The sequence below is a fragment of the Nocardiopsis listeri NBRC 13360 genome, from assembly GCF_001570765.1.
Taxonomy (GTDB): Bacteria; Actinomycetota; Actinomycetes; order Streptosporangiales; family Streptosporangiaceae; genus Nocardiopsis; species Nocardiopsis listeri.
Window position 1 is genome coordinate 1 of sequence record NZ_BCSH01000052.1, and the last position, 57,485, is coordinate 57,485.

The following is a 57,485-nucleotide window of genomic DNA, read 5'->3' on the forward strand; positions in this document are numbered from 1 at the left end:
GACAACCCCAAGACTCCCGACCCCAGGCGCCCCACCGGCCACACCCCACACCCACCCCTTGGAATCACCCATCTAGAGCGTTGAGGGGGTTTCTCGGAACTCCTGCGAACACAGCGAAGGGCGTCGAGGATCAGAGTGTGACCAATGACCTTGACGCCCTTCTGACAGCACTCTACGTCCACCTGGACGATGAGGTGATCCCTTCCCGGGAACAACCCCGCGAACGTGGACCGAAACCGCTGCTCACCGACGCCGAACCGGTGTGCGTGGCCATCGCCCAGGTTCGGCTGCGCCACGGTTCCGAACACCACTGGGTGCGGGCCGCCCCGCACCAGATCGGGCACCTGTTCCCCCGTCTGCCCTGCCAACCGGAGTACGACCGTCACCTGCGGAACCCGGCCCCGATCCTGCTCAAAGCGACGATGTGGTCGGCCCGAGCAACCCCTACCCGGCACGAGGAACTCCGGTTGCTGGATGGCACCTCCGTCCGATGCGGAGCCTCGCGGGTCACCGTCCACCGCTCCGACCTGGGCCAGATCGCCGGGTATGGGATGGGCGCCTCCCAGCACGCCTTCTACCGGGGCGCCAAGCTGGTACTGATCACCACCGCCGATGGTGCGGTGTGCGCGTTCGGCCTGGCCCACCCCGAAGAGCTGGACGAGCGTGAACAGGCCCTGCACCTGCTGCACGCGCAACCTCCCGCCCCAGGGCCCACTCCGATCGTGTGTGACAAGGGCTTCGCCGGGGCCGGGATCGAGGCGGCGGTGTCCCGGCCGGGTCGTCCAACAGCCCGGCGCGGCCCGCCCGGTAGCCCAGGACCACCAAGAGCAGCAGTGGGTACGCGAAGGCGATGAACACCGGGCCGAAGGGCAACCCCACCACACGACCGATCCAGTCCTCGACGGTCAGGTACCCGGGCAGCGCGAACGCCTCCGGTCCCTGCGTCGCGCTGCCCACGCTCATCCCGACCATCGCGACCGGCACGGTGATCGCGTAGAACACCGCGAACACCACCGCCGCCCGCACGATCGCCTTCTCGGAACGCAGCAGCAGCCAACCGGTGACCAGAGCCGCCAGGCCATAGGACGTGAGGATCTCGCCGGGGAAGACGAGGAGGGCGTGCACGGCACCGAACAGCAGCAGGAAGAAGCCCCGTCGGCGCAGCAGCCTGCGGACTTCCCGGTCGGAGGTGCCCTTGGCGCGCTGCCGGGAGACCATCCAGGCCATCCCGTAACCGAACAGGATGGCGAACATCGGGAAGGAACGGTTGTCCAGGAAGAGCGTGGTGAACAGGGCGGCGAGTCGATCCCGGGCGGGTTCGCCGGACACGTCCACCCCGAAGCCGACCCCGGCGTACACACCGGCGTAGGCCATGGCGATGAGCAGCAGCATGACGCCGCGGCCAGGTCGGGGGCGAGTTTGCGGGCCGCCCTCGGTGGAATCACGGAACCGGTGGAACCGTCCGTCGGTGCCGACATGTCGACGTGTCCTTATCTCGGCCGATCTCGATCGATGTGCTCCCGGTCCGGCCGGTGCCGGCGGACTCCAGTCTCCGTCGGGGGAGGGGCGCGGCGCATCGGTCGGTGGGCCGGCCGACCGGCCGGATCGGGGCCGCCATGGTGGGTCGGTCGGCCACGATCGGATCCGACCGGCGGGAGGTCCCCGGAGTGGGGAGTCGTCGAAAGCGGGTAGGTCGTGTGGGCGGGACGCCGTGCCAGGCCCATGGCGCGGCGCCCCGTCAGAACCTCGACGATCCGGGAGGCGGCATGAGCCGGTTCTTCATGAACGAGCGCGAGACCCTCGTCGAACAGGCGTTGGAGGGGCTCGTCGAAGCCCACGGCGGCCTGGTCGACGTGCGCACCGATCCACTGTTCGTCACCCGGCGCGTGCCCACCACGGGCAAGGTCGCGCTGGTGTCGGGCGGTGGTTCCGGGCACGAACCCCTGCACACCGGCTTCGTCGGTCAAGGCATGCTCGACGCGGCCGTGCCGGGGGACGTCTTCGCCAGTCCCACGGCCCTTCAGGTGCGCGCGGCGATCCAGGCCGCCGACACCGGCGAGGGGACGGTCATGGTGGTCAAGAACTACACCGGGGACGTTCTCAATTTTTCCATCGCCGCCGAGCTCCTCTCCGAGACGCATCGGGTCGAACAGGTGTTGGTCGATGACGACCTGGCCACGCAGAAGGAGGACGAGGGAGGACCCGGCCGGCGCGGAACCGCCGCCGTGGTCGCGGTCGAGAAGATCTGCGGAGCGGCGGCCGAGGCGGGTGCACCCCTCGACGAAGTGCGGGAACTGGGCCGGCAGGTGGTGGCGCGGTCGGCGACGCTCGGTGTCTCGTTCGAGGCGTGCACCAACCCGATGACCGGACGACGCTCCTTCGACCTGGAACCCGGAGAGATGGAGTTCGGCGTGGGCATCCACGGTGAACGCGGCATCGAGACCAGATCGACCACCGGTGCGGCGGAACTCGTGGAGAGCCTGGTCACACCCCTGGTGGAGTCGGTGGGTCTGCGCCGTGGCGACTCGGTCCTGGCGATCGTCAACGGCCTGGGCGCCACCCACGGACTCGAACTCGGAGTCGCGGCCCGCGAGACCCGACGGGTCCTGGACGGGCGGGGGATCGGCGTCGCCCGATCCCTGGTCGGACCGTACGTGACGTCGTTGGACATGAAGGGGTTGTCGATCACGCTCACGGCGTTGACCGACGATCTGGTGAAGTTCTGGGACGCGCCGGTGCGTACCCCGGCGCTGGTGTGGTGACGGGAGTGGTGGACATGACGGGTGATGGGAACGCGGCCGACCTGACCGGCGCGGAGGCCAAGGCGTGGCTGCTCGCGTTCGCCGAACGGGTGATCGCCGACGCCGACGAACTCACCGAACTCGACCGGAAGGCCGGTGACGGCGACTTCGGATGGAACATCTCCTCCGCGCTCAAGCGGGGCCGGGAGGGGTTGGCGGGGATCGAGGGCGAACACCCGGCCCAGGTGTTCCAGACCGTGTCCGACGCCTTCCTCGCCTCCGGCGGAACCAGTGGTCCGCTGTTCGGGCTGTGGTTCGGTCGACTCGGTTCGGGACCCTTCGCGCCCTGGGACGTGCCGGAGTTGGGCGCGGCCTTCGGCAGGGCCACCGGGGCGGTGCGCAGGCTCGGCAAGGCCGAGGTGGGGCACAAGACCATGGTGGACGCGATGGCGCCGGCGACCGACGCGCTCACCGAGACCTCCACGGGCGTCTGGCGGGATGCGGTGGCGGACGCGGCGCGGGCCGCCCGCGCGGGCGCGGACTCCACCGGTGGGATGATCGCGCACCGCGGACGAGCCAGCTACCTGGGCGAACGCGCGCAGGACGTGCTCGATCCGGGCGCGGTGGCCGTGGCGTGGTTCTTCGAGTGCGCCGAGGGGGCCTGAGGAGAGGATGTGCCCCGGGGCCGATAGCCTCCCGTTCCGCGGACCGAGAACACCGAGAAGACGGATCGAGCACGCGGAAGCGGGAGCGAGGGACGGGCATGAGCGAAACCAGGAGCGATGCCGGTGACCACAAGGGCGACGACAGGGGCGACCACAGGGTCATCGTGATCACCGGGGCCGGCGCGGGGATCGGTCGTGTCACCGCGCGACGTCTCCTCGACGACGGTCATTCGGTGGTCCTGGCGGGCCGTCGTGCCACCACCTTGGCGGAGACCGCGGAGGGCCGTCCCGGGGCGATCGTCGTGGAGACCGACGTGACCTCATCCGACTCGGTGCGATCGTTGTTCCGGGAGGTGCGCGAACGACACGGTCGCGTGGACGTGCTGTTCAACAACGCCGGTGTGTTCGGGCCGGCGGCGTCGGTGGAGGAGATCACCGACGAGGACTGGCGTGAGGTCCTGGACACCAACGTCACCGGGGCGCTGTACTGCGCCCGAGAGGCCTCGTTGGTCATGCGGGACCAAGAACCCCGGGGTGGCCGGATCATCAACAACGGGTCCATCTCGGCGCAGGTGCCCCGACCGTCGAGCGTGGCGTACACCGTGAGCAAGCACGCCATCAGTGGACTCACCGCGTCCATGAACCTGGACCTGCGTGGTCACGGCATCGCGTGCACCCAGATCGACATCGGCAACGCCGCCACCGCGATGACGGCGGGGTTCGGCGCCAACGCCCGCCAAGCCGACGGTTCGGTGCGCCCCGAGCCCACCATCGACGCCGCGCACGTCGCCGACACCATCGCGCACATCGTGTCCCTACCGTTGGACGTCAACGTGCCCACCTTGACGGTGATGGCCCGGGAGATGCCCTTCGCGGGCCGCGGCTGACCGCGGTACGTCGAGGAGAACCCACGCGTCCCACCGTTCCCGGACCTTCCGAAATCACGGGTGGAGGCGTTGTCCGCTGTGCTAGCGTCGCTTCCTCTAGGCGACCCGGACCTGGCCCCCTGGCCCAGGGACGTGCCGATTGCACGTTCTTCAGCCGTCAAGGGGAGTCGCGCCCATGCGTGTCCACTTCGCGGTGTACGCCCGAGGGCTACGCCGCCATTCGACCTACCGTGCCGCGCTCGTCGCAGGCCTCATCACCAACTCGGTCTTCGGCGCCATCAACGCGATGGTCCTGCTGGCCGTGTTCTCCGCGCGCCCACAGATCAACGGGTACGACGCCTCCGACGCCGTCACCCAGGTGTTCGTCGGGCAGATGCTCATCGCGGTCACCATGATCGTCAACACCGGGCCCTCACTCGACCTCGCAGAGCGCATCCGCACGGGTGAGGTCGCCAACGACCTGCTCCGCCCGGTCTCCCTCCAGGGATGGTGCCTGTCACAGGACCTGGGCCGAGCCACCTGTGGCTTCCTCTTCCGCGGGGTGCCGACCTTTCTGGTCGGCGTGGTCCTGTTCGACGTGGTGGCGCCGTACGAGATCGCGGGCGCGCTCGCGTTCTCGACCTCGGTGGTCCTCGCCGCACTGGTCGGCTTCGCCCTGCGCTACCTGTACTCGCTCTGCGGGTTCTGGATGTTGGACAGCCGTGGAGTGTGGGCGGTCGCCGGGCTGGTGGGGCCGATCCTCGCGGGGATGATCCTGCCGCTTCCCCTGTTCCCACCTGCGATCGGGGACCTTCTACGGCTGCTGCCGTGGGCGTCGATGGTGCAGATTCCCGCCGAGATCCTGCTCGGCAAGGAGTCACTGCCCGGGGGCGGAATTCTGAGCGGTCTGGCCCTCCAGGCGCTGTGGGCGGCGGTGTTGCTCGGTCTGGGGGCCTGGATCACCGCCACGGCCACGCGCAGGGTGGTGATCCAGGGTGGCTGACACCAAGGACCACGCAGGAACCCCCGGGAGCGGGCGGCCCGAGCCCGGGAGCGGGCGGCCTGGTCGGGTCCGGTACACCGCCACGACACTCCTACGGCCGTTCGTCGACTACCGGCGGCTGGCCTGGCTGTGGGTGCGGGCCTTCGCGCAGTACCCGCTCTCCCTGGTGCTCATGTCCTTGGCCGTCACGGTCAGCGTCCTCACCCAGGTCGGCGCCGTGGTGATCCTGTTCGGCCACGCCGGTGCCCTCGCAGGATTCAGTGTGATGGAGGGGTTGTTGGTGTTCGGGCTGGCCTCGAGCGCCTTCGGGATCGCGGACATGTTCGCGGGTTCGGTGGAACGCTTGGGAAACCACATCCGGTCGGGAACCCTGGACGCCATGCTCATCCGGCCGGTGTCCCCATTGGTCCAGGTGGCCGCGGACGAGTTCTCACCGCGACGGTTGGGCAAGGTCGTCCCGGCCCTGGCGATCCTGGGGGTCGCCCTGTCCGAGGTCGACGTCGAGTGGTCCGCGGCCAAGGTGGGCCTGCCGGTCCTGATGGTGCTCTCAGGCACGCTGATCTGTGCCGCGATCTGGGTGATCACCGGGTGCCTGCAGTTCTTCGTCGCCGATGCGCGCGAGGCCGCGAACTCGCTCACCTACGGAGGGCAGGCCCTCACCGAGTATCCGATCGCGATCTACGGTCAGGAGGTCGTCCGCTCGGTCACCTACGTGGTGCCGCTGGCCTTCATCAGTTGGCAGCCCGCACTGCTCGTCCTCGACCGCCCCGACCCCCTCGGAATGCCCGAGCAGCTGCGTTACCTCGGGCCGGTCGTCGCGGTCCTCCTTTGCCTCTGCGCAGCCCTCACCTGGCGGTTCGGGTTGCGTCACTACCGATCCACCGGGAGCTGAGAGATGACCCCGAACGAGACCCTCCACCGTGAGACACCCGGAGAACCGATCATCGAGGCGGTCGGTCTGGGACGTGACTTCGTCCTGTCCGAAGGCCCGTTCCTGCGCCGGACCCGTCGCCGGGTCAGCGCGGTCGGCGACGTCACCTTCACGGTCCGGGCCGGGGAGATCGTCGGATACCTCGGTCCCAACGGTGCTGGGAAGTCCAGCACCATGAAGATGCTCACCGGCATCCTCACCCCCACCTCGGGGACCGTCCGGGTGGCGGGCCTGGAACCGGCCCGCCGACGCACCCGGTTGGCCGCGGAGATCGGGGTGGTGTTCGGACAACGCACCACCCTGTGGTGGGACCTTCCCCTGCGCGACAGCCTGTCCCTGACCCGGCACCTGTACCGGGTGCCGGAACGTGAGCACGCGGAACGCCTGGCGGAGCTCACCGAACTCCTCGAACTCGGTCCCTTCCTGGACACGCCGGTCCGACAGCTCAGCCTGGGTCAGCGCATGCGGGGCGACCTCACCGCCGCCCTCCTGCACGCTCCACGGCTGCTGGTCCTGGACGAACCGACCATCGGACTGGACGTGGTGAGCAAGTCGACCATCCGCGAGTTCCTGCTGCGGACCAACGCCGAACGGGGCACCACCATCCTCATCACCACGCACGATCTGGGGGACGTGGAACGTCTGTGCGACCGGGTGATGGTGATCGACCATGGTCGGTTGGTCTTCGACGGAGACCTCCCGGAACTGCGCGCGACCGTGCCGGTACCGCGGGTCCTGGTGGTAGACCTGGCGGCTCCGGCGCCGAGGATCGAGGTTCCCGGGGCCCATGCCGTACGGGTGGAGGGTCCCAGGCAGTGGTTGGAGCTGCGGGACAACCCCGCCAGGGTGATCGCCGAGGTGGCCGGGGACCACGAGGTGGTCGACCTGACACTGCGCGAACCCGACATCGAGACGGTGGTGTCGTCGCTCTATCGAGGGACGGTGTCGGTGGAGCGGGCGGACGGATCCTGAAGCGTGTGGACGCGGTGTTCGGATGCGGTGAGGGGAGCGGGCACCACGCGTGGTGGTGGTATCACCACCATGGAATCCGAGGACGGCACCCGAAAGACTCGGTCGTATGGACAGAACCCTTCCGAGCCCGGTGCGTTGGTCCACGTTCCTGTGGGCGTCGGCGATCGCGGCGGGCATCATCGAGACCTCCCTCGCGGTGGCTCCCGGGTTGGCGGAGGGCGCCGCGGTACCGTGGCTCGCCCTGTCGGTCCGCGGGCTGCTCTACACCTTCTCCGCCCTGTTGGTCGTCTGGTTCGCCAGGGGGCGGCGCTGGTCCAGGGTGACGCTCGTGGTGTTGATGACCGGTGTGGGCCTGGCGAGCGTGCTGGCGTCCATGGGGCTGGGAGTGCTGTCCGGCCCGGGTGCGTTCGCCGGCCTCGGCTATGAGGGCCCGGGTGCCACGTTGGTGCTCCGGATCGTCCACACCGTCGTGTACGTGGCGGCGGTCGTGGTGGCCACCGTGATGGCGTTCCTCCCCGCTTCGGGCCGCTACTTCGCCGCCACCGGCGTCGAAGACGGCCCCTCCCACCCGGAGGACGGCGGACGGCCGGACGTTGGGGGCGCCGTCATCGACCGCGCCCTGCTCACCGGCGGCTGATCGGTCGAGTCACCGAGTCACCGAGTCACCGCCTGGTTCGGTCTTCGGGGTGGGGGCCGGTTGTCCACAGGGGTGAGGGCCGACCTGTCCCCGCCCGACGTGCTCGGCCTACCGTGGGCATACGGGGGAGCCTCGCTCTTCGCGCGTTTCGGTGTGCCCTCCCACCACCTTGGCCACCCCCTCAGCCGTCCAGTTGCCGTATTTCGTCCCATACCGGAAAAATGGCGCGCATGACGCTGTTCTCCTACGGCATGTGGCTCGGGGTCACGTTCGGTGTGCTCTCCTGTGCGGCGTACACGGTCGCCGCCGTGGCCCAACGCAGGCTCGCGGTCCGGCTCTCCGAGCCGCTCACGGGTGGACGGCAGCTCGGTCTGTTGCTGCGGCACCCGCTCTGGTGGGTGTCCCTGGTCTTCAACGGAGGCCGTGCCGGGTTCCAGGTGGCGGCGGTCGGTTTCGCCCCGCTCACCGTGGTGCAGCCCCTCGGCGTGCTCGTCCTGGTCTTCGGTATCCCCTGGTCCGCCCGGCTGGAGCAGCGGCGGGTGAGCTCGGCGGAATGGCGTGGGGCCGTCTTCACGATGATCGCCCTTGGCGTCCTGCTCGCGGTCACCGTCACCGGGGGCGTGGGCGGGGTGATGTCGGAGTCGGACTCCGTGCTCGTCGGCGTGGGAACGGTCCTGTTGGTCTCCGCCGTCGCCTGGGCGGCGGGCAGGGCTCCTTCGATGGCCTGGCGAAGCCACCTGCTGGCCGGGGCCGCCGGTGTCGCGTTCGGGGTCTCCTCGGCGACGGTGAGGACCGCCGTGTGGGCGTTCGGAGACCTCGGGGTCACCGCCTTCGTCCACCCCGCGACCCTGGCCACCCCGGTGATCGCGATCTTCGGGCTCTTCCTGGCGCAAGCCGCCTACCAGGGTATGGACCTGGGCGCGCCGCTCGGCATCACCACGCTCGCCAACCCGGTGGCGGCGGCGGTCGTGGGTGTGGCGTTCATGGAGGAGACCTACGCCGGCGGCATTCCCGGCGCGGTGACCGCCGTGGTCTGCGCTCTGGTCGCCGCACACGGGATCCGGTTGCTCACCGTCCGCTCCGATGGTTGGTCCGGCACCCTTCCCGAGGCCTCCGAACCCGGATCCGCGGAGTCGGAGTCTCGACCCCGCACCTGACCGGACCTCGCCCTTGTAGGCCGTCGACGCAGCTCCTAGAAGAGGCCCTGCCGGGCGATGAACCCGCCTCCTCCCTCCCCGTTTCGACGGTGGCTTCGGACGCGCTTTCGTTGCGTTGTTTCGTCACTCCCGTGATCCGTCAGGCACATTGCGTAGGCGCTGTTTCGTCGCTCCTGGTACACATGGAGCGTTTCAGGGAGCGGTGACGAAACGAACGGGCCAGGGTTTCATTCGTGCCACACGAGACACCTGATGCCAGGCTCTCGCGTCGGCGACACTCCTCAGGTTCGCTCCCTCACCCCTTCGGCACCCCTCCGGCCGGCCACGTGCCGGACAGCCGAAGGCACCATCGGCCCGCCGGAGTGGACCGTCCTGTTGGTGGAGCCCGAGACGCACGGGCCGGCCGGCGCGGGCTGAAACAGCCCGAGCCCGTGGCCACCTTCCTTCGGGCCGCGACCGCGCGAACCGGAACCCGCGACGGGCATGGTGACGCGACCTCCACAGCGGCGCGCGAGGTGGATCCGGGACGAGCCGAACCGGACATCCTCGATGAACCGGTACCCGAGAGCGTCTTCCCCGGGGCCGTCGCGGTCGGCGTCCTCTCGACCACCATCGAACCGACCGGTGACGGCTTCCAGGGGGACACCGTCCCCTCGCCACCCTCCCTCCGCGCCGAGACGTACCTTCCCGGCGACAGCCCATGTCGGACCACTGACGTCCGGTGTCCGTGCCCCCGGATCTCCCGGGCTCCGTACGCATCGCCGTTCCTCTTGAGGGCCGCTCGTCGCGGGGAACGACCGGCGTCCGAACGGCGCCGTCGCGCGATCGGGATACTCGTCGGAACGCCGATCCCGCCCCTCACTCGGGGTGGTCTTCTCGTGGGTCGGGCAGAGGGTCTCGCCGGTGACGTTCGTGCCCCTGGTGACCCCCTGGCGGCTCCGACCCTCGGTCGCCGCGCACCGTCGTGCCTTCGCGGCCTCGACCTCGGTGGGCGGGTGCGCGTCGACACGAACCGGCCGGGTGGGACTCTTTCAGGCCCGCCCTCGCCGGCCCCTCTGACGGTCATCCCCCGAGGCGACCCCATGATCCGGACCACGGCGCGGTCCCCCTGTGGGGGTGTCCCCACGATGCCGTTCGTGGTGCGGTCACCGGCGGAACGGCGGCTCGAACCTTCGTGGGCCGCGACCAGGGCGGCCGTGGCATCGCGGTACGCGTCCGGTCTCGCGCCGAACGCGGTGATGCCGGAGGGGCAGAGGGTGGTCGCGAGGTACCCCTCCACCTCCAAGGAGGTCGCCGGGTACGTGTTCGGGCTCGGCGGCATGGCCAATCTCCCTTGTGGTGATCGCGTCGACGCACCCCGGTCTCGCCGAGGCCGGAGGGATCGCGTCGGTGGTCACCCGGCTCGATTACCTGAGGACCGTGTTCTTCGCCGTTCCCCGTCTTTCCTCGATTCGGTGTCGCCGGTGGTTGCGGACACCGGTCCTGCTCGCTCTGCAGGAAGCTCTTCCGGGGTATCCGGGTGTTCATCCGTCGATCGGTCCGGGGCACGACTCGGAGCCTCAGGTCAAAAGACCGGGAACGGCGCCGGCCGGGTGGTTCCACCCCGCCGGTCGTCACCGTCTTCGAAGGCTCGGGTGATCCGGCTTCGATCGACTCGGTTCCGTCCCCGGCCGGGCAAGTGCGCTACCGGTGTGCGGGTCACCGGCGGTGATGGTGTTCGGATCGAAGCGGTGAAGGACCGATGGTCGGGGTGAGGTGGGCGCGGAAACGGTGACCTCCCACTGATCGGGGACGGGGAGGGACCGGATGGCCTTCCGGTGACCCTCACCTTCCACTGAACACGACCGGAGATCGCCTGCCAAGCCCCGATCCGCGGCCTGTGGACAACCCTTCCGGGCCCGGAAGGGGGCCGATTCAGTACAGGTCGGGGTGCGGTTCCGGAATCGGGTCGGGGACCGGAACCTTCCAGGTCAGGACGGTCCCGGAGACCTCACCGCGCTTGGCCTCGAATTCCCCGCCCAGAGCCAGGGCCCGCTCCTTCATGTTGCGCAGCCCGCTGCGGCGACCCGTCTCCGGCAACCCGACCCCGTTGTCCGTGACGCTCAACGCAAGGGTGGTCTGACGGCCGGTGACCGCCCTCTCCTCCACGACCACGGACACGTGCACCTCCGAGGCCTGGGCGTGTCGGGCCACGTTGGTCAACCCTTCGCCGAGCACCGCCAGGAGTTGCTCACCCACGTCCTCGGGGACCGAGGCGTCGATCGGCCCGTCCAGACCCACCCCCGGATGACAACCGAGGCTGTGCGCGGTGTTCTCCGCCAGACGCAGGATCCGGCCGCGCAACGACGTGTCCTGCCGGCTCGGTGGGTTCTGTAGGTCGAAGATGGTGGACCGGATCTCCCTGATGGTGCCGTCCAGTTCGTCGATGGTGAGCTGGACCCGTTCCTCGGCCTCGGCGGAATTGATCAGCCGGACCGTGCTCATCAGGGTCATCGCCGAGGCGAACAGCCGCTGGATCACCACGTCGTGCAGGTCCTTGGCGATCCGGTCGCGCTCCTCCAACACCACGATCCGCTCGGTGTCGCGGCGGGCGTCCGCCAACTCCAGGGCGACCCCCGCCTGCGCGGAGAACGAATGCAGCATCCGGCGGATGTTGGCGTCGAACGGAGCCCGTTCGAGGAGCTTGCCGAGCAACAACACGCCTCGGGTGTTCCCCGGGGCGCCCAACGGCACCAACAGCCCGGGACCGTACCCGCGGTGCGTCAGCATCGGGCACTCGGCCTGCCGTAGATCGGGGATGGTGACGGCCTCCCCGGACTCGTACACCCACCCACAGACGGAGTCGTGGATCTCTACCGGCGTACCCAGGATCTCCTGGGCGACCGGGCCGTCCGCGAACTCCGCGAAGAGGTGCCCGCGCGCGTGCGGGTCGGGCAGCATCACCACCGCGGTGTCCGCCCCACTGATCTCCCTGGCCTGGGCCGCCATGTAGGTCAGCACCTGGTTGGTGTCCGCACCCGAGAGCAGCCGCGTGGTGATCTCGCTGGATGCGCCCAGCCAGCGTTCGCGTAGCCGGGTCTCCTCGTACAGGCGGGCGTTCTCGATGGCGACACCGGCGGCGGTGGCCAGCGCGGTGACCATCGCCTCGTCCTCCTCGTCGAACTCCTCGCCGCTCTCCTTCTCCGTCAGGTAGAGGTTGCCGAACACCTCGTCGCGTACCTGGATCGGCACACCGAGGAAACTCGACATGCCGGGGTGCCCCTCGGGGAACCCGTCGAACTCCGGGTGGTCGCGCAGATCGGACAGGCGCAACGCGACGCGGTCGTACAGGGGTGCGCTCAGCACGCCTCTGCCATGAGGGAAGCGACTGATCCGTTCGACGTGCTCTCGGCTCAGACCCACGGGGATGAACTCGGTGAAGTTACCGTCCTCGCCGATCACTCCGAGTCCGGCGTACCTGGCCTTCGTCAGCTGTGCGGCGGCCTCTGTCAGCCTGCGCAGTACGGTGGCCAGGTCCAGATCACCACCGATGGTCAGCACCGCCTGTAGCAGGGAATGCACTCGTCCCTGGGCGGATAGTCCTGTTCGTGCCCCGGAATGCATCTCCGCGAGGAGCTCGCCCAAGGGCTTGGGGGACAACCGGTGGCTCTGGGGGATCTCGGTCATGTGTGGTTCAACCTCCGCAGAGCCGTTGAGGGGTTGAGGGCTAATACTCGAATTGTCGTTGGTTTTTTCCCGTTTTGCCACATCTGGCCGCTGTGAAGCCCGTCTGTGGGTCGGATCAATTACTTCGAAAACGCGGACGACGGTTGGGCAATTCATGCTAACGTCGCGGTCAGTCAGCGCGGCAAGCCCTCTCTGACCTGGAGTCGAGCATCTGGAACACGATGTTTCCGGTGCCATTCACATGAACCCCTACAGGCTGTCGGGACCCGGGCAACGCCTCGGGGAGGCCCCACAGTACGGCGGAAGGAAACCTCGGTGTCTGGATACCACGGTACGGTCGGCGCCACCGGCGTCGGTCCCGCCGTGTGGCCGGAACCACTCCGCGGGGCCCTGCTGTTCGCGGGACTGGTCACCGGGATCCTGTTCACCGTATGGCTCTCCTCCACCCCGGCGCACGCCGAGGAACTCTCCCTCTCCGAACCCGCGCTGCCCTCGACGAGCACCGTCGTGGAACGGGCGGAGGAACTCGGCCCGGTCGGTGACACCGTCGCCGAGGTAGGAGGTCACGCGACCCGAGCGGTCGGTGGTGCCTCGGAGGCCGCACGAGCGGTCGAGACCAAGACCCCGGACCCGGTTCTGCACGTTCACGAGGCCGTGCGTTCGGCCCCGCTGCCCGAACCGGGCGAGCTTCCCGAGACGCTCGTCCCGGTCACCGGTCAGGTCGAACACCCCGGGTCCGAGGACGCGGACGGCTCCGATGAGACCGGCGTGCGCACCGAGACGGGGCGGACCTCCGAAGAGCCCGAGGCCGAAGAGACCACGGCACCTCTGGACACCCCGCCTCTTCACGAACGGGCCATCCCCGACCCGGTCCAGGGGGCCGACGCGGCGGACACCGACGGCGAGAGCGATCGCCTCGGCCCGGACGCCCTCGACACCTCATCCTCCGGCGGCACCGCGCCCACCACGGCGCCCACCACCGGCGGCACCGCGACCGCGCCCACCGTCGCCGGCTACCTCACCACCGCGGCCGCTCCGGCCCCCGCCCCCGGACTGTTCGAGGCCGCCCGACACGTCCTGCGTGCGGCGCCCGTCGAGCCCACGGACGAGTCCACCTTCTCCCCGGACTAACGGACCCCATAGGCCGACCGCGCCGCCACGTCCCGAGCGTTCCCACACGCTCCTCATCTCTTCGGCGTCCCACCGCGCGCGACCGGCCCCGCACCGGCGCACCCTTCCCAGCCACGTCTCTGGGGGCTGACGTGAGCCCCGCACCTCCTGCGAGGTTCACGTCAGCCGGTGATCCGCCAGATCGACCGACTGAATCCGGCCGGAACCGACCTCGCCCCTCCCAGGGGCGCGATGGTTCAACCGCCGGAACAAGCCTTCCGGCCCCGATCCCCTGGCCAGGGAGACGGGCCACCGTGACGGGGCGCGACACCGCCCCGCCGCACCCGAACGAACCGACACGAGAACCACTCTGGAAGGACACACATGTTCCACACCGCCCGCTCCTGCGCCCAGGCCATGCTGTTGGCGGCCGGCACCGCCGGATTCGTCGCCCTCGGCGCCGGGATCGCGGGGGCCGACACGCTCGGCGGTGTCACGGACGGCCTCCCCCTGGGAGACCTGGGAAACCAGGTCCCCACCGCCCTGACCGAAGGCGTCGCCACCCCTGTCGGTGACCTGGTCCAGGTCCAGCCCGGCGAGATCTCCGCCCGACCCGACGTCCAGCACCAGTCCGGAACCCCCACCGACACCGCCGGACACGTCGTCGGTGACGGTGTCTCCGCCGAAACACCGATCGAGGTCGGCGAGGAGAACGCCACCGAACTCGGCCCGCTCGCTCTGGACGGAGCCACCGAGACCCTGCCGCTGACCGAAGCCGCCGGAGGATCCCCGGTCGGCGGTGCGGTCGACCCCCTCTCCGGGTTGTTGGGAGGTACGGGGCTGCTCGACGCCCTGCCCCTGGGCGGCGGCGGACAGACCCTCCCGCTGAACCACTCCGAGCCGCCCCTCGACCTGGGGCACCACGCATCCGTCGTCGAGGACACCGCAGGCGAGTTGGGGAACCGGGTCAAGAACGGGGTGCAGGAGACCGACCCGCACCTGGTCGGCCTGGACGAGGTCGACCTCGGCCGGATCGCCGGGACCGTCCCCATGAGCGACCCCGTGGGGATCGACGCGGGCGAGAACGCCGACCTGACCGGCGGGGTCACCACCCTGTTGCCGGCGGACGTCGCCGGGACCCTCCCGATGAGCGGCTCCGAGGACCTGGCCGCCACCGACGTGGTCGACGGCGTGGACGCCGGGGCGCTGAACGAGGTCACCGCGCCCATCACCGACACCGCCGACGAACTCGAACTGCCGCTCCCCACGGGTGACTCGGCCCGTACCCTGCCGCAGAGCGGTGCCACGGACCTGGTGGGCGATCTGCTGCCGCAGACCCCCGGCGGCGACCTCGTCGACGTCCAGGGTCTGCCTCAGCTGGGAGAGCCCCGGGTCGACACCGACCAGTTGCCCGTCTCCACCGACGAGCTGCCCGTGGCCGAGGGCTCCGCCGCGGACCTGGGGCTGGGCCTGAGCTGATTCCGAACGTGCGCCCACCCACAATGGTGGGCGCACCGATTCCTCGCCCGGACCGCCCGCTCCGGTCCGGGGCGGAGGGCGACCCAGGGGTTTCGAGAGCATTCGGGGCGTCGGGGAGACCCCGGCGCCCCGTTCACTCGCCCCGCGTCGGGTGCCGCACATCGGGCTCGGCCCGCCCGGATCGTGGGACGTCCCGAGCCGGTGATCCTCCTCCAACCCACGGGTCCCTCGAACCCGTGAACGCCGAAGGGCCCCGCCCTTCGGCGGAGCCCTCCACGTCGAGGTCGATTCGTGTGACCGCTACCAGTCGTCCTCGCCGGTACCGAACCCGAGCCCGTCCTGGCACGGGTTGGACGTGGCGTCGCGGCCCTCGCCCGGACGGGCGGACGGCGACTCCGTCACGTCATCCCCGCCCGCACCCTCTCCCTCCGGCGCCTCGCCGTCCTCCACGACCGACCGATCCACCGGGGTCGGAGAGGACATCGGCGGCTCCTGCGGAACCGACGCGTCATCGGCGGCGAGCAGTTCGGGCAGAGGACGGTCCTCGCGCACGGCCCGGAACAGTTCGTCGGCGTCCTCCTGGTGCCACATCACCCGGTTGGGGTCGTACGGAGCCTGGTACCAGGGCACGGTGTGGAACTCGATGTCGGACAGGTCAACGTCGGCCATGGTGACCGCGATGGACAACATGCGATCGAGTGAGAGCTCATGGTCGGTGGCGCTGTGTTGAGCCACCGCCTGCATGATCCCGTTGAGCTTGCGCGGACTGGTCAGCACGTCGCTGCTGGTCACCTGGTCGGCGAGTGCCGCCATGAACATCTGTTGTCGGTCGATGCGGCCGATGTCCCCACCGTCGCCGATGTCGTAGCGGGCCCGGACGAAGGACAGGGCCTCCTCCCCACTGAGGGTCTGCCGGCCGGCTTCGATGTCGAGCTTGGACCGTTCGTCCCGCATGGGCTCGGGGATGCACATGTCCACCCCGCCGATGGCGTCCACGACGTCTCGGAAGCTCGCGAAGCTCAGGTGGACGAAGTGGTCGACCCGAATATCGGTGAGCGATTCGATGGTCCGAACGACACAGGGCGGGCCGCCGTGGTACATCGCGGCGTTGATCATGCCGAAGTAGCCGTAGGTGCCCTCGGTCTTGGCGTAGGCGTCGCACTCGGGAAGCTGCACCAGGGAGTCACGCGGGAAGCTGATCACCGAGACTCGTTTGTCCGGCGAGATGTGCGCGAGCATCAGGGAGTCGGAGCGTTCGCCCTCGAACTCCTGCGTGTAGGCGGGGCTGTCCTCCTCGTATCCATCGGATCCGATGAAGAGGATGTTGACCGCGTCGCTGATCTTGTCCGGTCGGTCCTCTTCGCTGAGTACCGAACCGATGTCGTGCTGCGTCATCTCCGAACGCAGTGAGTGGTAGTAGCCGTAGGCGGTGGCGGCGCCCAGACACAGGAGGATCGCGACCGATGCCGCGGTCCACAGGACGACGCGACGCAGACGGCGACGCCCCTTCTTGCCGGTCGTCACGGTGGCCGAGGCGGTGGCACCTTCTGTCTCGCCGCCCGTCCCGGGTGTGCTCTCGGGGCTCGCCCCGGGGACGTTCGAGGAATCCTCGTCGGCCCCGGCACCGGTGGTGGCGGCGGTCACCGCGGCCGTCGACTCCTCACCGGTCACTTCCTCGGTGCCTTCGGCCCGTTCCGCCTCGGAGCTCTCGGCGCTCTCGTCATCCGAAGCGACGTCGTCCTCCGCCCGGCTTCGTGAAGCGTCCTCACCGGACTTCTCCGTGGCCGCCACGGGCTCGTCGACGTCGGCGGGCACCGGAGCGCTCTCACCATCAGGCGTGCCCACACCGTCCGGCGCCGACTCTCCGCCCGTATCCTCGCCCGGGGCTTGGTCCGGTTCATCGTTCGGATCCTCGGCACGAGGCTCGTCGGCCGAGGTCTCGGCTTCCTCGGGACTCTCTTGTTCCTCGGAGTTCCCCCGGCCCTCGGACACGGGGTCGTTCTCCGGGATCTCGTCTGGTGTCTGGTCCACGCCGGAATCGGCGGAGTTCTCGTCAGCGGGCATCGTGACAATCTCGGTGAGTTCGGACGGCTGGACGTGCCAACGGACGGACACCGACCCGAGCGGGCCTCGTGTCCGGGTCCGGGGAATGGCGGAGGTCGCGCAGGGGATGCGCGCGGGCTGTCCGGAATCCAGGCCGAAAAGTCATCGAGGGAAGACGTGGCATCTGTGGAAGATGGTGCAGCACCGATGGGTAGGGGGTGGCTAAGACACCAGAACCCGCGCGTGGCAGTGATCCTAGGTGAAGTTCTCGCAGAGTGCGCGTTCGGGATGCCCATGCGCGCGGTTCCTGACCACAATTGCGCCGCACAATTTCCTTCGTCGGATGGAAGTCCACGGAGGCTTTCTTGCCCGACTTTCTCACGTGTGACCGCAAGAATCACTTCTGACCCGCCGTGGGAACATCGGTTCGGAGCGTCCTCGTGGGGCCGCGCGCAATGATCCGGCACCGTATCGAGGATGCTTCCGATCGGGATGCGTGGAGCCGCGTGCCCCGTGACGAACCGGGGTCAGTCGTCCCAGAACGCGCTTTCCTTCTCCGGGCTCGCAGGTGTGGCGGTGCGGCCGCCGGTCTTGCCGGACGGCTTGGTGCCGCTCTTGGTCGTCTTGGTGGGCGTCTTGCGGGCCGGGGTGCTCTTGGCGGGCGTGCTTCCGGTGTGCCGGGGGCGCGCGGTGACCGAACTCTTCTCGATCGGTGCGGCGGGCTTGGGCGTCTCCCCGGAGTGGATGCTCAGGGCCTCTTCCTCCACGCTCAGCATCTTGCGCATCGCGGAGGGGATCTCTGGCAGGCGGTCCGCTCGCAGGTGGGCGCCGAGGACGTCCAGGGCGTGGTCGCACAGGACCCGCTTGGCGGTACTGGAGCCGACGCCGCTGAGCTGTTCGACCTCTGGCAGTTCGTGTTCGCGCAGCAGTCGGACGACGGCGGTGAGCCGTTCACGCGTCTTGCGGTCGGTCATCGACATGACGGTGAGCTCGGCGTCGCGCAGGAACTCGATCTTGTCGCCGTCGCCGTCACGCTCGGCGATGAACGCGCTGGTGAGGTTGCGGGCGGAGTTGCGGGTGCCGGACCGGAGCTCGGCTCGGCGGATCTGTCTGGCGTGCAGGGCGGTGACGACGGCGCTGGTGACCAGGCTGATGCCGGCGCCCAACAAGACGAGCACGGCGGGGTTCTCAAGGATGTCCACGGGAGGCCTTTCCGGAGGGGGCCGCACGGGGCAGGATTGCGGAGGTGGGAGCGTGCGGGGAGGTGCTCGGGTGCGTGACTATTCGGTAGTTCGGTACATCTTGTCAAGTGTCATGACATGCCGGGCACGCGAAAAGAGACGACCGCGCAGCTCGGGGAGGGGCGGTGGGGGCCGGTGTCGGATCGCCCTCGCCCGTCACCTACCCGGAAGATCGAGGTCGGACACGGCCGTCCACAGGCTGTGGACGAGCGTCCCGCCGTTCCAGGCCGAAGGGTCGTCCTAGAGACCGCCCAGGGGCCGTCCGTGGGCCGGCCCGAGCCGATCCGTCCATCGGGGAGCAGACCCACGACCCATGGTGTGTCCTGTGGACCACGAGGGGTGCCCGAACAGGCCGAAACGCCGACGGACGCCCGAAAACACCGCTCAGCCCGCGAGCAGCTTGTTCACGGAGTCGGGGGAGATGACCTCCTCGGTGACCATGGCCGCGCATCCACGAACCCCGGCGTCGTCCCACAGAGTGCTCGGAACGATCCGCAGCCGGCGAGTGGAGAGCGCGGTGCACTGTTGGAAGACCACCTCGCGCACCCCCGCGACCAGGTGGTCGTAGGCCCCGGAGAGGTCGCCGCCGAGCACGATCACCTCCGGGTTCAGCAGGTTGACCGCCCCCGCGAGGGCCTCACCCAGCCGTCGTCCCGCGTCGCGCACCAGGGTGACGGCCACCGGATCCCCCTCCCGGGCCAGCGTCACCAGTTCCGGCAGTCCCGCGACCGCACGCCCCTCCTGTCTCGCGAGGGTCAACAGGCGTCGGCCACCGATCACCGCTTCCAGACAGTCGGTGTTGCCGCAGCGGCAGGGCAGACCGCCACCGTCGCGCACGGGGATGTGCCCGATCTCCCCGGCCGCGCCGAGGGCACCGCGCAGTAGGTTGCCGCCGGAGAGCAGCCCCGCGCCGATCCCCGTGGAGACCTTCACGAACACCATGTCGTCGGTGTGGCCGTGGCCGCCCGAGATGTGCTCACCCAGGGCCATCACGTTCACGTCGTTGTCCACCATGACCGGGACCGGGAAGCGTTCGGCCACGAGCGGGGCCAGGGCCACGCCGGCCCACTTGCTCAGGACGGGCCGATCATCGGCCCGACCCGCGTGGAACTCCACGGTCCCGGGCAGGCCGATCCCCACACCGCGGACGTCGTCGGGGGAGCGTTCCAGGGACGCGATCTGTTCGCTCCAGGTGTCCAACAACCAGGGCACGGTGGCGTCGGGTCCCTGTTCCATGTCGGGCGAGCCCGGCGTGCGGACCAGTACCCGACCGTCCAGATCGCACACGGCGGCCTGGCTGCGGACCATGCCCAAGGCCCCGGTCAACACCAGGCCGTGGGAGGCGTTGAACTCCAGCAACGTGGGTGGCCGACCACCACTGGAGGCGGCGCGGGTGCCCTCCGTGACCAGGCCGTTCTCGATCAGCTCGGTGATCCGCAGGGCGACGGACGGGCGGGAGAGGCCGGTCGCGCGGGCGATCTCCGACCTGCTGGCGGCGCTTCCCGTACGGATCATCTCCAGGATGTGGCCGCTGGTCGCGGTGGAGGACAGGCGTCCTGGGGTTCTGGCCATGCCTCATTGAACCATTCACTAGGTCGATCGCCATGAAGATCGTGTACTTCTGTAAATTATTGTTCTGAAGTGTGATTGGTTTTTTACCATAGTGGGATTAGGGTCGAAACAGGGTCGTTAGTCCCCCTGGTCACGACGTCCCGGACCCCGCGCCGGAAGTCCTCGTGCCCCGCCCCGGCACCCCCCGATCACACCTCTCCTTCCTCCCTCTCGCAGGAGCCGACCGAATGCAGCAGCCCGTGCCCCGCCACCCCACCGACCTGGTGGTCTTCGGCGGAACCGGAGACCTGTCGATGCGCAAACTCCTTCCCTCCCTCTACCTCCTGGACCGAGACGGTCACCTGGACGAGGGGACACGCGTCATCGCCGTCTCCAAGGACGGACTGACCGACGCCGACCTGCGCGACAAGGCGGACTCCGCGGTACGCGGCCACAGCGCCGTCCAGGTGGTCGAACCCGAGGTCCTGCGTCGCTTCCTGGGTCGTCTCCGACACGTCACGGTGGACGTCGGTGGAGACCCCTCGGGTTGGACGCGTCTGACCGAGGCGCTCACCCGCGGCCGTGACCGGGTCTTCTACCTCGCGGTACCGCCGATGATCTCCGGGGCCATCTGCCATGGCCTGCGCGACGCAGACCTGGTCACCCCGCAATCCCGAGTGGTCATGGAGAAGCCGCTGGGACGCGACCTCGTCTCCTCCCAGGTGGTCAATGACGAGGTCGGGTCGGTGTTCGACGAGTCCCGCATCTACCGGATCGACCACTACCTGGGGAAGGAGACCGTGCAGAACCTGCTCGTCCTGCGGTTCGCCAACGTCTTCCTCGAACCCCTGTGGAACTCTCGCTGGATCGACCACGTGCAGATCACCGTGGCCGAGACCGTCGGCGTGGGCGGCCGTAGGGGCTACTACGACTCCTCCGGTGCCATGCGCGACATGGTCCAGAACCACCTGCTACAGCTGCTCTGCCTGACCGCCATGGAACCGCCGTCCAGCTACGACCGCGACGCCGTCCGCGACGAGAAGCTCAAGGTCCTGCAGTCCCTCAAACCCGTGACGGGGGACCAGGTCGCCCGGCACATCGTGCGCGGACAGTACACCCGGGGCAAGGTCCAGGGAGAAGAGGTCCTCGGTTACCTGGACGAGGCGGGCGGGCCGCCGACCAGTGACACCGAGACCTACGTGGCCCTGCGCGCCGAGGTGTCGAACTGGCGATGGGCGGGCGTCCCCTTCTACCTGCGCACCGGCAAACGCATGGCGAACGCCGACTCGGAGATCGTGATCCGGTTCCGGGACGTTCCGCACACGATCTTCCCCGGCGCCGGTACGCCCAGCGACGCCGGTTCCCTCGTCATCCGGCTCCAACCGGACGAGGGCATCCACCTGACCATGCTGGCCAAGACACCCGGCGCCGGAGCGCTGAGGCTGCGGCCGGTCCCGCTCGAACTCAGTTTCGCCGACACCTTCGCCACCCGCTCACCCGAGGCCTACGAGCGGTTGCTGATGGACGTGTTGGCCGGGGATTCCACTCTCTTCATGCGCCGCGACGAGGTCGAGGCCGCATGGCGGTGGGTGGACCCGATCATCCAGGCCTGGGACGACCTCGGCGTCGCCCCTGAGCCCTACCCCGCCGGAAGCGCCGGCCCCGCGGGCGCCGACCGGCTCATCGGCCGCACCGGCCGTACGTGGCACGAAGAGGAGAGAGCCCGATGACCGCGCACCCCGACCTCCACCCTGTCGTCGCCGAGGTGACCCGCCGCCTCGCCGACCGCAGCGTCGACACCCGATCGGCCTACCTGGAACGGATCCGTGAGGCCGTGAGCAGGGGGCCGGCCCGTTCATCGTTGGGCTGCGCCAACCTCGCCCACGGGTTCGCCGCCTGCGGTGTGGGCGACAAGCTCGCCCTCTCCGGGGACGTCACCCCCAACCTGGCGATCGTCTCCGCCTACAACGACATGCTGTCCGCGCACCAGCCCCTGGAGTCCTACCCCGCGACCATCAAGGCCGCGGTGTCCGAGGCCGGCGGTGTCGCCCAGTTCGCGGGCGGTGTTCCCGCCATGTGCGACGGCATCACCCAGGGCCGTGAGGGCATGGAACTGTCCCTCTTCAGCCGCGACGTGATCGCGATGGCCACCGGCGTGGCGCTGTCGCACGACATGTTCGACGGGGCGCTCATGCTCGGCGTGTGCGACAAGATCGTGCCCGGCCTGCTCATCGGCGCGCTTTCCTTCGGACACCTCCCGGTGGCCTTCGTTCCGGCCGGCCCCATGCCCTCGGGGCTGCCGAACAAGGAGAAGGCGCGGGTCCGGCAGAAGTTCGCCGAGGGACGGATCGGGCGCAAGGATCTGCTCCAGGCCGAGTCCGCCGCCTACCACTCGCCCGGTACCTGCACCTTCTACGGCACCGCCAACTCCAACCAGATGCTCATGGAGGTCATGGGCCTGCACCTGCCCGGTGCCAGCTTCGAGCAGCCGGGGACCCCGCTCCGGGAGGCCCTGACCGCGGAGGCCGGACGTCGCGTGCTCGGCCACACCGCGTTGGGGGAGGAACACACCCCGCTCGGTGAGCAGGTCGACGAGAAGGCCATCGTCAACGCGGTGGTCGCGTTGCTGGCCACCGGTGGCTCCAGCAACCACACGCTGCACCTGGTGGCGATCGCTCGCGCGGCCGGTATCCGGCTCACCTGGGACGACTTCGCGGACCTGTCCGAGGTGGTGCCGCTGCTCACCCGCATGTACCCCAACGGTGCCGCCGACGTGAACCGGTTCCACGAGGTGGGCGGCATGGCCTTCCTCATCGGGAGCCTCCTCGACGCCGGTCTGCTCCACGAGGACGTGCGCACCATCGCCGGTCCGGGCCTTGACCGCTACCGTCAGGTGCCCCACCTGGACGAGACCGGTCTGACCTGGGTGGACGGCCCGAAGGACAGCGCCGACAAGACGGTGCTGCGCGGTGCGGGAGATCCCTTCGCCCCCGACGGCGGTCTGCGCATGCTCTCCGGCAACCTCGGCCGTGCCGTCATCAAGGTGTCGGCCGTCGACCCCGAACGGCGTGTGATCGAGGCCCCGGCCAAGGTCTTCGCCGACCAGGCCGAATTGCAGAAGGCCTTCACCGAGGGAGAGCTGACCGGTGACTTCGTCGCGGTGGTGCGCTTCCAGGGGCCGCGCGCCAACGGGATGCCCGAGCTGCACAAGCTCACCCCGCCGCTCGGGGTACTACAGGACCGGGGCCAGAAGGTGGCCTTGGTGACCGACGGGCGTATGTCCGGGGCTTCCGGGAAGGTCCCGGCCGCGATCCACGTGTCCCCGGAGGCGGAGGCGGGTGGTCCGTTGGCCAGGGTCCAGGACGGCGACCTCATCCGTCTGGACGCGGTGAACGGCACACTGGAGGTCCTGGCCGACCTGGAGGGCAGGGAGGACGCACGTCCTTCCGTCGACTCCTCGGTGGGCACCGGGCGTGAGCTCTTCGCGGCTCTGCGCGCGGCGGTCGGCCCGGCCGAGTCCGGCGCCGGCGTCTTCGGTCACTGAGGAATCCGCGCGTCAAGGATCCGCACGACCCCATCCGTACCGAACCCGTACTTGGAGAAGCACATGAGGACCGTCCCCCGCTCCGGTGAGGACCTGTTCGCCCTCGCCCCGGTCATGCCGGTGGTGGTGCTGGAGAACGCCGAGGACGCGGTGCCCGTGGCCCGCGCGCTGGTGGCGGGCGGCCTGCCCGGCATCGAGGTCACCCTGCGGACACCCGCAGCGCTGGACGCGATCGAGCGCATCGCCGAGGAGGTGCCCGAAGCGGTGGTGGGCGCCGGAACCGTGGTCACAGCCGAACAGGCCGACGCCGCCGCGAAGGTGGGGGCTCGGTTCCTTGTCAGCCCGGGGTGCACCCCCGACCTGGCTCGCGCCATGACGGACACGGGACTGCCCTCGCTGCCGGGGGTGGCCACGGTGTCGGAGGCGATGACCCTTTTGGAGTCGGGCCTGACCGCGCTGAAGTTCTTCCCGGCGGAGGCGTCGGGCGGGGCACGGTTCCTGAAGTCCCTGGGTGGACCGCTGCCGCAGGTGCGCTTCTGTCCGACCGGTGGGATCACCCTCCAGAGCGCGCCGGACTACCTCGCCCTGCCGAACGTGGGCTGTGTGGGCGGGAGTTGGTTGACCCCGAGCGACCTGGTCGCCGGGGCCCGTTGGGACGACATCACGGCCCTGGCCCGCGAGGCCGCCGCGCTGCGTTCCTGAGCCTCGATACCGCGGACCGCACACCGCCGACCGTCGCTCGGAAGCCGACGGTCGGCGGTGGCGTATCTCCCCGGAACGACCGAGAGGATCGCGTCGGCCGTTCGGCCGGGTTCGGACGAGGAGGCCGCGCTCAGTCGTCGGTCGGAGCGCGGGAGTCCACGAGCGCACGTACCCCGTCCAGCACCCGCTCCAGGCCGAAGGAGAACTCGTGGTCGGGGTCGTAGACCGCCTGGTGCGCTCGGCCGACGGCGGTGCCCACCCGTGAGGCGGTCGGGAACCTCGTGTCGTCGGCCAGCGCCGCCAACAAGGGGTCGTAGGTCCGCCACCACTGCTCGTCGTCCATACCGGAGTCCCGGGCCACCTGCTCGGCCCCCAGGGTCTGTCGGACGGTGCTCTCCACGTAGCCGTTGACCAGGTTGACGGTGGAGTCCATCTCGACCTCGCTCAGGTTCAGACCGTCCACCGCGGAGAGTTCGTGGTCGTACTTGGCGATGAGGTTGGGACCCAAAAGGCGTGTGGTGACCACCTGCAGCATCCATGGATGGCGTACGTACAGGGCCCGATTGGCGAACGCGATCCGTCGCAACCTCTCGCGCCAGGCACCGGATCGGTCGTCCGTGTCCAGGTCACCGTAGGCGGCGTCGACCATGAGGTCGAGGAGTTCGCCCTTGCCCGGGACGTAGGTGTACAGCGACATCGTGCCCACGCCGAGCGCGTCGGCGACCCTGCGCATGGACAGCGCCGCGATGCCCTCGGAATCAGCGAGTCCGGTGGCCGCCGCCACGATCCGGTCGACGTTGAGCCCCGGTTTCCCCCGACCACGGCTGGTCGGCTCCTGGGTGCGCCACAGGAGGGACAGGCTGCGCGCGGGGTCACCGCTCTTACCGTGCTGCGAGGGCATGGGTCCGTCCTGGTCCTGATCCTGGCCCGTAGGGCGTACGGGCCAGTGTACGTCCCGCGGGCTCTCTCGGCCGTCCGGCGGCGGGAACGGGAGGGGGGACCGGTGGGGCCGGACCGCGGCGGCCGGGGGAGGACGGGGCGGGTGCAAGGCCCCTGGGCTCAGCCGCTCAGGTCGCGGTACTTGTGCACGCACAGTGGAGCGAACACGGCCACGAGAAGCAGTGGCCAGACGACCGCCATGAGCGGCGCGTTCTGCGTGATCCAGGTGTCCCCGACCGCCACCGGGTTGCCGAACAGCCCGCGTACCGCCGTGACCGTGGACGACATCGGATTCCAGTCGGCGATGGTCCCCAACCACAGGGGCATGGTCGCCGTGGCCACGAACGCGTTCGACAGGAAGCCGATCGGGAACTCCAGGGTCTGGATGACGCTGATGGCGCCCTGTCCCCGGGCGAGGAGGCCCACGTAGACGCCGATCCACACCAAGGCGAAACGGAGCAGGAGCAGCAGCCCGAAACCGGCCAGGGCCTCGGTGAAGGTGCCGTGCCACCGCCAACCGACGAGCATCCCGAACCCGACCAGGACGCTCAGTGCCAGGGTCGAGCGCAGCATGTCCGCCAGGCAGCGTCCCACGACCACCGCGGAGGAAGCCATGGGCAGCGAACGGAACCGGTCGGTGACCCCGCGTGCGGCGTCCGTGGTCACGGCGGTGACCGTTTCCCCCAGACCGAACACCATGGCCATGGCGAACATGCCGGGCATCAGGTACTCGGTGTAGTCCCCACCGTCGGGCACCGACATGGACCCGCCGAGCAGGTACACGAACATCAACACCATGAGCACCGGGAACAGCAGACCGAAACCGATCTCCCAGGGCTGGCGCATCCAGTGGGTGAGGTCGCGCCCGGCCACCGCCCAGCCGTCCGCGACGGCCCAACGTGCTCGGGACGCCAGGCCTCGCGGCCTGCCGGGGAGGGGGGCTTCGGTCGTCGTGGGGCGCGTTTCGGTGACGCTCATCGGGCGACCTCTGTCGTGGTGTTCGGAGAGTGTTCTCCGCTCTCGGTCAACTGGAGGAAGACCTCGTCGAGGGTGGGGCGGCGCAGCAGGACGTCGGCCACCCCCACCGCCTCTTCGTCCAGGACGCGGACCGAGCGGGTCAGGGCGGCCACGCGGTCGTCCACCTCGGCGCTGAGGCGGCGCCCTTCGAGGTCCACGTCCACGGGGTGTCCGGTGGCCTCCGCGACCAGTGCGGCGGCACGTTCCAGGGCCGTCCCGTCGGTCAGGACCACGTCGATGCGGTCCCCACCGATCCGGGTCTTGAGTTCGGTGGGGGAGCCCTGGGCGATCACCCGGCCGGTGTCGATCACCGAGATCGTCCGGGCCAGCCGGTCGGCCTCCTCCAGGTACTGGGTGGTGAGCAGGACGGTGGTGCCGTCCTCGACGAGATCGCGCACCGCCGACCACACCTCCTCGCGACCGCGTGGGTCGAGCCCGACGGTGGGTTCGTCGAGGAACATCACCGGCGGCGACAGGATCATCCCGGCGGCCAGGTCGAGCCTGCGGCGCATACCCCCGGAGTAGGTTCCGACCGGACGGTCTCCACTGTCGGACAGCCCGAAGCGCTCAAGGAGTTCATCGGCCCGACGAGCGGCCACCCGGCCGCCCAGGTGGTAGAGGCGGCCGAAGAGCCTCAGGTTCTGGCGTCCGCTGAGGATCTCGTCGACGGCGGCGTTCTGGCCCACCAGGCCGATCCGGTAGCGGACCTCGGAGCCCTGGGCGGCCACGTCGTACCCGGCGACCTCGGCGGTGCCCTCGTGGTGGCGGAGCAGGGTGGTGAGTACGCGCACGGCGGTGGACTTTCCGGCGCCGTTGGGTCCGAGGAGTCCGTGCACGGTGCCGGGTTCGACCTCCAGGTCGAAGTCGCGCAGGGCCCACCCGTCCTTGAACCTACGGCCGAGTCCTCGTGCGCTGATCGCTTTTCGCGTGGGTGCCATGAGCCCCTCTCTTGGTTCGTACCTCGTACAGTACGGCGTACGGAAAGGGGAACGCGTGGCCTCGTCGAATGATTCCTTATGCCATAAGGAGTTCTGTGGTTCTTCTGTCGGCGCAGGTCAGGTCGGGTTTTGGTCGGGATGCTCCTCGATGAGGAACGCCCCGGCGGCAGCGGCGTCCGCGGTGATCCGGGCGGCCCGGTGGATGTGCCTTGCGGTGACGGGTTCCCGGCAGACCAGTAGTCGGCGGTAGATCGGTGCGACCGACGCCCGGACCACCTCCTCGGTGTCGGTCTCCTCGGGGGCCTCGCCCCGGGCGACCGCCTCGGCCACGACCACGCCTTCCTCACGGAGGTCGGGGTTCGACGCCGGTGGGTGGTGGAACGCGACCGCCCACCGGTGGAAGCGGAGCCGGTGCGGGCGACCCTGCCCGGGTGAACGGTTCGGGTCGAGTCCGGCAGGGCGGGCCTCACAGGGTCAGGAGGTGGTGGTGCGGTGTCGGTGGAGGATTTCGAGGACGAAGCCGGGGACGAGGAGGGCGCCCCACCGTTCGGGAGCGACCCAGTCGAGTCTTCGACCTTCGGTGAGGGGCAGGGAGTGGGGGTCGCCCTCCCAGGTGGCGGAGAAGAAAGTGAGGTGTTGCCCGGAGCCGTTGACGTCGGGGGCCTCGCAGAACTCGGTGAGTCCTTCGACGGTGAGGCCGGCCTCCTCCTGGAGTTCGCGGACGATCGCCTCGCGCGGGGCCTCCCCTTCCTCGCAACCGCCGCCCAGAGTGCTCCAGTGGCCGGGCCAGGCGATACCGGGGATGTCGTCGCGCAGGTGCAGCAGGTACCGTCCGGCGCCGTTGGTGATGATGGCCATCGCGCCGTGAGTGGGAGGAGCGGTCGTCATGTCGCTCACGCTAGGTCACGGGACGTTGCAAGGTCCATCCGGTGGGCGGAAGCGTTCGCCACGAGTGCGGTGGTCAGGGCTTGGCCGGACAGCCCACCAGGTGATCCTCGACCACGCCGGTGGCCTGGAGGTAGGAGTAGGTGATGGTGCCGCCGACGAAGGTGAACCCGCGCCGCTTGAGGTCGCGGCTCAGCCGGTCGGCGAGCGGGGTGGTCACCGGAACCTCCTCGGGTGTGATCCAGTGGCCCACCACCGGGGTGCCGTCCACTCGGTCCCACAGGTAGGCGTCGAAGCTTCCGAACTCCTCGCGCACCCGTAGGAAGGCCTGGGCGTTGCGTACCGCCGAACCGACCTTGAGCCGGTTGCGGATGATCCCCGGATCCGACAGCAACCGGTCCGTTTCGGTCTGTCCATAGCCGGCGATCCGATCGAAGTCGAAACCGTCCATCGCCCGCCGATAGTTCTCGCGCTTGTTCAACACGGTGGCCCAGGACAGGCCGGCCTGCGCACCCTCCAGCACGAGCATCTCGAACAGGTAGTGGTCCTCGTGCGAGGGTCGCCCCCATTCACCGTCGTGGTAGGAGGTCATGGGCTCGGAGGTGTTCCGGGCCCAGGAACAGCGCGGATCGTCGATGTCGGGCACGGGGCTCCTCATGGGCTGGTCGGTGCGGGGCACGTCCATCGTCCCCTAGATCGCTGACCATCCGACACGTGACGCGTTCGGTAAAACACGTTGAGCCGTTCGTCGGAGCAGGCGAGGATGCGTGGGTGACGAACACGAATGCCGGGACCGTACCGACCGGCGCCCCTCGGGTGCGCCTGGTGGAGATGACCGAACCAGTCCTGGTCGCCCTGAAGGAGGGGGACACCTCCACCGCCGGGAGGTTGGTGGGCGCGGAGCTGGGACCGCACTTCGCCGAGGAGGAGATGCGCTGGCTCAGCGGTTACCGCCTGGACCAGTTGCGTGCGGTGCCGGCGCGTGCCGGTTGGTTGACCAACGTCGTGGTGGACGCCGACGACGGCAGGGCGGTCGGTCACGCGGGTTTCCACGGGCCACCGGACGAGCGCCGGAGCGTGGAGATCGGCTACTCCGTCGTGCCGGAACTGCGGCGGCGGGGTTATGCCCGGGCGATGGTGGTGGAGCTGCTGCGGCGGGCCGACGCGTCGCCGGACGTGGTGACGATCTGTGCCTCGATCAGTCCGGACAACGTCGGTTCGCTCGCCACCATCGCCGGTTTCGGTTTTGAAAGGGTCGGTGAGCAGTGGGACGAACGTGACGGTCTGGAGCACATCTTCGAGCGCCCCTCACCCTTGCCGGAGGAATCGACTCGAGGGTGACGTTCTCCTAGGTATCTCGACATCAAGGTAAACTCGAGCCTCGACCCCCGGAGGACGCACGTGAGTGCCCTGGAGATCACCGACCTCAGACGTGTCTACCGGCGAAAAGGGGGTGCGGACCTGGCCGCCCTGCGCGGAGTCACCCTCGACATCCCCGAGGGCGAGGTGCACGGGCCCCTGGGACCCAACGGCACGGGCAACGGAACCCTGGACCGAACCGAGAGGAACGTATGACGGCCCCCGACACCTCCACCGCACTCGGCTTCGGTCTCCACCATGTCCAGATCGCTCTTCCCCCGGGTGGTGAGCAGGACTGCCGTGCCTTCTACGTGGGCGTCCTCGGATTCGTCGAGATCCCCAAGCCCCCGGTTCTGGCGGCCCGCGGAGGCCTGTGGGTGCGCGCCGACGCCCTGGAGATCCACCTGGGAGTCGAGAAGGGATTCACCCCGCAGCGCAAGGCGCACCCCGGCATCCTCGTGCGTGAGATCGACACCCTCGCCGAGCGGATCACCGCGGCAGGACACGAGGTGACCTGGGATGACGCCTTCCCCGGCTATCGACGTTTCCACGTTTTCGACAACAACGGCAACCGGCTGGAGTTCCTCAGCCCGCAGGAGTGAGCGCAAGCACCCGCCGCTCGGGCCGGGAGGCGACGTCCGGCCCGAGCGCGCGTCCTCGGATCCTCAGTCCGTGCCGTGCCAGGAGGATCGCAGGGACGCGTACGCATCACCGGCGGCGATGAGTTCGTCGTGCGACCCGATCTCGGTGACCCGACCGTCCTCCACCACCGCCACCCGGTCCGCGTCGTGCGCCGTGTGCAGCCGGTGCGCGACGCGATCACCGTCCGGCCCGCCAACACCGCCGCCAGGGACCGTTCGGCCGCTCGCGCCGTCCGCGGATCCAACAGCGAGGTGGCCTCGTCGAGCACCACCGTGTGCGGGTCGAGCAGCACCACCCGGGCCAGCGCCACCTGTTGGGCCCTGGCCGGGTCCAGGTCCGCGCCACCCGAGCCCACCAGGGTGTCCAACCCCTCGGGCGGCTCCCGGACCCAATCGGCGTCCACCGCGTCCAACGCCTCGAGCAGCCGGGCGTCATCGGCGTCCGGGCCGGCGATCGCGACGTTCTCCCGCAACGAACCCGTGAACACGTGGTGCTCCTGGTCGACCAGGACGACGCGTTCGCGCAGCACTTCGGGCACGAGGCTCCCATTCCCCTCTCGTCACCGATTCCCATGGTGATTCTGGTGATTCCGGTGATTTCGGCACCGAACAGGGACGAATTCGTATAACGCCTGCGTCACGAATGGCCGCGATACTCATATATCGCCCGAGAACGCGCATCATAAGTCGTTGGCGAGCCGCCGAACAGAATGAGGTGACCCCGGATGGCCGACCCGGCCGACGTAGGCGGCGGGAACAGGAGGAGGAGCCTGCTGCTGAGCGGTGCGGCGGCGTTGGTCCTCGCAGTCGTGGCGACCGCCCTCATGCTGGGCGATCGTTTCACCTGTGGAGGTCCGGGCAGCGGCGTTCGGGAGATCCAGGGCGAGTGCGTCGGCGTCACGGACGGTTCCTTCGAATTCGCCGACGAGTTCGAACACGTCTCCGGACTCATCCGGGCCGAGAACGAACGCATCGACGCCCTCGCCGGCGGGCAGTCCATCGTCCGCGTCGCCTTCCTGGGCACCCTCAGCTTCGAGGAGGTCGGCCCGATGGACCCGACCCGGATGCGCGGAGCCCTGGAGGGCGCCTACACCGCGCAGATCCGCGCCAACGACACCCGCGCCTACGGTGACCCCACCCCCCAGATCCAGCTGGTCCTGGCGAACATGGGCGGTCGACAGGGGTCCTGGGAGCCGGTAGTGGAGGACCTGGTCGCCATGGCGCAGGACGAGGACCGTCCCCTCGTCGCCGTCACCGGTCTGGGGGTCAGCATCGAGTCGACCAAGAGCGTCGCGGAGGAGCTCCACCGGTACGACATCCCCATGGTCTCCTCCGCGGTCACCGCCGATGGGCTCGCGCACGGACCGGAGGGCATCGACGACGCCGGCGACGAAGAGAACCCCGCCTCGCCCGGGGTGATCCGGGTGGCGCCCAGCAACAACGAGTACGTCAAGGCGCTGAGGACCTACCTGGAAGGTCTCGACGAACCCGCCCGCGCCGTCATCGTGCACGACCAGACCGAACCCGACCTGTTCGTCTCCACCCTCAAGAGCGCCTATGACGCACACCTGAGCGCGTACACCGAGGGGCGCTCCGTCCAGACCTACAGGGGCACCACCGTCGGCGACACCCCGCCCGCCGGTCTGTTCTCCGACGTGTCCGGCAACGTGTGCGCGACCGACGCCGACACCATCCTCTTCGCCGGACGCGCACCCGACCTGGACGCGTTCCTGGACAGTCTCAGGTACAGCGTCTGTGATCGCGACATGCGGGTCCTCTTCGTCTCCACCGGAATGAGCATGCTCAACCAGGAGGAGGAGATGCGGATCGTCGAGGAACAGGACATCACGCTCGTGTACGCCACCGGCGTCGATCCTCGATGGAACGACGCGCCCGCCGGTTCCCCGGGCGTTCCGGAGGGCTACCCGGCCTTCCGTGACGCCTACCTGGAGCACTTCGGCGAGCAGGACCCCGACCTCGAACGGCTCGCCAACGGCTACGCACTCGTCAACCACGACGCCGTAGCCGTGGCCGCCGCGGCCCTGCGGATGACCAACGAACAGGGCAACGAGCCGGTCGCACCGAAGGCCGAGGCCGTCCGGGACCGGCTCATGCTGCTCAACACCCGCAACAGCCAGGTCACGGCGGGTGGCGGCACGCTCAGCTACAGCCCCGAGGGCGCGGGCGAGGCCATCGGACGGTACGTCCCGATCGTCGAGCTGCCGTTCGACGCCGACGCCGAACCGAAGTCGGAACCGCACGTCATCGACGGAGGGGAGAGCACGCCCTGAGACACCGTTCGTGGCGGCGTCATCCCCCATGAACGGAGAGTAGGCGTGTGACATGCGGCGGGACGCGCGATAGAACAGCACGGACGTCCCCGATGCCGTGATCCGGCGCCGACGAACGAGGAGCACGTTCCCTTGACCGACAACCCGTTCCTGTCACCCAGCACACTGCCCTACGGGCTCCCGGACTTCGCGAGGATCCGCGAAGAGCACTACCGGCCCGCCTTCGACCAGGGCGTGGCCGAGCACCTCGCCGAGGTCGCGGCGATCGTCGCCGACCCCGCAGAACCCACCTTCGAGAACACCATCGCCGCCCTGGAACGCTCCGGGCGCACGTTGCGGCGGGTCGAGACCGTCCTGCACACCCTCGCCGGTTCGGACGCGACCGACGCCATCCAGGAACTCGAAGCCGAACTCGCCCCCAGGGCCACCCAACACCAGGACGCCATCCTGCTCGACCGCGGGCTCTGGGAGCGCGTCAAGCGGGTCACCACCACCGATCCGGAGGAGTCCCGGCTGTTGGAGCGGTACCGGCTCGACTTCGTCCAGGCCGGCGCCGACCTGGACGACGCCGAACAGGAGCGGATGCGCGAGCTCAACACCGAGGTCTCCGAGCTCGGTACGGAGTTCGCCCGCAACCTGGTCCGGGCCTCCACCGAGTCCGCCCTGGTCACCCGGGACGTCTCCGACCTCGACGGGCTGGACGAGGCCTGGCTCCAGGCCATCGAGAACGATGGCGAGTACGTGCTGCCGCTGCTCAACACCACCGTCCAGCCGGCCCTGGCACGGCTGAACGACCGCGCCACTCGCGAGAAGCTCTACAAGCTCAGCGTGGAGCGCGCCCCGGAGAACCTGGAGATCGCCAAGCGCGTCGCGACGATCCGGGCCGAGCAGGCCAGACTGCGCGGCTACCCCGACCACGCCGCCTACAAGGTCGCGGACCAGACCGCCAAGACCGTCGACGCGGTCGAGGAGCGTCTCGGTCAGTTGGTGGGGCCGGCACGGCGCAACGTCGAACGTGAGGCCGCCGCGCTGGCCGAGCACGCCGGTCACGACATCGAGCCGTGGGACTGGCCGTACTACGCCGAGCAGGTTCGCAAGGCCCGCTACGACTTCGACGAGAACGCCCTGCGCCCCTACTTCGAGTTGAGCCGGGTGATCGAGGACGGGGTCCTGTACGCGGCCACCCGCCTGTACGGCGTCACCTTCACCGAACGCTCCGACCTGCGGGGATATCACTCCGACATGCGGGTGTGGGAGGTCTTCGACGGTGACGGTGACGCGCTGGGTCTCTTCCTGCTCGACCCCTACGCCAGGCCGACCAAACGCGGTGGCGCGTGGATGCACAACCTCGTCGAGCAGTCGTACCTGATGGACGAGCGGCCCGTGGTGGTGAACAACCTCAACATCACCAAGCCGGTGTCGGGGCCGACCCTGCTCACCTTCGACGAGGTGGAGACCGCCTTCCACGAGTTCGGCCACGCCCTGCACGGACTGCTGTCGGCGGTTCGCTACCCGCGGGTGGAGGGCACGAGCGTGCCGCGCGACTTCGTGGAGTTCCCGTCCCAGGTCAACGAGATGTGGGCGACCTGGCCGGAGATCCTCGCCAACTACGCCAAGCACCATGAGACCGGTGAGCCCGTCCCGACCGAACTGGTGGAGCGGCTCAGCGCGGCGGAGAAGTTCAACCAGGGCTTCTCGACCTTCGAGTATCTGGCCGCCGCGCTACTGGACTGGTCCTGGCACCGTATCGAGCCCGGGACGACGGTGGACGACGCCCTGGCCTTCGAGAACGAGGCGCTGGAGAAGGTGGGCGCCCTGCACCCGCTGGTCCGCCCCCGCTACCGGACCTCGTACTTCATGCACGTGTTCTCCAACGACTACAGCGCCGGCTACTACTCCTACGTGTGGAGCGAGGTGCTGGACGCCGAGAGCGTGGAGTGGTTCAAGGCCAACGGCGGACTGCTCCGGGAGAACGGCGACCGTTTCCGGCGCAAGGTGCTGGCCGTGGGTGGCAGCGTCGACCCGATGGAGGCGGTGACCGAGTTCCTGGGCCGTGAGCCCGGCATGGAGCCGCTGCTGGCCCGCAAGGGTCTGAAGTAGGCGGGGAGGGGCCGCTCCGATCTCGGAGCGGCCCCTCCGCTCAGCGGCGGTCGGCCTTGTGTGCCGCGAAGTTCGGGCCGGTCCGCTCATGAAGCACGATGCCGACCGACACCGACACGTTGAGGGACTCGGTCGAGGTCAGCATCGGGATGGAGATGGAAGCGGAGGCCGCCTCCTCGAACATCTCCGAAGCGCCGCCCTTCTCCCCGCCGAACAGCAGCGCGAGCCGATCCGGGTTGTCCCCGAGGGACTTGAGCGGAACCTCGCCATCGGCGTCCAGCACCACCATCGGGACGCCCTCCCTGCGGACGAAGTCGATGGTCTCCTCGCGAGTGGCCAGGACCACCGGCAGGGAGAAGATGTAGCCGCGGCTGGAACGGATCAGTCGTCGGTCGGCGACGCTGGTGAGGTCGCTGTCGACGAGCACGATCCCGGAAGCGCCCAAGGCCAACGCCGAACGCGTGATGGCACCGATGTTGCCGACGATCTTCACCCCGTCGAGCACGATGACGTCCCCGCCGCGCCTGGCGAGATCGCTGAACCGCGACGGTCGCGGCACCCGCGCGATACCGAAGGTCTTGGGCTTGCGTTCGCCCTTGAAGACCTGGTTGACGACCGAGGTGGCGAACAGCCGGACCGGGATGTTCCGCTCCCGGCACAGGTCCATCAGCTCCCCGGACGGCGGCTGGGTCTCGATCCCGTAGATCTCGGCGAACTCCACACCGGCCTTGAGGCACTGGACGAGGGGCTCGGGGTCTTCGATCAGGGTCGTCTTGATGTTGGCCCTGGAACTCTTGGTGACATCGAGGATCCTTCGGACCGCCGGATCGGAGGCGCTTTCGATGATTTCCAAGTCGTCCATGGGCCCGTTTCTCGTGTGCGGTGTCTGGGTCGGAGGGCAAAGGTCCAGTCTGCCATGGTTCCCCGCGCGGCCTCTCCGACCCGTCCCCTTCCGTCCCGAACCCCGTCGACTCAACCCTTCTCGGGAGACCGCGGCTCTCCCAAGCCCGCGCGTTCGCGGGCCCGTCGGCCGACCCCCTCCACCGCACGGAGCGCGTCCCGTACGTCCTGGTGGGAGGGGGTGAAGGGCAACCGGTGAATGGTCTCCTCCGGGGCCATGGCGGCCGACACGACCCGGTCCAACACCGCGTCGTCGGCGTCGCCCAGGCCCGCCTCGGTGAGTGTGGTGGGAAGCCCCACCCGTGCGGTGAACTCGGCGAACTCCTCCACCTCGGCGGTCGCGGCGCCCTCCAACAGCAACTGGGTGAGCGAACCGATGTTCACCTTCTCCCCGTGCGTCAGGTGGTGGGCCTCGTCGACCGCGGTGAGGCCGTCGTGCACCGCGTGCGCGGCCGCGAGTCCTCCGGACTCGAAACCCAGACCCGAGAGAAGCGTGGCCGCCTCGACGGTCGCTTCGACGTCGGGGGTCACCAGGTTCCGGTCCACGGCGTCCAACGCGGGAAGCGCGGACTCCCACAGGATGTCCCAGGACAACCGGGCCAAGGTGGTCCCTGCCCGGGTGGGGCGGCCCGCCACCATGTTGGCCGCGTCGGTCCCACGGAGGGCCCGGGCCTCGATCCACGTGGCCAGCGCGTCCCCGACACCCGCCGCGAGGAACCTGGTGGGGGCCTGGGCCACGAGTTGGGTGTCGACCACCACCAGGGCCGGGTTGCGGTCGTAGAACCGGTAGGACTCGAAGGCGCCCTCCTCGGTGTAGACCACGGACAGGGCCGAGGTGGGTGCGTCGGTGGAGGCCACCGTCGCCGCGCTCACCCAGGGAACACCCGCGTTGTCACCGGCGGCCTTGGCCGCGTCGATCGCGGTGCCGCCGCCCAGTCCGATGACGACGTCGTGGTCGCCCCTCTCGATGACCTCGGCCACCCGCTCCGACTCCACCCTGGTGGGTACTCCGCCGAACCGCTCGAAGGTGAGCGGGGCCTTCGCCCGTGCGAAGGAACGTTCCAGGATCTCGTCGGTCAGACCACGCACCACATCGTCGGTCAGGACCAACGGGCTCTCCCCCAGGGTGCCCACCAGGGAACCGAGTTCCTCCAGTGCGCCCCGTCCCTGGACGTAACGACTCGGTGAGGCGAAGACGCGCAACGACGGCGTGTGTTCAGCCATGGTGTCCCCCTTCGAAACGGTACTCCCTTCTGCCCTGGCCGCGATCCCGATGACTCAAACGTTCCGTGGCCCGGGCGGCGTCGCACTCGGTTCCGAGGCTCGGTCCCGGCGCGCGCGCCGGGGCACGATGTGGCCCCTACGGTGGGCCACGCGCAGCAGGTACACCGTGATCGCGCCGCAGAACAGCACCGCGAAGACACTGCCCTCGGGGCCGAAGGCGCCACCGCTGATGACGGTGAGACCGTTCGTCTCCCCGGCCAACAGCCCGGCGAACGCCTCCTCACTGCCGGAGACGGCGGTGCCGAAGACCCCGCCCTGCGCCGTGTTCCAACCGAGGTGAAGGCCGATCGGCAACCACAGGGAGCGCGTGGCCACGTAGGCGGCGCCGAGCATGAGACCGGCCTCCAGGGCGATGGCCAGCGCGCCCCACGGGGTCGCGTTCGGGTTCACCAGGTGCAGCCCGCCGAAGAGCGCGGAGCTGATGGCGAGTGCGCCCCAGGTCCCGGTGACCTCCTCCACGACGCGGAAGAGCACCCCGCGGAACAGCAGTTCCTCCGCGACCGCGACCGCGCACATCAGTCCGCACACGGCGAGGAACGCCTCGAACGACCCCCAACCGGTGATCCGGTAGCCCCCGAAGACGGCGATGACCACGATGGTCGCGGTGAACACGCCGAGCCCTGCCGCCGTCCCCCACCCGAGGCCGTGGGCCGCCCCCTCGCGGGAGAGTTCCAGCGGCTCCCTCCCCTCGATCCGGCGGATCGCGAGCCGGTAGGCCCACAGACCGAGGGCCGCCGCCACGACGCCGATGGGCAGGGCCCACACCGACGCACCCACCGCGCCGGTCACACCCGGGAGGATCGCGGACAAGACGCCGAAAAGGAGTAGGAGGAGTGCCAAGCGCGGGAGCATCCGGCGGAACCTGGGAGGGGCGGACGCGGGTGCGGCGTCGTTGGGCATGTCGGGACCACTTCCTGGAACGCGGAGCGCGGGGGCGCTCCGACCGGTTCCCAGGCTAGGAAGGAGAGGCCGTCGACCACATCACCCACGCGAGCGCGATTCGGTGGCTCTCGAGGGGGAGCCGGCTCTCAGCCCTGCCGCACCAGCCCCGAGCGGTAGGCGAACACGACGGCCTGGACCCGGTCGCGCAATCGGAGCTTGGTGAGGATCCGCGACACGTGGGTCTTGACGGTCTCGTGCGCGATCGTCATTCGCTCGGCGATCTCCCCGTTGGACAGCCCCTCCGCCATGAGGAGCAGCACCTCGTGCTCGCGCTCGGTCAGCGGCTCGGCGTGCACCGTGGGAGGGGCGGGGTCGGCGGGGCGGATCCGCAGGGCGTACTCGCCGATGAGCCGCCGGGTCACCGCCGGTGCCAGCAGGGCCTCCCCTCGGGCGACCGTGCGCACACCAGCGATCAGCTCTTGCAACGGGGCGTCCTTCAGCAGGAACCCGCTCGCCCCCGCACGTAGCGCCTCGTAGACGTATTCGTCCAGGTTGAAGGTCGTCACCACCAGGACCCGCACCGGGTGGGGGCCCGAAGGCTCCGTCAGGTGGGCGGTCACCTCGATGCCGCTCAGACCGGGCATGTGGATGTCCATCACCGCGACGTCGGGCCGCAGATCTTGGATCAGGCTCAGCGCCTCGGCACCGTCGCCGGCGCGCCCCACCACGACCATGTCCGGTTGGGCGTCGAGCACCGCCGCGTATCCGGCGCGCACCACTTCGTCGTCCTCGCAGACCACGACGCGGATGGGTGAACCGTTCACGACCTCCCCCTGGGAATGCTCGCGTGCACCGTGAAACCCCCATCGTCGGAGGGACCCGCGTGCAGCTCCCCGCCGACGGAACCCACCCTCTCGCGCAGGCCGCTCAAGCCGCGGCCGCCGCCGAGGCGGGCCCGGGGCGAGCCGATCCCCTCGGTCGGAGACGTGGCGCCCCCGGTGGTGATCTGGGCGCCTACCGCCTCGCTCCCGTGGTCGATGCGGACGACGACGGGCCTGTCCGGCGCGTGCTTGAGCGCGTTCGTGACGGACTCCTGGACGACGCGGTACAGGGCTTCCTCCACTTGGGGTCGCATCGGTCGGGGATCGCCGTCCTCGACCAGGTCCACTTTCTGTCCCGCCCTGCGGGAACGCTCGATGAGGCCGGCGAGTTCGCCGAGCGAGGGGCCGGACGGGTCCTCTCTCGCCTCCAGGACACCGAGCAGGTGTCGGAGGTCGTCCAGGGCGCGCCGCCCCGACTCCCCGATACCGGCCAGGGCGGTCCCCACCCGGTCGGACGGTTCGAGCAGGTAGCCCGCCGTGTCGGCCTGGACCACCATCGAGGTGACGTGGTGGGTGACGACGTCGTGCAGGTCGCGGGCGATACGAGCCCGTTCGGCGGCGGCGGCGTCGGCCTCCACCCGGCGGCGGCGCTCCTCGGCTTCCAAGGCCCGGGCGCGCACCCACCCACCGAGGGCGCAGCACGCGACAAGGACGAGGCCGAAGGCGAAGTAGTCGGCCACGGTGGCAGGTGAGCCCGCGAGGCGCAGGAAGTGGCAGACGAGTGCGTAGGCGGCGACCGCCCCCACGACCACCGGCGCGGGGCGACGCGGAGGGAGCGTACCGACGGTGTACAGGGCCACGACCAGGGCGAGGGAGGCGAAGGCGGTGGGATAGCGCAGCAGTTGGAAGGCGGTGAACGCGGCGGCGACCACGACCAGGCAGGTGACGGGGAACCGGCGCCGGAGGGCGAGGGGCGCGGCCTGGGCGGCGATGAGGGTCAGACCCAGGGCGTCCAAGGACCGGTCGTCCGGCAGTTCCGCCAGGTCGACTCCCTGGTGGGCGATTCCGGGAACGAAGGACAGGGCCATGAGGGCCATCGGGAGGAGGGCGTCGATGATTCTCACTCTTCGCACGGGGTGGAGCACCCGTTCCCTCCACGCCGTCGTCTCGGACACCCGAGCAGACTATCCCGCACCGCCGCGGGGCCGAACGGAAGGCGTCGCGCAATGGTCGCGAACCACTACCGGGCAGCGGGAGAACCCCGGGCCGGAACATCGAGCAGCGGCCGATAAAGGACCCTTTGCGCTGCCTTTGTCCCCGAACCAAAAAAGACCTGGGGGTCTCCCTGCAACAGAGGTAGAGAGAAACCCCAGGTCAAGGCAGAAGCGATAGCACGGTCGTCATGTTCTCGTGCTGTTCGACGGCCCGGCCCGATAGGCCGCTTCCAAGAACGGCGTAGATCCTCGGTCGAAGGGTGGGACGGACGCAACGGGGCCCCTCGGCGACGTCAGGGCACTCGCGGTACGGCTTCACAGCGGACACGTATACGTCGGTGGTTCCGGAGGTGGCCGCGCGGACCGCGGCGGCGATCACGGCGATCATCCCGCTCTGGAGGAAGCCGGGATCGGTGTGAGCCCGTTGGAACCGTTCGGCCTCATGGCGGGGCTCCGGGTAAAGCAGAGGGGCCTCGCGCCGAAGCACGAGACCCCTCTGACCAGGCGGAGGATATGGGATTTGAACCCATGAGGGGGTTGCCCCCCAACCGCATTAGCAGTGCGGCGCCCTAGGCCTCTAGGCGAATCCTCCTGGCTGCGACCAGACTACAGAGCGCGGGGTCCGGGCGCAAAACGAACCCTCCGGACGGACCCGAGGAGGGGAGACCGGGATGTTCCGGTCTCCCCCGTGGATCAGGGTCGACGGGGTTCCGGGACGTTGGAGGCGCGATAGGAATCCGCCTGAAGCTCCCACAGTTCCCGGTACAGGCCACCGGCGGTCATGAGTTCGGTGTGGGTGCCCTGGGCGGTCACCCGGCCGTGTTCGAGCACGACGATGTGATCGGCCATGCGTACCGAGGCGAGGCGATGAGTGATCAACACGACCGTGGCGCCGGTACGTCGGGCGTGCGTGTGGACGGAGGCGAAGAATCCGTGCTCGGCGCGGGCGTCCATGGTGGTTGTGGACCGTCCGGATCGTACGGGGGTTCGGCGCGGCCCCCGAGCGGGTGGGAGAGGAGTGGGCGGACGGCGCGCTGGAATTCGTGGGATAGTCGCGATCCGAATCCGTGTACGAATCGAACTCACGTGAAGTCGTGGGGCGGGCTCCCGAAGCCGGGCGGGGTCAAGCGGTGATGCGTTCGATGATGAGGTCGGCGTCGCGGCGCAGCTTCTCTACGGAGCGGGACAGCGTGCTCTTCACGGTGCCGATGGTCACGCCCATGCGTTCGGCGATCTGTGCCTCGGTGAGGTCGTCGTAGTAACGCAGGACCACCGTGGCGCGCTGACGTTCGGGGAGACGTTCGATGGCGCGCCCCACCACGTCGGCGAGGTCGCTGCGCCAGGTCGGGTCGTCCACACGTTGCTCGGGGATCTCGTCGGTGGGGTAGACGTCCAGGCGCTTGCGGCGCCACTCGGAGATCTGCGTGTTGACCATGGCCCGCCGGACGTATCCGTCGCGGGCGCGGGGGTCGGCGATCCGGCCCCAGGCGAGGAAGGTCTTGACCAGCGCCGCCTGGAGCAGGTCCTCGGCGTCGGCGTGGCTGTTGGTGAGGGAACGGGCCATGCGGAGCAGCGCGGGCCCGCGTTCGGACACGTAGCGGCTGAACTCTTCGGAATTGGGAGTCCGGGTCGTTCCCGTCACGTGGACCACCGCCCTTCACGGGTGGCGCTCACTCTCGTCGAGCGGCATCGCTGTGTGCACGGCGGTGTACGTCCGCCCTTGGCCTTCAACTGTCACATAATGAACGCAAACGCCCAGGCAGCTTGGTACCACGTGCCGACAAACCGAGTGAAAGCGACATGAATCAGGTCGTGTTCGCGAGGTGTCTCATCGACACGATCGGGGCGCGTCGGCGTGTGAACGGCCGATCGCGTGACTCGGGGTCACAATGGGTCACGGATGGACGAGTCGGGCGGCAGGGGGCGCGAGGGACATGTCAGTGATCATGGACAGTGGTCGGGACCGTCGGCGGTTCACGGCGGCGTTGCTCGGCTCGACGGCGGCACCCGAACCCACACCCGTCCACCACCGCGTCGTTCGCGGCGTGGTCGTGGACGCCACCTCGTACATGCTCTGCCTGGCCACCCCGAACGGCGAGGAGCGCTTCCTCTACGAACGGGTCACCGGCTTCTGGCGCGGTGGTGAGGTCCTGCCCTCCGAACTGAGGCCCGGTGACGACGCCGTGGTGCTGTGTTCGCGCGACGGGAGACTGGTCGCCGAACGGGTCTGGGCGCAGACGGCGCGCGCGAGCGGGGTCATCGTCGACAGTGAGGGCGACAACCTCGAAATCGATCCCGGGCACGGGCGTCCTCGGCTCACCGTGGTCCTGCCCTACCGCACGTCCGGGCGCGTCTCCGTCCGGCATCCACGGCTGGAGCCCGGCTACCTGTTCGACGTCGTCGGCGTCTGGCGCGATGGCGAGGTGTGGGCCGCGCGACCGGCGACCACACAGCCGCCACACCCACTCGACTCGGCCCCGCGCAGGCCGCTCACCCGCGAACACTCCAACACGATCGAGGGCATCGCCACCTGGTACGACCCGGCCTGGGGGCGCTCCGCGCACCTGGATCCGCGAGCCCACGCGGCGGGTGCCGCCTATCCGTCCCTGGATCGGTCCGGCCACGAGGGACGGTGCGACCGGCGTACCCCCTGTCTTCCCCTGCCGTTGCTGTCCACCGGCGCCACCCTCAGCATGCGCAACGACTGCACCCGGGAGACGGCGGTCGTGCCCGTCATCGACTGCGCCGCCGCCGACAGCTGGTTCTGCGACTTGTGCCCGTCCTGTGGGACGCACGCGGCGGGACGCATCGCCTCCCTCACCATGATCTCCTTCGTCGCCCTGGGCGGGCGGCTGGAGGCCGGTTGCTTCAACGCGACCGTGACCGTCGCGAACCAGGAGGGGTGAATCGATGTTCCCGGAGATCTTCGCAGCGGTCCGCGAGCTCCAACTGCCACTGTTGGCGGCGCTGTTGCTGATGGGCGCGGTGGCCAAGGCCGCCCCGCGTTCGCAGGGCACAGGCGTCACCGTGTTGGTTCCGCAAGGATGGCGTCGCCCCGTCACGGTCCTCACCTGCCTGCTGGAGGTGGTCCTGGCGGTGGCGTTGCTGACCCTCACCGGGCCGCTCGGTGAGGTGGCGCGAGTGCTCACGGTGTCGCTCTTCGCCGTTTCCGTCGTTGTCCTGTCGGTGGTGCGAAGGCGCGATCCGGAGGCGGGCTGCGGATGCTTCGGCGGTCTGAGCCGCGAACCGATCGGGTGGCGCACGCTCACCCGCGCGTCCCTGCTCGCGGTGGCGGCCGCGGCCACCGTCGGCCTGGCACCGAACGGCTGGGACGTGGCGGCCACGCCCACCCTGACCCACGGAGTCGTGCTCGGGGTGGAACTGCTCCTGCTCGCGGCCCTCAGCCCGGAACTGCGCGAGGCCCTCGGTCGGACGATCGGCGCCGACTCGTGCGCCCTGCGGGAGCACTCCCCACGTCGAAGCCTGCGCCGGTTGCGTCGCAGCGACGTCTGGCGGACCAACGCCAAGGTGATGCTCTCCGCCGAACCCGAGGACACCTGGCGGCACGGCTGCTGGCGCTTCCTGCGCTACGACGGGATGCGCCACGGCCAACGGGTGGACGTGGTCTACGCGGTGCGCGTCGGTGGGCCGCGCCGGACCGGCGTGCGCGCGGCCCTGGTGGACCGTCAGAGCGGCGCGGTGATCGCCACCTTCGGCGCGGTCACCACCCTCGACCTCCAGGGACCGCCGCGCAGGCTGCCCCGACCGCGTCAGGCGGCCAAGAGGGACGAGGTCGAGGGACGGGGCGTCGCCAGACCGGACACGTTGGCCAAGGAGCCTCCGGGTGAGGCCGGGCGAGGGATGCCCGGCGACCCGGAGGGGGAGCGGATCCAGGTCTGACCGGACCTCGCGTCTCGGTACCGGTCAGCCGAGCATCTGTCCTTGACGTTCGACGGCGGCCTCGGTGAAGTCCACGAGCATTCGCTCGTACTCCTCGGGGTCGCCCGGTCCCATGATCGACGTGGTGCCGAGAAGGTCGCCGTTGCGGTACATCACGGTGTACATGTTGTTCTCTCCGCCATCGTCGGTGACCTGGATGGCGAAGGATCGGGACTCGTCACCGAACTCCGGGAGTTCGAGGTCGCCGACCCCGTATTCGGAGCTGCTGCCGTCCTCGTAGGTGGCGGTGTACTCCGAGCAGGTCTCCGGTGGACGGGTCCCCAAGGCCTCGGTGGCGGACTCCTCGTCGAGTTCGACGAGGATGTGCGAGACCGATCCCTGCTCCCACTCGTAGGCGGCCACGGACGCGGGCGCGTCGCGTACCGAATCCAGGTCGCCCCAGCGGTTGGCGGCGTCCAGGCACTCGGGTTTGTCCAGCTCCGTGGAGGCCCGTACCTCCTCGGAGTACTGCACTGTGACAAGCTCGGAATAGGTGCCGCTCTCGCTGCTCTCGGACAGCAGGGTCGCGTCCCGAACGTTCACCGGCTGAGCCTCGTGCAGTGCCGCGGCGGCCTCCGCGTTGGGGTCGTCGTCCTGATCCTGTTCCTGACCGCCGCAGGCGGCCAGGAGGACCACCCCCGAAACGGCCACGGCCGTGCGGGTGAATTGACGCAAACGCATGGTGGTTTCTCCTGGTTTATGCGATATTTCCGCTTGGAGCGGTGGCCAACCCGGACATTTCATTGCTGAGAGTGTCCTGGGGTTAGCACAAAGTATTGAGGAAGGACAATGGTGTCGGAGTCGAAATCGCCATATCTGCGGGCGGTACTGGAGTCCATTCCCGCCTACAAGCCCGGCCGCAAGGTCGCCGGCCCGGACGGACGCTCCATGAAGCTGTCCTCCAACGAGAGCCCCTACGGCCCGCTCCCATCCGTGCGTGACGCCATCACCCGGGCCACCGGCGACCTGAATCGCTACCCGGACCCGGGCTCGACCGAGCTCGCCGCGCGACTCGCCGTCCACCTCGACGTGCCGGTGGAGCACGTCGCTCTGGGCGCCGGTTCCGTCGGGTTGCTCCAGCAGCTCCTGGAAGCCGTCGGAGAGCCGGGCGCGGAGGTCGTCTACGCGTGGCGTTCCTTCGAGGCCTATCCGCTCTTGGCGGAGCTGTCCGGGGTCACGTCGGTCCGGGTGCCACTCAAGGACGAGGCCCACGACCTCGAGGCCATGCTCGCCGCCATCACCGACGACACCCGCATGGTGCTGGTGTGCAACCCGAACAACCCGACCGGCACCACGGTCCGGGAACGGGAGCTCGTCGACTTCCTCGACCGCGTCCCCGACCACGTCTTCGTGGTCCTGGACGAGGCCTACCGCGAATACGTGCGCGACCCCGAGGTCCCCGACGGCATCGCCCTGTACGCCGACCGGCCGAACGTCGCCGTGCTGCGGACCTTCTCCAAGGCCTACGGTCTGGCGGCCGTCCGACTCGGGTTCCTCGTCGGCCACCCCCACGTGATCGCGGCGGTACAGAAGACGCTCGTGCCCTTCGCGGTCAACCACCTGGCCCAGGCCGCGGGCGTCGCCTCCCTGGACGCGGAGGACGAGCTCTTGGAGCGCGTGGCGACCACCGTCAAGGAGCGTGAGCGCGTCCGTGAGGCCCTGCTGGCCTCCGGGTGGACGGTGCCCCCGACCGAGGCCAACTTCGTGTGGCTGCGCGCGGAAGAGGACACCCTGGACCTCGCCGCGGCCTGCGCCGAGGTCGGGGTCTCGGTGCGGCCCTTCGACGGGGAGGGCGTTCGCGTCAGCATCGGCACGCCCGAGGAGAACGACACCTTCCTGGCGGTCGCCACCTCCTACGCCAAGCGCCGCTGAACCCTCATCACCAGGGCATGAGCCAACGGGGGCGGGCTCCCGAAAAGGGAACCCGCCCCCGTTGGCGATACGTGCGAACGCACGTGCGGCTACTTGCCGGCCGAGTCCTTGTCCAGCTTCTCCACGATCAGCCGGTAGAGCTGACGCGGACGGCCGGGCTGCAAGGTGCGGTTCGGCGGCAGGGGCCAGGCCAGGCCCTCCTCCACCAAGGTGCGCAGCAACCGGCGTGCGGTCCGGGAGGTGACCCCGAGCATCCGCCCGGCGTTCTCCGCGTCGACGACCAAGGGGCCGTCCTCCTCGGCGATCTTCTCCGAAAGACGCACGAGGGTCTCACGACCCTTGGTGCGCAGGGGCTCGGAGGAGTGTCGTGCGGGGGCGCGCTGGGCCGGGACCAGGGATCGTCCCTCACGGTCCACCGCGAAGCTCTGTCGGGAGGCCTGGGCACGGTTGAGGGCCGCGCGGGCGTGCGACTCCGCGTCCTGGGTGGTGCGGCCCATGCCGATGCCCACCTCGATCGCGATGCCGAGCTCCGCCTTGATCCGCTCGACGAACGGCGGCTGCCGGAACCCCTCGGTCGCGGTGACCAAGGAGCCACGGGTCGCCGTGATCATGAACGAGTGGTCGTCCAGACGGTGGGCCGTCGCGTTGATGCGGTGCGCCTCCTGCAACAGCAGTCGGTGCAGGGAGAGCCGCAGTTCCTCACGCCAGTAACGCGGCGTGGACCGTCGGGAGGAGTCGCGCAGGGTCGGCACGTCGACCACGACGACACCCAGCTGGGCCTCTTCCAGACGGTGGTGCGCGCCCAACAACCCGGCGGTCTGCAGCGCGCTGCGCACCCCGGCGTTGGTGGGACGCAGCCGGATCACCGGAACCCCGATGGCCTCCAGACGCTCGGCGACCCCACGTACGCAGGTGATCGCCATCCGGGTGGCCTTACGCCGCCAAAGCCCCTCGTGGAACGAGGTGAGCTGGGCGGTGTTGGTCAGTTCTTCGTGCACGTGGATCCCGTCCACGGGCAGGTCGACCTCGGAGTAGGCCTCCACCACGTCGGCCCGGCTGAGCACGTCCAGACTCGCTCTGGTCGGGTCGAAGCGGTCGTCCAAGGTCGCTCGGAGCAAGGCCTCGTGCAGGCTCGCCCCACCGAGTGGCACGAAGGTCGCGGGCATGGTCAACACGCCCGCCTTCCTCGCGAACTCGTAGGGGACGGGGCTGGCGAACAGATAGGCATCGATCGCCGACCCCAGCCTGACGACCTTGTCCGTCGCCTCTTGCTCATCTCGATACGCGGCGGCGATGAGTCTGGCGTTGAGAGGTCCTGTTGACCCAGGACCCATGAGCATGACCCGTTCGACCACCTCATGGGGTCCTATGACGCCGATCGTCAAATCGCCAGTACGCTGGGCACTCACCTCGGGTTGCTCCCCGCTACCATTCCACGCTCTTCACTATGTGCGCCCACTGGTTTCCCGACCCGATCTCTGTCACGGCATGATTGCCGAGATCGTACCCATTGTGCGGGGCCAAAGAAGATCGTTTTCCATATCAACGCCGAAAGCCCGGGTGGAGGGAAGCCCCCCACCCCGGCTTGAACTGCGCGAACGACTCTTTACGAGCCGGTGACGCGCTCCACGTCTCCGCCTAGCGCGGCGAGTCGCTGCGCGAACTGAGAGTGACCGCGGTCCACCAGATAACCAGGCGCAACGATTGTCTCACCTTCGGCGACCAGTCCGGCGAGGACCAGGGCCGCACCGGTCCGCAGGTCGTGGGCGATCACCTCGGCGCCGCGCAGGTTCGTGGAACCGTGCACGATGGCGCGGGTGCCCTCGACCTCGATCTTGGCGCCCATCTTGTTGAGCTCGTCCGCCAGCGCGAAGCGACCATCGTAGATGGCCTCGTGGATGTAGCTCTCACCCTCGGCCAGGGTGGCCAGAGCCATCAGCGGCGACTGGAGGTCCGTGGCGAAGCCCGGGAACGGCGAGGTCACCGCGTTGATCGGGCGCAGCGGCACGGACGGGTCCCTCTGGACGTGCAGGACCGCACCCTCCTGGGAGAAGCCCACACCCATCTGCTCGAGCTTCCAACGGGCCACACCCAGGTGGTCCAGGTTGGCGCCCACCAGGCTGACCTCGCCACCGGTGGCGGCGACGGTCATCGCGAACACGCCGGCGTCGATGCGGTCGGCCATGATGCTGTGCTCGACGGCGGTGAGCTCCTTGACACCCTCGACGGTGATCAGACCGGTGCCGCCACCGGTGATCTTCGCGCCCATGGCGCTGAGGAAGTCGATGACGTCCAGGACCTCGGGCTCCAGGGCCGCGTGCTCGATCACGGTGGTGCCGGGAGCCAGCACGGCGGCCATGATGAGGTTCTCGGTGCCGGTGTGGGACGGAGTGTCCAGGTACAGCCGGCCGCCGCGGAGCTTGCTCGCCTCCACGTTGATGTGGTTGCGCTCGAGGTCCTCGGTGACCTCGGCGCCCAGGCGCGCGAAGCCGCGGTAGTGGAAGTCAAGGTTGCGGCTGCCGAGGTTGCAACCGCCGACGCCCTCGATGCGCGCGCTGCCGGTGCGGTGCATCAGGGCCGGAACGAAGAGCACGGAGCCACGGAAGCGGGCCGCGATCTCGGCGGGCAGGACCGCCTTCTCGGGGTCATTGAGTCCGGACGCGTCGATCACGACGGTGCGCTCGGCCTCGTGGAACGCGACCTTGGCGCCCACGTGTTCTGCGAGTTCGAGCGCGCGGTACACGTCCTCGATGACGGGGACGTTCCTCAGAACGGTACGTCCTTTGGACGCCAACAGGGCGGCCCCGATCATCGGCAGGACGGCGTTCTTCGCGCCTTGGATGAACGCCGTTCCGCTGAGGGGGCGTCCGCCGCGGACGCGGTAACGAACCTCCTGGCCCATGCTCATGTGCTCCTTCGTGAGGCAGATGTGAAAAAAGGTCACCCTCGTCGGGTTCGCCTATGTGGGTTTAGACGCGGGTTTCCCCTGGAACGTTGCGACCAACTTGCGCGTGACCTGCGCGGCCAGTGAACCGGTAGGTTCGCGATGACTCTATAGCAAGGGCCGGCGGGAACCGGCCCAGCACGTGGTATACCCGCAGATCACGGATAGAGTCCCACAAACGCCCAAAGAGGCGTTACGCCTGAGGGAGAGACCAGGGGTCGTGCGTATGGGACGCCGTTTACCTCGGCGTCGTGCACAACTCGATCCACCATACGTGCTCCCGAACCTCGATCGGCGCTTGCGTGGGCCGAATCACCCCCGCGTTTCGGCCCACACGCGCGATTCCGTGCCGGTCAACCGCTCGTAGATCTCCAGGTAACGGGACAGAGTGCGTTCCACCACCTCGTCCGGAAGTCCTGGTGGGGTGAAGATCGCCTCGGGCGGCGTGTCGGACACGACGCGGTTCGGGACCAAGGCGCCGAGCCGCTCGAACCACCACGGGGAGTACCGCCTCTCGGTGTCCCATGAAGACGGGCCCTGGGCGATCACCCGGGGCCCGTCACGTCGTCCCGTCACGCGGGAACCCGAATCAGAGTTCGGCGGCGGCGCGCTCGGCGATGTCGGAACGGTAGAAGGAACCGCGCAGCTCGATCCGGCTCGCCGCCTCGTAGGCGCGCTCACGGGCCTGACGCAGGTCCGTGCCGGTGCCCACCACGTTCAGCACTCGACCACCGTTGGACTTGATGTCGCGCACACCGTCCCACGCGGTGCCCGCGTGCAGCACGTAGGCGCCCTCCAAGGCGTTGGCGGCCTCCAGGCCACCGATGAGGTCGCCCTTGACCGGGTCGCCCGGGTAGCTCTCGGCGGCGACCACGACGGAGACCGCCGCGCCCGACTTCCACTGCAACGAACCGATCGAACCCAGTCCACCGGTGTCGGTGGCCTGTAGGACCGCGCCGATCGGGGTGGCCAGCCGGTCCAGCACGACCTGGGTCTCCGGGTCGCCGAAGCGCGCGTTGAACTCCACCACGCGTGGTCCCTTAGCGGTCAAGGCCAGACCGACGTAGAGCAACCCCTGGTAGCGGTGGCCGCGCCGGTTCATCTCGGACACGGTCGGCCGCACGACCGACTCCATGACCTCGTCCACCAACCCGGCGGGCGCCCACGGCACGGGAGAATAGGAACCCATTCCACCGGTGTTGGGACCCTGGTCGCCGTCGTAGGCGCGCTTGAAGTCCTGGGCCGGCAGCAGCGGCAGCGCGTGCGCGCCGTCGGTGAGCACGAACAGCGACACCTCGGGACCGTCCAGGTACTCCTCGATGACGACACGACCGCACTCCCGGGCGTGCTGTTCGGCGAGGGCACGGTCCTGGGTCACCACGACGCCCTTGCCGGCGGCCAGCCCGTCGTTCTTGACGACGTAGGGCGCCCCGAACTCGTCGAGGGCCTCGGAGACCTGACCCGCGGTACGGCACGCGCGGGCCTTGGCCGTGGGCACCCCCGCGGCCTCCATGACCTCCTTGGCGAAGGCCTTGGACCCCTCCAGCCGAGCGGCCTCCTTGTCCGGGCCGAACACCGGGATGCCGCGGTCGCGCAGCGCGTCGGCCACGCCCGCCACCAGCGGGGCCTCCGGGCCGATCACGACCAGCTCGGTGCGGATACGCGCGGCGAGCTCGGTCACGGCCAACCCGTCGGTCACGTTGATGACGTGGTTCTCGGCCAGGTCGGAGATGCCCGGGTTGCCGGGGGCGCTGTGGATGCTGGTGACGCCCGGGTCAAGGGACAGGGCACGGACGAGTGCGTGTTCGCGGCCTCCGCCGCCGAGAACGAGGGCTTTCACTGAAGGGGGCCTCTTCTTCTGTCTGGAGGAAGGACGGTGGTCGCCGGATCAGACCAGCGAGCGCAGTGCGAGGGTCTCGTCCCGCCCGGGGCCGACACCGATGGCGGAGATCGGTGCCCCCGCCATCTCCTCCAGAGTACGCACGTACGACTGTGCGTTCTTGGGGAGTTCGTCGAATTCCCGGACGGCCGTGATGTCCTCGGACCATCCGTCGAAGTACTCGTAGATCGGGGTGGCGTGGTGGAAGTCGGTCTGCGTCATCGGGATCTCGTCGTGGCGGACCCCGTCGACGTCGTAGGCCACGCACACGGGGATGCGCTCCAGGCCGGTGAGGACGTCGAGCTTGGTCAGGAAGAAGTCGGTGACGCCGTTGACGCGGGTGGCGTAGCGGGCGATCGGAGCGTCGAACCAGCCGCACCGGCGGTTGCGGCCGGTGGTCACGCCGTATTCACCGCCCTGGGTGCGCAGCCACTCGCCCTGCTCATCGTGGAGCTCGGTCGGGAACGGGCCGGAGCCGACCCGGGTGGTGTAGGCCTTCAGGATGCCGACGACCTTGGAGATGCGGTTGGGGCCGATGCCCGCGCCCGCGGCGGCACCGCCGGCGGTGGGGGAGGAGGAGGTGACGAACGGGTAGGTGCCGTGGTCGATGTCCAGGAGGGTGCCCTGGGAACCTTCGAGGTAGACGGTCTTGTCCTCGTCCAGCGCCTTGTTGAGGATCAGGGAGGTGTCGGCGACGTAGGGCCGCAGCTGCTCGGCGTAGCCCAGGTACTCCTCGATGATCGGCTCGGCCTCGAGGGCGCGCCGGTTGTACACCTTGGTGAGGAGCTGGTTCTTGTCGTGAAGGGCGAGCTCGATCTTCTTACGAAGGATCTTGGCGTCGAACATGTCCTGGACGCGCACGCCCTGGCGGGAGACCTTGTCGGCGTAGGCCGGGCCGATGCCGCGGCCGGTGGTGCCGATCTTGCCCTTGCCGAGGAAGCGCTCGCTGACCTTGTCGAGGGCCCGGTGGTAGGGCATGATCAGGTGCGCGTTGGCCGAGATGAGCAGCCGGGACGTGTCCACGTTCCGCTCCTGTAGGCCGCGCAGCTCCTCGAACAGGACCCCGGGGTCGATGACGACGCCGTTGGCGATGACGGGTACGACGTTGGGGGAGAGGATGCCGGAGGGCAGCAGGTGCAGGGCGTACTTCTGGTCCCCGATGACCACCGTGTGCCCGGCGTTGTTGCCACCCTGGTAACGGACCACATAGTCCACCTGCCCACCGACCAGGTCGGTGGCCTTGCCCTTGCCCTCGTCGCCCCACTGGGCACCCACGAGCGTGATCGCCGGCATTGGTCTCTACCTCTTCGCTCGATACCTGAACAGGGCTTTTCCCACCCCGGACATGGATCGGCCCCTGGCGCAAGGCAGCGACAGGGGCCGTTGCGTATTGAGGGTACACGACCAGTGGATCCTGGTCAGGTGCGCCTCGGGGCGTCTGGGACGCACCGTTCGGTGGTGCCGGATGGTGCGGGGGAGAAGGGACCGGGTCCCCTCCCCTGATCACCTCAGCCGTTGAGGGCCTTGTCCGCCTCGGGGCTGGACTCGCGCAGGAAGGTCGAGCAGCGCTCGGCCTCCTCGGCGTCGCCGATAGCCTCGGACGCCTTGCCCAGGGAGTGCAGCGCGCGCAGGAAGCCGCGGTTGGGCTCGTGCTCCCACGGGATCGGTCCGTGCCCCTTCCAACCGGAACGGCGCAGCTGGTCCAGTCCCCGGTGGTAGCCGGTGCGGGCGTACGCGTAGGCGGCCACCGGCCTTCCGTCGGCCAGGGCCAGCTCGGCCAGGCGCGCCCAGGCGGCGGAGTAGGACGGGAAGCGGCCGGCGACCGGGGTGGGGTCGTCGGCCGCGGCCAGGGCGTCGCGGGCTTCGGTGTCTTCGGCCAGACGTGTCTCGGGCGGCTCGTTCAGCAGGTTCTGGTGCAGGTTCATACCTCCCATCCTGCCATCGAGGTCAGTTCGAGTCCGCTCCCCGCCACCGAGCCCGAGCGGTGGAGCCGTGCGTCACCGCGTGCGCGGCCACCGCGGCCAAGGCGAGGCCGACCGCCAGCGCCGGAACGGTCGCCCCGGGTAGGAGGTCCGGGGCCCGCCAACCGTCGGAACCCACGTACGCGTACGGGCTCACCCGGTACAGGCCGGGAACCATGTTGCAGGCCGCCGCTCCCAGGAGGATCCCGGCGAGAACGAGCAGCCCGGAGGGCACCGCGTTCAGGAAGGGCGCCAGCAGGTACACGGCCGAGACCGCCAGCAGGACGTTCGTGACCAGTAACCACGAGTTCTGGGCATCCGCCGTGGTCGACAGCAGCGCCGGCGCCACGGTCGTGGACAGCAGTACGCCGAGCGCGGCCACCGCGGCCGCCCTGACCCGCGTCCGGGCCCCGCCCAGACGTTCCCACTCCCATAGACGAGGGCGGTTCGCCCGCACGCCCGCCGTGGCCGCGCACACGCACAACAGTTCGGCGATGGGGATCCGTTGTTCCTCGTTGGGCCAGTCGAACACCGCGATCGGAACCACGGCCCCGGTCAGGGCCAGCCCGAGCACCGTGGCCACGACGGCCGAGACCAGTGCGACGAGCATCGGAACCAGGGAAGGGCGTAGCGCTATGGCCACCACGGCAGTTCCTCCGGTTCCACCTCACACGCGGACAGACGCTCCCCGCTCCGGGCGATCCACGCACGGACCTCGTCGGGGTCGGCGTCGGCGAACAGGCCGTCCTCGGAGGTCTCGCCCTCGAACGCCCGCGAAGCGAGCCAGGACTGAAGGCCCGTTATCACGGCCGCCCTCCGTTCTCGGGCCTGCGCGTTCCGGTCCATGGCGGCCACACCCTCGGAACCGCACACGAACAGGTCCGGTACCAGCCACGCGGCCGCGTCCCCGGGCACCTGTTGGTACGGATCCCAACCTGGATGGACGCGCATCCAGAGCACCCCGTGAGCGGGACCGTCGAGTACTTCGCTGTCCCCGGTGGCCAGACCGTGGTCGCGAACCTCGTTCGGGAGGGCGTCGGCCTGCCCATGGGCGGCGAAGACCGGGGCGGCCAGGTCGATGATCAGGGCGAGTTCGTCCGCGTGCCCCTCGTGTACGCAGTAGCGGATCCCGTCGTGCTCCGAGCAGACCTCGTCTCCGTCGTGGGCGTAGGTCAGGAGCGGGAACGTGTACAGGTGAGGCAGGAGCGCGGCCGAGGCCAGGAGCACGACCCCCGACATGTGCGGGACCGAGAACCGCCGGGGGACACGTAGGAACCAGGCGGCCGTCCACGCCGCGATGGTCACCGTCAGAAGGAAGAACCCCAGTCGGTAGGAACCGAGCGGAACGCTCTCCCGCATGCCCACGAAGGGCACGAGCGGGAGCTGGAGGGACGTCGCCGTCCAGGGGTCGGCGACCATCGGTAGGGCGGTGAGCACGAAGACCGTGGCGATCGCCACGGGGACGCCGAACAGCCCGCGCGCGAACAGCCCGCACAGGTAGCCGAGCAGGGTGAGCGCCACGAAACCCGCCAGGGCGCCCAGCACCGGTATGGGGTCCACCACGCCCGCACCATGCGTGGCGACCGCGACGGTCAGCGGGATCAGTCCCACGAGGTAGGCACCCAGGCACCAACCGGTGACCGGCAGCGCGTGCCGCAGTGGGACATCCCGTCCCATGCGGGGCTGCCAGGGTTGGGCGAAGACCAGGCTCGCCCGGGTGAACCGGGCCGCCACCAGGGCCGCGGTCCCGGCCGCCACCACGACCGGCAGCCGGGCCTGGGCCCCCACCTGACCGGAGAGGTACACCCAGTCCAGGGCTCTCCAGGAGAGTGGGCTCCAGGTCCCGGCGAGGGTCAGGGCGAGGATCAGGCCGGCCGGGGCCAGGCACAGGAGCGGTGGGAGCGGCCAGAAGAGCGCGGACGCCTTCACCCGGCCCCGGAGCGTGGTCACGGACCCTCCCCGACCCGCTCGATCAGCCGGTCGTACGCCCGCTCGAACTCGGAGCCGTAGGGGCTTCCCCCGGAACCGTCCTCGATGAGCGCCTTCAACTCCGGGAAGGTGCCCTGGAACTCGATCCGTCCGCCCGCGAGTACCCCGACGCGGGAGCACAGGTGTGCGACGTCCTCGATGAGATGCGTGGAGACCAGTACGGTCCGTTCCTCGCCCAACCCGGCGACGACCTCGCGCACGCGGAGCCGTTGTCCGGGGTCGAGCCCGGCCGTGGGCTCGTCCAGGACCAGGACCCGAGGATCGTGGGCCAGTGCCGCGGCGATGCCGACGCGCTGACGCTGACCACCGGAAAGGGTGCGTGTGGGTCGGTCGGCGAGGGCGGACAGGTCGACGGACTCCAGCGCCCGTAGCGCCGCCGGCCCGCACTCGCGCCGATCCAGTCCGTGCACCCATGCCGCGTACGCGACCGTGTCCGCCACGGTCAGCTCACCGGCCAGGGAGAAACGCTGGGGTACGAACCCCAGTGTTCGACGGGCCCGGGACCGGCCGACCGTGGTGGACAGGTCCTGTTCCCCGATGAAGAGGTGTCCCTTGCGCACGGGGAGCAACGTCACGATGAGCGATAGCAGGGTGGTCTTGCCCGCCCCGTTCGGTCCGAGGAGCCCGGTGACACCGGGCTCCAGGGTCCAGGTCAGGTCGTTCAGGACCTTCTGGCGACCTCGATAGCCGAAGTCCAGTCCCTCAAGGGTGACCCGCATGGGTCCGTCCATTTCCATTCGTGAGGAGAGGGAACCTGAAACGAATTCCGGTCAGCACCTGTTGACCCTTCCGGACGACAGTTTGTTGCCGCTCGAACTCCTGGCCTCGGTGAAGTAGGTGCCGTTGCCGTCGCAGCCGCCCGATGCGGTGAGAGAGCCGTTGGAGAATCCGGTCCGGCTCGTCTCGGCCACGACCTTGTCGGGCCAGGCGGGGCGGTGCTTGCGTACCTGGACGGTCAGGGTCACGGTGCCACCACAACCGGCCCGGGATCCGCTTCCGGAGATGGTGCCACCCGAAACGCGGGGATTGTCGGCGCCCAGGCCACAGGCCGCCGCCGTTCGTTCCATCGCGCTTTCGCCCGGAGAGGAGGCCCAGGCGGTTCCGGCCACCGATGACCCGATGAGCACGGAACCGATCACGAGTGCGCCGATGGCGGCGATGCGTATCCCACGGTCACTGTCTTTCACATTTCCTCATTCCGCGCAGGGGAGGCGTGATGGTGGAATCCCCGAAACCCTATCGGGCGTAACCGTACGTTCGGGATCAGTGGCGGATCGCTGTGCCTTTTGTGTCGATGCGCGGTGAAATGCGGTGTCGGATTCTCCGTGCCGGGAATTCCAGGTCCGGGTCTCGGAGCGGTACGGAAAAGCCGGTGCCCGGTGACCGTTGTCGGTCACCGGGCACCGGTACGGGTCGCCGACGGGGCGGCGCCGTGGGGGGTACTACTTCATCTTGTTGCCGGCGGACTTCAAGTGCTGGGCCGCCTGGACGACGCGCTCGGCCATGCCGGCCTCGGCGACCTTGCCGTAGGCGCGGGGGTCGTAGAGCTTCTTGCTGCCGATCTCACCGTCGATCTTGAGCACACCGTCGTAGTTCTTCATGATGTGGTCGACGACCGGTCGGGTGTAGGCGTACTGCGTGTCGGTGTCGATGTTCATCTTCACCACGCCGTAGCCGATCGCCTCGTGGATCTCCTCCAGGGTGGAGCCGGAACCACCGTGGAACACGAAGTCGAAGGCGTTGGCCTTGCCGTGCGCGGCGGCGACGGCCTCCTGGGCGTTCTTCAGCACCTCGGGGCGCAGCTTCACGAAGCCCGGCTTGTAGGCGCCGTGCACGTTGCCGAAGGTCAGGGCGGTCATGTAGTAGCCCTTCTCGCCCAGGCCCAGGACCTCGGCGGTGCGCAGGGCGTCCTCCGGGGTGCTGTAGAGCTTCTCGTTGATCTCGCCGACGATGCCGTCCTCCTCACCACCGACGACCCCGACCTCGATCTCCAGGATGATGCGGGCCTCCTTGGCGGAGGCGAGCAGCTCATCGGCGATCTGGAGGTTCTCCTCCAGTTCGACCGCGGAACCGTCCCACATGTGCGACTGGAACAGCGGCTCTTCGCCCTTGGCCACGCGTTCCTTGGAGATCTCCAGCAGCGGACGGACGAAGCCGTCGAGCTTGTTCTTGGGGCAGTGGTCGGTGTGCAGGGCGATGTTCACCGGGTACTTCTCGGCGACGACGCGGGCGAACTCGGCGAAGGCGACCGAGCCGGTGACCATGTCCTTGACCGAGGCACCGGAGAGGAACTCGGCGCCTCCGGTGGAAATCTGGACGATGCCGTCGCTCTCCGCCTCGGCGAAGCCGCGCAGGGCGGCGTGCAGCGTCTGGCTGGAGGTCACGTTGATGGCCGGGTAGGCGAAGCCCTCGGACTTCGCGCGGCTCAGCATCTCGGTGTAGACCTCGGGGCTGGCGATGGGCATGGCTTGACTCTCCCTGGTTCGGCCTGGAGCGAGCGTCCGCCGGTGCCGTACTGCGCGTGCCGGCGGGACCCCACATGCGGTGCCCGGTGGAAGCCCGTCCGTCGGGGTGGCCCATGGGTCGTGCCGTGCGTGCGGGCGTCCACCAGGTGTCGTCACAAGTATCTCGAATCCCCGGAGCCGTTGAAAAGGTCTAGACCAAAACGCTCCGAGGCGTCGGCGTACCCGCAGCTTACGGGGGACGAACGGCGCTCGTCAGGAGGGGTGTGAGGGAAGTACGGATTACATCCCGTTTTGGGGTTCCATGTGAGCAAGCAGGAGCTTCGAGACGACTGCTGTCGCTTTTTGCCGTGATACGCGCTACATTCGTCGCCGTGGGAAGGCATAGGAATGATCCGCGAGGCGCCGGCCAGGTGATGGCCATCGTCGGAGCCGTCCTGCTATTGGTCACTCTTGTGGCCCTCGGCGGGTACTTCTTGTACCGATCGCTGCCCGGAACGGGTGCGGGCGTCAGCGCCAACGCCTCCGAGGCCGCGGCCGAGCCGGTGGACTCCAGCGACATGGGCGCTCTGTACATACGTGTGGTGGGCGAGTCCAGCGACGTGTTCGTCCGGGTACCCGGCGGCGACGTGCTCATGGACCAGGAACTACAGCAGGGCAACTCCGTGCACTACACGGAGAACGCACAAGGCCTCGAGGTCAGCATCGGAGACCCGAGCGCCGTCGAGGTCTACGTCAACGGCGTCGAACAGGACGTCTCCGACAAGGACCCCGACCACAGCTTCACCCTGACCCCCTGATTCGCCCCCAGACCCCCGATACCCTGAGCCCCGAGCACGCGATCCCTTCGAGGGCTCCGG

Annotated in this window: 51 protein-coding genes, 1 tRNA gene and 3 pseudogenes; 24 read left to right on the forward strand and 31 right to left on the reverse strand. The window is 69.3% G+C overall.

All coding sequences use genetic code 11. From position 1 onward, the window contains the following. Positions 1–137: 137 nt before the first annotated feature. From NLI01S_RS26795 to NLI01S_RS16835, 10 genes and pseudogenes are all read left to right on the forward strand, one after another. Positions 138–794: pseudogene (locus tag NLI01S_RS26795) on the forward strand (hypothetical protein); the annotation flags it as partial. Positions 795–850: 56 nt separating this feature from the next. Next, positions 851–997: a hypothetical protein gene (locus NLI01S_RS26800; protein ID WP_449289445.1), complete on the forward strand. Its 147-nt coding sequence runs from the start codon at positions 851–853 to the stop codon at positions 995–997. A 769-nt stretch (positions 998–1,766) separates the two neighbouring features. Beyond that, entirely contained in the window at positions 1,767–2,762 is a 996-nt protein-coding gene (locus NLI01S_RS16800; RefSeq protein ID WP_067605559.1) for a dihydroxyacetone kinase subunit DhaK, read from the forward strand. A gap of 14 nt (positions 2,763–2,776) precedes the next feature. Then, a complete protein-coding gene (locus NLI01S_RS16805) occupies positions 2,777–3,406 on the forward strand; it encodes a DAK2 domain-containing protein (RefSeq protein WP_190318497.1) in 630 nt (209 codons plus the stop codon). A 98-nt stretch (positions 3,407–3,504) separates the two neighbouring features. After that, positions 3,505–4,293 (forward strand): SDR family oxidoreductase, encoded by a 789-nt coding sequence (locus tag NLI01S_RS16810; RefSeq protein WP_067605561.1) that lies wholly within the window; start codon positions 3,505–3,507, stop codon positions 4,291–4,293. 175 nt (positions 4,294–4,468) lie between these two features. Then, entirely contained in the window at positions 4,469–5,275 is an 807-nt protein-coding gene (locus tag NLI01S_RS16815; protein WP_067605565.1) for an ABC transporter permease, read from the forward strand. Positions 5,276–5,393: 118 nt separating this feature from the next. Further along, on the forward strand, positions 5,394–6,167 hold the full coding sequence (locus tag NLI01S_RS16820) for an ABC transporter permease (RefSeq protein ID WP_067605700.1): 774 nt from the start codon (positions 5,394–5,396) through the stop codon (positions 6,165–6,167). A 3-nt stretch (positions 6,168–6,170) separates the two neighbouring features. Continuing rightward, positions 6,171–7,178 (forward strand): ABC transporter ATP-binding protein, encoded by a 1,008-nt coding sequence (locus tag NLI01S_RS16825; protein ID WP_067605568.1) that lies wholly within the window; start codon positions 6,171–6,173, stop codon positions 7,176–7,178. 106 nt (positions 7,179–7,284) lie between these two features. Next, positions 7,285–7,815, forward strand: a complete 531-nt coding sequence (locus NLI01S_RS16830) for a hypothetical protein (RefSeq protein ID WP_223809277.1) — start codon at positions 7,285–7,287, stop codon at positions 7,813–7,815. A gap of 230 nt (positions 7,816–8,045) precedes the next feature. Further along, positions 8,046–8,972, forward strand: a complete 927-nt coding sequence (locus NLI01S_RS16835; protein ID WP_223809278.1) for a DMT family transporter — start codon at positions 8,046–8,048, stop codon at positions 8,970–8,972. A 1,914-nt stretch (positions 8,973–10,886) separates the two neighbouring features. Here the strand turns inward: NLI01S_RS16835 and NLI01S_RS16840 are convergent. Further along, the gene (locus NLI01S_RS16840; protein ID WP_067605570.1) at positions 10,887–12,638 is read right to left on the reverse strand and encodes a GAF domain-containing sensor histidine kinase; all 1,752 of its coding nucleotides are present in this window, start codon (positions 12,636–12,638) and stop codon (positions 10,887–10,889) included. A 315-nt stretch (positions 12,639–12,953) separates the two neighbouring features. On the opposite strand from NLI01S_RS16840, the gene NLI01S_RS16845 reads away from it, so the two are divergent. Continuing rightward, a complete protein-coding gene (locus tag NLI01S_RS16845) occupies positions 12,954–13,769 on the forward strand; it encodes a hypothetical protein (protein WP_067605572.1) in 816 nt (271 codons plus the stop codon). A gap of 363 nt (positions 13,770–14,132) precedes the next feature. Continuing rightward, positions 14,133–15,227 (forward strand): hypothetical protein, encoded by a 1,095-nt coding sequence (locus tag NLI01S_RS16850; protein ID WP_067605574.1) that lies wholly within the window; start codon positions 14,133–14,135, stop codon positions 15,225–15,227. 300 nt (positions 15,228–15,527) lie between these two features. On the opposite strand, the gene NLI01S_RS16855 is transcribed toward NLI01S_RS16850, so the two are convergent. The 3 genes from NLI01S_RS16855 to NLI01S_RS16865 all read right to left on the reverse strand — a co-directional run bounded on the left by NLI01S_RS16855 (position 15,528) and on the right by NLI01S_RS16865 (position 20,083). After that, on the reverse strand, positions 15,528–17,291 hold the full coding sequence (locus NLI01S_RS16855) for an LCP family glycopolymer transferase (RefSeq protein WP_067605706.1): 1,764 nt from the start codon (positions 17,289–17,291) through the stop codon (positions 15,528–15,530). A gap of 506 nt (positions 17,292–17,797) precedes the next feature. Next, positions 17,798–18,472 carry a hypothetical protein gene (locus tag NLI01S_RS16860; RefSeq protein WP_067605581.1) on the reverse strand — a complete coding sequence of 225 codons (675 nt, stop codon included), beginning with the start codon at positions 18,470–18,472 and terminating at the stop codon, positions 17,798–17,800. 423 nt (positions 18,473–18,895) lie between these two features. Then, positions 18,896–20,083 carry an ROK family transcriptional regulator gene (locus tag NLI01S_RS16865; protein WP_067605584.1) on the reverse strand — a complete coding sequence of 396 codons (1,188 nt, stop codon included), beginning with the start codon at positions 20,081–20,083 and terminating at the stop codon, positions 18,896–18,898. A 227-nt stretch (positions 20,084–20,310) separates the two neighbouring features. Here NLI01S_RS16865 and zwf point away from each other — a divergent pair, with 227 nt between their 5' ends. The 3 genes from zwf (at position 20,311) to NLI01S_RS16880 (ending at position 24,308) form a co-directional block, all read left to right on the forward strand. Then, complete coding sequence (zwf, locus tag NLI01S_RS16870; RefSeq protein WP_067605587.1) at positions 20,311–21,792, forward strand: glucose-6-phosphate dehydrogenase; 1,482 nt, start codon at positions 20,311–20,313, stop codon at positions 21,790–21,792. Continuing rightward, positions 21,789–23,606, forward strand: a complete 1,818-nt coding sequence (edd, locus tag NLI01S_RS16875) for a phosphogluconate dehydratase (protein ID WP_067605590.1) — start codon at positions 21,789–21,791, stop codon at positions 23,604–23,606. The genes zwf and edd overlap by 4 nt, the downstream gene beginning before the upstream one ends. A gap of 63 nt (positions 23,607–23,669) precedes the next feature. Beyond that, positions 23,670–24,308 carry a bifunctional 4-hydroxy-2-oxoglutarate aldolase/2-dehydro-3-deoxy-phosphogluconate aldolase gene (locus NLI01S_RS16880; RefSeq protein ID WP_067605592.1) on the forward strand — a complete coding sequence of 213 codons (639 nt, stop codon included), beginning with the start codon at positions 23,670–23,672 and terminating at the stop codon, positions 24,306–24,308. A gap of 130 nt (positions 24,309–24,438) precedes the next feature. On the opposite strand, the gene NLI01S_RS16885 is transcribed toward NLI01S_RS16880, so the two are convergent. The 6 genes from NLI01S_RS16885 to NLI01S_RS16910 form a co-directional block, all read right to left on the reverse strand. Then, positions 24,439–25,209, reverse strand: coding sequence for a TetR/AcrR family transcriptional regulator (locus NLI01S_RS16885; protein WP_067605595.1), 771 nt, complete (start codon positions 25,207–25,209; stop codon positions 24,439–24,441). A gap of 158 nt (positions 25,210–25,367) precedes the next feature. Next, on the reverse strand, positions 25,368–26,225 hold the full coding sequence (locus NLI01S_RS16890; protein ID WP_067605602.1) for an ABC transporter permease: 858 nt from the start codon (positions 26,223–26,225) through the stop codon (positions 25,368–25,370). Continuing rightward, on the reverse strand, positions 26,222–27,202 hold the full coding sequence (locus NLI01S_RS16895; protein ID WP_067605605.1) for an ATP-binding cassette domain-containing protein: 981 nt from the start codon (positions 27,200–27,202) through the stop codon (positions 26,222–26,224). Before NLI01S_RS16895 ends, NLI01S_RS16890 begins: the two co-directional genes overlap by 4 nt. 117 nt (positions 27,203–27,319) lie before the next feature. Continuing rightward, on the reverse strand, positions 27,320–27,538 hold the full coding sequence (locus tag NLI01S_RS16900) for a TetR-like C-terminal domain-containing protein (protein WP_067605608.1): 219 nt from the start codon (positions 27,536–27,538) through the stop codon (positions 27,320–27,322). A gap of 138 nt (positions 27,539–27,676) precedes the next feature. Beyond that, a complete protein-coding gene (locus NLI01S_RS16905) occupies positions 27,677–28,090 on the reverse strand; it encodes an NUDIX hydrolase (protein WP_067605611.1) in 414 nt (137 codons plus the stop codon). 73 nt (positions 28,091–28,163) lie between these two features. Then, the gene (locus NLI01S_RS16910; RefSeq protein ID WP_067605709.1) at positions 28,164–28,724 is read right to left on the reverse strand and encodes a DNA-3-methyladenine glycosylase I; all 561 of its coding nucleotides are present in this window, start codon (positions 28,722–28,724) and stop codon (positions 28,164–28,166) included. A 134-nt stretch (positions 28,725–28,858) separates the two neighbouring features. On the opposite strand from NLI01S_RS16910, the gene NLI01S_RS16915 reads away from it, so the two are divergent. Genes NLI01S_RS16915 through NLI01S_RS16920 form a run of 3 tightly spaced genes read left to right on the forward strand, consistent with a single transcriptional unit; the run spans position 28,859 to position 30,048 of the window. Continuing rightward, positions 28,859–29,428 carry a GNAT family N-acetyltransferase gene (locus NLI01S_RS16915; protein ID WP_223809279.1) on the forward strand — a complete coding sequence of 190 codons (570 nt, stop codon included), beginning with the start codon at positions 28,859–28,861 and terminating at the stop codon, positions 29,426–29,428. Positions 29,429–29,488: 60 nt separating this feature from the next. Beyond that, positions 29,489–29,662, forward strand: a complete 174-nt coding sequence (locus tag NLI01S_RS25790; protein ID WP_190318499.1) for a hypothetical protein — start codon at positions 29,489–29,491, stop codon at positions 29,660–29,662. Beyond that, positions 29,659–30,048: a glyoxalase gene (locus NLI01S_RS16920; RefSeq protein ID WP_067605616.1), complete on the forward strand. Its 390-nt coding sequence runs from the start codon at positions 29,659–29,661 to the stop codon at positions 30,046–30,048. The genes NLI01S_RS25790 and NLI01S_RS16920 overlap by 4 nt, the downstream gene beginning before the upstream one ends. A 63-nt stretch (positions 30,049–30,111) precedes the next feature. Here the strand turns inward: NLI01S_RS16920 and NLI01S_RS25360 are convergent. Further along, positions 30,112–30,629, reverse strand: a pseudogene (locus tag NLI01S_RS25360) (ABC transporter ATP-binding protein); the annotation flags it as partial. A gap of 183 nt (positions 30,630–30,812) precedes the next feature. Between NLI01S_RS25360 and NLI01S_RS16930 the strand changes: the two are divergent. Together NLI01S_RS16930 and NLI01S_RS16935 are read left to right on the forward strand one after the other, a co-directional pair. Continuing rightward, positions 30,813–32,378 (forward strand): ABC transporter substrate-binding protein, encoded by a 1,566-nt coding sequence (locus tag NLI01S_RS16930; protein WP_067605622.1) that lies wholly within the window; start codon positions 30,813–30,815, stop codon positions 32,376–32,378. Positions 32,379–32,510: 132 nt separating this feature from the next. After that, positions 32,511–34,478, forward strand: coding sequence for a M3 family metallopeptidase (locus tag NLI01S_RS16935; RefSeq protein ID WP_067605625.1), 1,968 nt, complete (start codon positions 32,511–32,513; stop codon positions 34,476–34,478). A 40-nt stretch (positions 34,479–34,518) separates the two neighbouring features. Here NLI01S_RS16935 and nshR read toward each other — a convergent pair whose 3' ends face one another. The 8 genes and pseudogenes from nshR to NLI01S_RS16980 form a co-directional block, all read right to left on the reverse strand. Beyond that, positions 34,519–35,340: an NshR/TsnR family 23S rRNA methyltransferase gene (nshR, locus tag NLI01S_RS16940; protein ID WP_067605628.1), complete on the reverse strand. Its 822-nt coding sequence runs from the start codon at positions 35,338–35,340 to the stop codon at positions 34,519–34,521. A 110-nt stretch (positions 35,341–35,450) separates the two neighbouring features. Beyond that, the gene (locus tag NLI01S_RS16945; protein WP_067605630.1) at positions 35,451–36,602 is read right to left on the reverse strand and encodes a glycerol dehydrogenase; all 1,152 of its coding nucleotides are present in this window, start codon (positions 36,600–36,602) and stop codon (positions 35,451–35,453) included. Positions 36,603–36,656: 54 nt separating this feature from the next. Next, positions 36,657–37,562: a CPBP family intramembrane glutamic endopeptidase gene (locus tag NLI01S_RS16950; RefSeq protein WP_084392669.1), complete on the reverse strand. Its 906-nt coding sequence runs from the start codon at positions 37,560–37,562 to the stop codon at positions 36,657–36,659. A gap of 128 nt (positions 37,563–37,690) precedes the next feature. Then, complete coding sequence (locus NLI01S_RS16955; protein WP_067605633.1) at positions 37,691–38,368, reverse strand: response regulator; 678 nt, start codon at positions 38,366–38,368, stop codon at positions 37,691–37,693. Then, positions 38,365–39,489 (reverse strand): sensor histidine kinase, encoded by a 1,125-nt coding sequence (locus NLI01S_RS16960; protein ID WP_067605636.1) that lies wholly within the window; start codon positions 39,487–39,489, stop codon positions 38,365–38,367. Before NLI01S_RS16960 ends, NLI01S_RS16955 begins: the two co-directional genes overlap by 4 nt. A 595-nt stretch (positions 39,490–40,084) precedes the next feature. Beyond that, positions 40,085–40,171, reverse strand: a tRNA-Ser gene (locus NLI01S_RS16970). A 101-nt stretch (positions 40,172–40,272) separates the two neighbouring features. Then, positions 40,273–40,542: pseudogene (locus NLI01S_RS16975) on the reverse strand (ABC transporter ATP-binding protein); the annotation flags it as partial. Positions 40,543–40,702: 160 nt separating this feature from the next. Beyond that, the gene (locus NLI01S_RS16980) at positions 40,703–41,230 is read right to left on the reverse strand and encodes a SigE family RNA polymerase sigma factor (RefSeq protein WP_067605645.1); all 528 of its coding nucleotides are present in this window, start codon (positions 41,228–41,230) and stop codon (positions 40,703–40,705) included. Between the two features lie 283 nt (positions 41,231–41,513). Here NLI01S_RS16980 and NLI01S_RS16985 point away from each other — a divergent pair, with 283 nt between their 5' ends. Next, positions 41,514–42,485 carry a hypothetical protein gene (locus NLI01S_RS16985; RefSeq protein ID WP_067605648.1) on the forward strand — a complete coding sequence of 324 codons (972 nt, stop codon included), beginning with the start codon at positions 41,514–41,516 and terminating at the stop codon, positions 42,483–42,485. Between the two features lie 4 nt (positions 42,486–42,489). Then, complete coding sequence (locus tag NLI01S_RS16990) at positions 42,490–43,479, forward strand: MauE/DoxX family redox-associated membrane protein (protein ID WP_067605650.1); 990 nt, start codon at positions 42,490–42,492, stop codon at positions 43,477–43,479. Positions 43,480–43,503: 24 nt separating this feature from the next. On the opposite strand, the gene NLI01S_RS16995 is transcribed toward NLI01S_RS16990, so the two are convergent. Further along, positions 43,504–44,199, reverse strand: coding sequence for a hypothetical protein (locus tag NLI01S_RS16995; protein WP_067605653.1), 696 nt, complete (start codon positions 44,197–44,199; stop codon positions 43,504–43,506). Between the two features lie 108 nt (positions 44,200–44,307). Between NLI01S_RS16995 and hisC the strand changes: the two genes are divergently transcribed. After that, positions 44,308–45,390 carry a histidinol-phosphate transaminase gene (hisC, locus tag NLI01S_RS17000; RefSeq protein WP_067605656.1) on the forward strand — a complete coding sequence of 361 codons (1,083 nt, stop codon included), beginning with the start codon at positions 44,308–44,310 and terminating at the stop codon, positions 45,388–45,390. 89 nt (positions 45,391–45,479) lie between these two features. On the opposite strand, the gene NLI01S_RS17005 is transcribed toward hisC, so the two are convergent. The 11 genes from NLI01S_RS17005 to fbaA form a co-directional block, all read right to left on the reverse strand. Then, complete coding sequence (locus tag NLI01S_RS17005) at positions 45,480–46,745, reverse strand: transcriptional regulator (protein WP_067605658.1); 1,266 nt, start codon at positions 46,743–46,745, stop codon at positions 45,480–45,482. A gap of 251 nt (positions 46,746–46,996) precedes the next feature. After that, the gene (murA, locus tag NLI01S_RS17010; RefSeq protein WP_067605661.1) at positions 46,997–48,292 is read right to left on the reverse strand and encodes a UDP-N-acetylglucosamine 1-carboxyvinyltransferase; all 1,296 of its coding nucleotides are present in this window, start codon (positions 48,290–48,292) and stop codon (positions 46,997–46,999) included. A 354-nt stretch (positions 48,293–48,646) separates the two neighbouring features. Further along, the gene (locus NLI01S_RS17015) at positions 48,647–48,910 is read right to left on the reverse strand and encodes a hypothetical protein (protein WP_157091061.1); all 264 of its coding nucleotides are present in this window, start codon (positions 48,908–48,910) and stop codon (positions 48,647–48,649) included. A gap of 13 nt (positions 48,911–48,923) precedes the next feature. Then, entirely contained in the window at positions 48,924–50,174 is a 1,251-nt protein-coding gene (gene purD, locus NLI01S_RS17020) for a phosphoribosylamine--glycine ligase (RefSeq protein WP_067605667.1), read from the reverse strand. A gap of 48 nt (positions 50,175–50,222) precedes the next feature. After that, positions 50,223–51,506: an adenylosuccinate synthase gene (locus NLI01S_RS17025; RefSeq protein WP_067605670.1), complete on the reverse strand. Its 1,284-nt coding sequence runs from the start codon at positions 51,504–51,506 to the stop codon at positions 50,223–50,225. 215 nt (positions 51,507–51,721) lie between these two features. Next, positions 51,722–52,138, reverse strand: a complete 417-nt coding sequence (locus NLI01S_RS17030) for a DUF3151 domain-containing protein (RefSeq protein ID WP_067605673.1) — start codon at positions 52,136–52,138, stop codon at positions 51,722–51,724. 22 nt (positions 52,139–52,160) lie between these two features. Then, on the reverse strand, positions 52,161–52,820 hold the full coding sequence (locus tag NLI01S_RS17035) for a hypothetical protein (protein WP_223809280.1): 660 nt from the start codon (positions 52,818–52,820) through the stop codon (positions 52,161–52,163). After that, entirely contained in the window at positions 52,808–54,124 is a 1,317-nt protein-coding gene (locus tag NLI01S_RS17040; protein ID WP_157091062.1) for an ABC transporter permease, read from the reverse strand. The genes NLI01S_RS17035 and NLI01S_RS17040 overlap by 13 nt, the downstream gene beginning before the upstream one ends. Then, on the reverse strand, positions 54,121–54,882 hold the full coding sequence (locus NLI01S_RS17045; protein WP_067605716.1) for an ABC transporter ATP-binding protein: 762 nt from the start codon (positions 54,880–54,882) through the stop codon (positions 54,121–54,123). The genes NLI01S_RS17040 and NLI01S_RS17045 overlap by 4 nt, the downstream gene beginning before the upstream one ends. Positions 54,883–54,933: 51 nt before the next feature. Next, entirely contained in the window at positions 54,934–55,350 is a 417-nt protein-coding gene (locus tag NLI01S_RS17050; RefSeq protein ID WP_067605677.1) for a hypothetical protein, read from the reverse strand. A gap of 255 nt (positions 55,351–55,605) precedes the next feature. Beyond that, complete coding sequence (gene fbaA / locus NLI01S_RS17055; protein ID WP_067605680.1) at positions 55,606–56,628, reverse strand: class II fructose-bisphosphate aldolase; 1,023 nt, start codon at positions 56,626–56,628, stop codon at positions 55,606–55,608. A gap of 413 nt (positions 56,629–57,041) precedes the next feature. Between fbaA and NLI01S_RS17060 the strand changes: the two genes are divergently transcribed. Further along, positions 57,042–57,425 (forward strand): RodZ domain-containing protein, encoded by a 384-nt coding sequence (locus tag NLI01S_RS17060; RefSeq protein WP_067605683.1) that lies wholly within the window; start codon positions 57,042–57,044, stop codon positions 57,423–57,425. Positions 57,426–57,485: the final 60 nt, after the last annotated feature.

Bases quoted from the DNA above. Each gene is read 5' to 3' on its own strand.
- NLI01S_RS26800 (WP_449289445.1), top strand. From the start codon at position 851: ATGAACACCGGGCCGAAGGGCAACCCCACCACACGACCGATCCAGTCC.
- NLI01S_RS16800 (WP_067605559.1), top strand. From the start codon at position 1,767: ATGAGCCGGTTCTTCATGAACGAGCGCGAGACCCTCGTCGAACAGGCG.
- NLI01S_RS16805 (WP_190318497.1), top strand. From the start codon at position 2,777: ATGACGGGTGATGGGAACGCGGCCGACCTGACCGGCGCGGAGGCCAAG.
- NLI01S_RS16810 (WP_067605561.1), top strand. From the start codon at position 3,505: ATGAGCGAAACCAGGAGCGATGCCGGTGACCACAAGGGCGACGACAGG.
- NLI01S_RS16815 (WP_067605565.1), top strand. From the start codon at position 4,469: ATGCGTGTCCACTTCGCGGTGTACGCCCGAGGGCTACGCCGCCATTCG.
- NLI01S_RS16825 (WP_067605568.1), top strand. From the start codon at position 6,171: ATGACCCCGAACGAGACCCTCCACCGTGAGACACCCGGAGAACCGATC.
- NLI01S_RS16830 (WP_223809277.1), top strand. From the start codon at position 7,285: ATGGACAGAACCCTTCCGAGCCCGGTGCGTTGGTCCACGTTCCTGTGG.
- NLI01S_RS16835 (WP_223809278.1), top strand. From the start codon at position 8,046: ATGACGCTGTTCTCCTACGGCATGTGGCTCGGGGTCACGTTCGGTGTG.
- NLI01S_RS16840 (WP_067605570.1), bottom strand. From the start codon at position 12,638: ATGACCGAGATCCCCCAGAGCCACCGGTTGTCCCCCAAGCCCTTGGGC.
- NLI01S_RS16850 (WP_067605574.1), top strand. From the start codon at position 14,133: ATGTTCCACACCGCCCGCTCCTGCGCCCAGGCCATGCTGTTGGCGGCC.
- NLI01S_RS16855 (WP_067605706.1), bottom strand. From the start codon at position 17,291: ATGCCCGCTGACGAGAACTCCGCCGATTCCGGCGTGGACCAGACACCA.
- NLI01S_RS16865 (WP_067605584.1), bottom strand. From the start codon at position 20,083: ATGGCCAGAACCCCAGGACGCCTGTCCTCCACCGCGACCAGCGGCCAC.
- zwf (WP_067605587.1), top strand. From the start codon at position 20,311: ATGCAGCAGCCCGTGCCCCGCCACCCCACCGACCTGGTGGTCTTCGGC.
- edd (WP_067605590.1), top strand. From the start codon at position 21,789: ATGACCGCGCACCCCGACCTCCACCCTGTCGTCGCCGAGGTGACCCGC.
- NLI01S_RS16880 (WP_067605592.1), top strand. From the start codon at position 23,670: ATGAGGACCGTCCCCCGCTCCGGTGAGGACCTGTTCGCCCTCGCCCCG.
- NLI01S_RS16885 (WP_067605595.1), bottom strand. From the start codon at position 25,209: ATGCCCTCGCAGCACGGTAAGAGCGGTGACCCCGCGCGCAGCCTGTCC.
- NLI01S_RS16890 (WP_067605602.1), bottom strand. From the start codon at position 26,225: ATGAGCGTCACCGAAACGCGCCCCACGACGACCGAAGCCCCCCTCCCC.
- NLI01S_RS16895 (WP_067605605.1), bottom strand. From the start codon at position 27,202: ATGGCACCCACGCGAAAAGCGATCAGCGCACGAGGACTCGGCCGTAGG.
- NLI01S_RS16905 (WP_067605611.1), bottom strand. From the start codon at position 28,090: ATGACGACCGCTCCTCCCACTCACGGCGCGATGGCCATCATCACCAAC.
- NLI01S_RS16920 (WP_067605616.1), top strand. From the start codon at position 29,659: ATGACGGCCCCCGACACCTCCACCGCACTCGGCTTCGGTCTCCACCAT.
- NLI01S_RS16930 (WP_067605622.1), top strand. From the start codon at position 30,813: ATGGCCGACCCGGCCGACGTAGGCGGCGGGAACAGGAGGAGGAGCCTG.
- nshR (WP_067605628.1), bottom strand. From the start codon at position 35,340: ATGGACGACTTGGAAATCATCGAAAGCGCCTCCGATCCGGCGGTCCGA.
- NLI01S_RS16945 (WP_067605630.1), bottom strand. From the start codon at position 36,602: ATGGCTGAACACACGCCGTCGTTGCGCGTCTTCGCCTCACCGAGTCGT.
- NLI01S_RS16950 (WP_084392669.1), bottom strand. From the start codon at position 37,562: ATGCCCAACGACGCCGCACCCGCGTCCGCCCCTCCCAGGTTCCGCCGG.
- NLI01S_RS16985 (WP_067605648.1), top strand. From the start codon at position 41,514: ATGTCAGTGATCATGGACAGTGGTCGGGACCGTCGGCGGTTCACGGCG.
- NLI01S_RS16990 (WP_067605650.1), top strand. From the start codon at position 42,490: ATGTTCCCGGAGATCTTCGCAGCGGTCCGCGAGCTCCAACTGCCACTG.
- NLI01S_RS16995 (WP_067605653.1), bottom strand. From the start codon at position 44,199: ATGCGTTTGCGTCAATTCACCCGCACGGCCGTGGCCGTTTCGGGGGTG.
- hisC (WP_067605656.1), top strand. From the start codon at position 44,308: ATGGTGTCGGAGTCGAAATCGCCATATCTGCGGGCGGTACTGGAGTCC.
- murA (WP_067605661.1), bottom strand. From the start codon at position 48,292: ATGGGCCAGGAGGTTCGTTACCGCGTCCGCGGCGGACGCCCCCTCAGC.
- NLI01S_RS17025 (WP_067605670.1), bottom strand. From the start codon at position 51,506: ATGCCGGCGATCACGCTCGTGGGTGCCCAGTGGGGCGACGAGGGCAAG.
- NLI01S_RS17030 (WP_067605673.1), bottom strand. From the start codon at position 52,138: ATGAACCTGCACCAGAACCTGCTGAACGAGCCGCCCGAGACACGTCTG.
- NLI01S_RS17045 (WP_067605716.1), bottom strand. From the start codon at position 54,882: ATGCGGGTCACCCTTGAGGGACTGGACTTCGGCTATCGAGGTCGCCAG.
- fbaA (WP_067605680.1), bottom strand. From the start codon at position 56,628: ATGCCCATCGCCAGCCCCGAGGTCTACACCGAGATGCTGAGCCGCGCG.
- NLI01S_RS17060 (WP_067605683.1), top strand. From the start codon at position 57,042: ATGGCCATCGTCGGAGCCGTCCTGCTATTGGTCACTCTTGTGGCCCTC.